50 protein-coding genes, 4 tRNA genes and 1 riboswitch (2 of these 55 running past the window's edge) are annotated in these 55,964 nt (G+C 70.3%); of the genes, 26 read left to right on the top strand and 28 right to left on the bottom strand.

Features of this window, described 5'->3' with window-relative positions; genetic code table 11:
* From ribD to AC3ZJJ_RS04805, 7 genes are all read right to left on the bottom strand, one after another.
* A protein-coding gene (gene ribD, locus AC3ZJJ_RS04835; protein ID WP_489894120.1) for a bifunctional diaminohydroxyphosphoribosylaminopyrimidine deaminase/5-amino-6-(5-phosphoribosylamino)uracil reductase RibD crosses the window boundary here: on the bottom strand, nt 1-82 show its 5' portion. 1,013 nt of this gene lie to the left of the window's left edge; 82 of the gene's 1,095 nt are visible here — the first part of the coding sequence; its start codon is at nt 80-82; its stop codon lies off the left edge, out of view.
* Entirely contained in the window at nt 79-780 is a 702-nt protein-coding gene (gene pnuC / locus AC3ZJJ_RS04830) for a nicotinamide riboside transporter PnuC (RefSeq protein ID WP_489894119.1), read from the bottom strand. Before pnuC ends, ribD begins: the two co-directional genes overlap by 4 nt.
* A gap of 97 nt (nt 781-877) precedes the next feature.
* Nucleotides 878-1,008: riboswitch (FMN riboswitch) on the bottom strand.
* Nucleotides 1,009-1,028: 20 nt separating this feature from the next.
* Entirely contained in the window at nt 1,029-1,700 is a 672-nt protein-coding gene (gene rpe, locus AC3ZJJ_RS04825) for a ribulose-phosphate 3-epimerase (protein WP_489894118.1), read from the bottom strand.
* A 4-nt stretch (nt 1,701-1,704) separates the two neighbouring features.
* On the bottom strand, nt 1,705-3,267 hold the full coding sequence (locus AC3ZJJ_RS04820) for an RsmB/NOP family class I SAM-dependent RNA methyltransferase (RefSeq protein ID WP_489894117.1): 1,563 nt from the start codon (nt 3,265-3,267) through the stop codon (nt 1,705-1,707).
* Nucleotides 3,264-4,214 carry a methionyl-tRNA formyltransferase gene (locus AC3ZJJ_RS04815; RefSeq protein WP_489894116.1) on the bottom strand — a complete coding sequence of 317 codons (951 nt, stop codon included), beginning with the start codon at nt 4,212-4,214 and terminating at the stop codon, nt 3,264-3,266. The genes AC3ZJJ_RS04820 and AC3ZJJ_RS04815 overlap by 4 nt, the downstream gene beginning before the upstream one ends.
* Nucleotides 4,211-4,768 carry a peptide deformylase gene (def, locus tag AC3ZJJ_RS04810; RefSeq protein WP_489894115.1) on the bottom strand — a complete coding sequence of 186 codons (558 nt, stop codon included), beginning with the start codon at nt 4,766-4,768 and terminating at the stop codon, nt 4,211-4,213. The genes AC3ZJJ_RS04815 and def overlap by 4 nt, the downstream gene beginning before the upstream one ends.
* 113 nt (nt 4,769-4,881) lie before the next feature.
* Complete coding sequence (locus tag AC3ZJJ_RS04805; RefSeq protein ID WP_489894114.1) at nt 4,882-5,766, bottom strand: cytochrome; 885 nt, start codon at nt 5,764-5,766, stop codon at nt 4,882-4,884.
* Nucleotides 5,767-5,962: 196 nt separating this feature from the next.
* On the opposite strand from AC3ZJJ_RS04805, the gene AC3ZJJ_RS04800 reads away from it, so the two are divergent.
* The 4 genes from AC3ZJJ_RS04800 to AC3ZJJ_RS04785 all read left to right on the top strand — a co-directional run bounded on the left by AC3ZJJ_RS04800 (nt 5,963) and on the right by AC3ZJJ_RS04785 (nt 6,391).
* Nucleotides 5,963-6,036: transfer RNA gene (locus tag AC3ZJJ_RS04800), tRNA-Gly, on the top strand.
* Between the two features lie 61 nt (nt 6,037-6,097).
* Nucleotides 6,098-6,168 (top strand) — tRNA-Cys (locus AC3ZJJ_RS04795).
* 28 nt (nt 6,169-6,196) lie between these two features.
* Nucleotides 6,197-6,268, top strand: a tRNA-Val gene (locus tag AC3ZJJ_RS04790).
* Nucleotides 6,269-6,317: 49 nt separating this feature from the next.
* Nucleotides 6,318-6,391, top strand: a tRNA-Gly gene (locus AC3ZJJ_RS04785).
* Between the two features lie 17 nt (nt 6,392-6,408).
* On the opposite strand, the gene AC3ZJJ_RS04780 is transcribed toward AC3ZJJ_RS04785, so the two are convergent.
* Nucleotides 6,409-7,191 carry a DinB family protein gene (locus AC3ZJJ_RS04780; RefSeq protein WP_489894113.1) on the bottom strand — a complete coding sequence of 261 codons (783 nt, stop codon included), beginning with the start codon at nt 7,189-7,191 and terminating at the stop codon, nt 6,409-6,411.
* Between the two features lie 286 nt (nt 7,192-7,477).
* Between AC3ZJJ_RS04780 and AC3ZJJ_RS04775 the strand changes: the two genes are divergently transcribed.
* Both AC3ZJJ_RS04775 and AC3ZJJ_RS04770 read left to right on the top strand, forming a co-directional pair.
* Nucleotides 7,478-7,774, top strand: coding sequence for an antitoxin (locus AC3ZJJ_RS04775; RefSeq protein ID WP_489894112.1), 297 nt, complete (start codon nt 7,478-7,480; stop codon nt 7,772-7,774).
* 163 nt (nt 7,775-7,937) lie between these two features.
* Complete coding sequence (locus AC3ZJJ_RS04770) at nt 7,938-9,116, top strand: benzoate/H(+) symporter BenE family transporter (RefSeq protein WP_489894111.1); 1,179 nt, start codon at nt 7,938-7,940, stop codon at nt 9,114-9,116.
* Between the two features lie 27 nt (nt 9,117-9,143).
* Here AC3ZJJ_RS04770 and zapE read toward each other — a convergent pair whose 3' ends face one another.
* Entirely contained in the window at nt 9,144-10,184 is a 1,041-nt protein-coding gene (gene zapE / locus AC3ZJJ_RS04765) for a cell division protein ZapE (protein WP_489894110.1), read from the bottom strand.
* Between the two features lie 256 nt (nt 10,185-10,440).
* Here zapE and AC3ZJJ_RS04760 point away from each other — a divergent pair, with 256 nt between their 5' ends.
* Genes AC3ZJJ_RS04760 through ybaK form a run of 3 tightly spaced genes read left to right on the top strand, consistent with a single transcriptional unit; the run spans nt 10,441 to nt 12,331 of the window.
* On the top strand, nt 10,441-11,349 hold the full coding sequence (locus tag AC3ZJJ_RS04760) for a sulfurtransferase (protein WP_489894109.1): 909 nt from the start codon (nt 10,441-10,443) through the stop codon (nt 11,347-11,349).
* Nucleotides 11,350-11,796, top strand: coding sequence for a SufE family protein (locus AC3ZJJ_RS04755; RefSeq protein ID WP_489894108.1), 447 nt, complete (start codon nt 11,350-11,352; stop codon nt 11,794-11,796).
* A 22-nt stretch (nt 11,797-11,818) separates the two neighbouring features.
* Nucleotides 11,819-12,331 carry a Cys-tRNA(Pro) deacylase gene (ybaK, locus tag AC3ZJJ_RS04750; RefSeq protein WP_489894107.1) on the top strand — a complete coding sequence of 171 codons (513 nt, stop codon included), beginning with the start codon at nt 11,819-11,821 and terminating at the stop codon, nt 12,329-12,331.
* A gap of 39 nt (nt 12,332-12,370) precedes the next feature.
* Here the strand turns inward: ybaK and AC3ZJJ_RS04745 are convergent, their stop codons facing one another.
* Complete coding sequence (locus AC3ZJJ_RS04745) at nt 12,371-13,624, bottom strand: alpha/beta hydrolase family protein (protein WP_489894106.1); 1,254 nt, start codon at nt 13,622-13,624, stop codon at nt 12,371-12,373.
* Nucleotides 13,625-13,711: 87 nt separating this feature from the next.
* On the opposite strand from AC3ZJJ_RS04745, the gene msrB reads away from it, so the two are divergent.
* From msrB to AC3ZJJ_RS04700, 9 genes are all read left to right on the top strand, one after another.
* A complete protein-coding gene (msrB, locus tag AC3ZJJ_RS04740) occupies nt 13,712-14,155 on the top strand; it encodes a peptide-methionine (R)-S-oxide reductase MsrB (protein WP_489894105.1) in 444 nt (147 codons plus the stop codon).
* A gap of 193 nt (nt 14,156-14,348) precedes the next feature.
* Nucleotides 14,349-15,746 (top strand): DUF6421 family protein, encoded by a 1,398-nt coding sequence (locus AC3ZJJ_RS04735; RefSeq protein ID WP_489894104.1) that lies wholly within the window; start codon nt 14,349-14,351, stop codon nt 15,744-15,746.
* Nucleotides 15,743-16,519, top strand: coding sequence for an SDR family oxidoreductase (locus AC3ZJJ_RS04730; protein ID WP_489894103.1), 777 nt, complete (start codon nt 15,743-15,745; stop codon nt 16,517-16,519). Before AC3ZJJ_RS04735 ends, AC3ZJJ_RS04730 begins: the two co-directional genes overlap by 4 nt.
* Nucleotides 16,520-16,555: 36 nt before the next feature.
* Complete coding sequence (locus AC3ZJJ_RS04725) at nt 16,556-17,611, top strand: threonine aldolase family protein (RefSeq protein WP_489894102.1); 1,056 nt, start codon at nt 16,556-16,558, stop codon at nt 17,609-17,611.
* A gap of 56 nt (nt 17,612-17,667) precedes the next feature.
* Nucleotides 17,668-18,318: a DUF3000 domain-containing protein gene (locus AC3ZJJ_RS04720; RefSeq protein WP_489894101.1), complete on the top strand. Its 651-nt coding sequence runs from the start codon at nt 17,668-17,670 to the stop codon at nt 18,316-18,318.
* A 22-nt stretch (nt 18,319-18,340) separates the two neighbouring features.
* Nucleotides 18,341-19,609 carry an HRDC domain-containing protein gene (locus tag AC3ZJJ_RS04715; RefSeq protein ID WP_489894100.1) on the top strand — a complete coding sequence of 423 codons (1,269 nt, stop codon included), beginning with the start codon at nt 18,341-18,343 and terminating at the stop codon, nt 19,607-19,609.
* Nucleotides 19,610-19,709: 100 nt separating this feature from the next.
* Entirely contained in the window at nt 19,710-20,951 is a 1,242-nt protein-coding gene (locus AC3ZJJ_RS04710; RefSeq protein ID WP_489894099.1) for a thiolase family protein, read from the top strand.
* Between the two features lie 2 nt (nt 20,952-20,953).
* Nucleotides 20,954-23,089 carry a 3-hydroxyacyl-CoA dehydrogenase NAD-binding domain-containing protein gene (locus AC3ZJJ_RS04705; protein ID WP_489894098.1) on the top strand — a complete coding sequence of 712 codons (2,136 nt, stop codon included), beginning with the start codon at nt 20,954-20,956 and terminating at the stop codon, nt 23,087-23,089.
* A gap of 75 nt (nt 23,090-23,164) precedes the next feature.
* Nucleotides 23,165-23,602, top strand: a complete 438-nt coding sequence (locus tag AC3ZJJ_RS04700; protein ID WP_489894097.1) for a Rieske (2Fe-2S) protein — start codon at nt 23,165-23,167, stop codon at nt 23,600-23,602.
* A gap of 118 nt (nt 23,603-23,720) precedes the next feature.
* Here the strand turns inward: AC3ZJJ_RS04700 and AC3ZJJ_RS04695 are convergent, their stop codons facing one another.
* The 5 genes from AC3ZJJ_RS04695 to acnA form a co-directional block, all read right to left on the bottom strand.
* On the bottom strand, nt 23,721-24,695 hold the full coding sequence (locus tag AC3ZJJ_RS04695; protein ID WP_489895693.1) for an aldo/keto reductase: 975 nt from the start codon (nt 24,693-24,695) through the stop codon (nt 23,721-23,723).
* 137 nt (nt 24,696-24,832) lie between these two features.
* A complete protein-coding gene (locus tag AC3ZJJ_RS04690) occupies nt 24,833-25,405 on the bottom strand; it encodes a hypothetical protein (RefSeq protein ID WP_489894096.1) in 573 nt (190 codons plus the stop codon).
* Between the two features lie 79 nt (nt 25,406-25,484).
* A complete protein-coding gene (locus AC3ZJJ_RS04685) occupies nt 25,485-26,078 on the bottom strand; it encodes a DUF402 domain-containing protein (RefSeq protein ID WP_489894095.1) in 594 nt (197 codons plus the stop codon).
* Nucleotides 26,075-28,039, bottom strand: a complete 1,965-nt coding sequence (dxs, locus tag AC3ZJJ_RS04680; protein WP_489894094.1) for a 1-deoxy-D-xylulose-5-phosphate synthase — start codon at nt 28,037-28,039, stop codon at nt 26,075-26,077. Before dxs ends, AC3ZJJ_RS04685 begins: the two co-directional genes overlap by 4 nt.
* 166 nt (nt 28,040-28,205) lie before the next feature.
* A complete protein-coding gene (gene acnA / locus AC3ZJJ_RS04675; RefSeq protein WP_489894093.1) occupies nt 28,206-30,911 on the bottom strand; it encodes an aconitate hydratase AcnA in 2,706 nt (901 codons plus the stop codon).
* A gap of 248 nt (nt 30,912-31,159) precedes the next feature.
* Here acnA and AC3ZJJ_RS04670 point away from each other — a divergent pair, with 248 nt between their 5' ends.
* Nucleotides 31,160-31,654: a MarR family winged helix-turn-helix transcriptional regulator gene (locus AC3ZJJ_RS04670; protein WP_489894092.1), complete on the top strand. Its 495-nt coding sequence runs from the start codon at nt 31,160-31,162 to the stop codon at nt 31,652-31,654.
* Nucleotides 31,655-31,699: 45 nt separating this feature from the next.
* Here AC3ZJJ_RS04670 and AC3ZJJ_RS04665 read toward each other — a convergent pair whose 3' ends face one another.
* Nucleotides 31,700-33,058 (bottom strand): class I SAM-dependent RNA methyltransferase, encoded by a 1,359-nt coding sequence (locus AC3ZJJ_RS04665; protein ID WP_489894091.1) that lies wholly within the window; start codon nt 33,056-33,058, stop codon nt 31,700-31,702.
* The gene (locus AC3ZJJ_RS04660) at nt 33,055-35,073 is read right to left on the bottom strand and encodes an APC family permease (protein ID WP_489894090.1); all 2,019 of its coding nucleotides are present in this window, start codon (nt 35,071-35,073) and stop codon (nt 33,055-33,057) included. Before AC3ZJJ_RS04660 ends, AC3ZJJ_RS04665 begins: the two co-directional genes overlap by 4 nt.
* Before the next feature lie 152 nt (nt 35,074-35,225).
* Between AC3ZJJ_RS04660 and AC3ZJJ_RS04655 the strand changes: the two genes are divergently transcribed.
* The gene (locus tag AC3ZJJ_RS04655; RefSeq protein ID WP_489894089.1) at nt 35,226-35,924 is read left to right on the top strand and encodes a potassium channel family protein; all 699 of its coding nucleotides are present in this window, start codon (nt 35,226-35,228) and stop codon (nt 35,922-35,924) included.
* Nucleotides 35,921-36,607 (top strand): potassium channel family protein, encoded by a 687-nt coding sequence (locus tag AC3ZJJ_RS04650; RefSeq protein ID WP_489894088.1) that lies wholly within the window; start codon nt 35,921-35,923, stop codon nt 36,605-36,607. Before AC3ZJJ_RS04655 ends, AC3ZJJ_RS04650 begins: the two co-directional genes overlap by 4 nt.
* Here the strand turns inward: AC3ZJJ_RS04650 and AC3ZJJ_RS04645 are convergent.
* The 4 genes from AC3ZJJ_RS04645 to dut all read right to left on the bottom strand — a co-directional run bounded on the left by AC3ZJJ_RS04645 (nt 36,604) and on the right by dut (nt 38,978).
* Nucleotides 36,604-37,290: a DUF3159 domain-containing protein gene (locus AC3ZJJ_RS04645; RefSeq protein WP_489894087.1), complete on the bottom strand. Its 687-nt coding sequence runs from the start codon at nt 37,288-37,290 to the stop codon at nt 36,604-36,606. The genes AC3ZJJ_RS04650 and AC3ZJJ_RS04645 overlap by 4 nt on opposite strands.
* The gene (locus AC3ZJJ_RS04640; RefSeq protein ID WP_489894086.1) at nt 37,287-37,640 is read right to left on the bottom strand and encodes a single stranded DNA-binding domain-containing protein; all 354 of its coding nucleotides are present in this window, start codon (nt 37,638-37,640) and stop codon (nt 37,287-37,289) included. The genes AC3ZJJ_RS04645 and AC3ZJJ_RS04640 overlap by 4 nt, the downstream gene beginning before the upstream one ends.
* Nucleotides 37,633-38,376 carry a DUF3710 domain-containing protein gene (locus AC3ZJJ_RS04635; RefSeq protein ID WP_489894085.1) on the bottom strand — a complete coding sequence of 248 codons (744 nt, stop codon included), beginning with the start codon at nt 38,374-38,376 and terminating at the stop codon, nt 37,633-37,635. The genes AC3ZJJ_RS04640 and AC3ZJJ_RS04635 overlap by 8 nt, the downstream gene beginning before the upstream one ends.
* A gap of 104 nt (nt 38,377-38,480) precedes the next feature.
* Entirely contained in the window at nt 38,481-38,978 is a 498-nt protein-coding gene (dut, locus tag AC3ZJJ_RS04630) for a dUTP diphosphatase (protein ID WP_489894084.1), read from the bottom strand.
* A gap of 111 nt (nt 38,979-39,089) precedes the next feature.
* On the opposite strand from dut, the gene AC3ZJJ_RS04625 reads away from it, so the two are divergent.
* Nucleotides 39,090-39,560 (top strand): DUF3093 domain-containing protein, encoded by a 471-nt coding sequence (locus AC3ZJJ_RS04625; RefSeq protein WP_489894083.1) that lies wholly within the window; start codon nt 39,090-39,092, stop codon nt 39,558-39,560.
* A 90-nt stretch (nt 39,561-39,650) separates the two neighbouring features.
* Here AC3ZJJ_RS04625 and AC3ZJJ_RS04620 read toward each other — a convergent pair whose 3' ends face one another.
* Complete coding sequence (locus AC3ZJJ_RS04620; RefSeq protein ID WP_489894082.1) at nt 39,651-39,950, bottom strand: DUF4193 domain-containing protein; 300 nt, start codon at nt 39,948-39,950, stop codon at nt 39,651-39,653.
* A 365-nt stretch (nt 39,951-40,315) separates the two neighbouring features.
* Between AC3ZJJ_RS04620 and sepH the strand changes: the two genes are divergently transcribed.
* A complete protein-coding gene (gene sepH, locus AC3ZJJ_RS04615; RefSeq protein WP_489894081.1) occupies nt 40,316-41,479 on the top strand; it encodes a septation protein SepH in 1,164 nt (387 codons plus the stop codon).
* Between the two features lie 3 nt (nt 41,480-41,482).
* Here the strand turns inward: sepH and AC3ZJJ_RS04610 are convergent, their stop codons facing one another.
* Genes AC3ZJJ_RS04610 through AC3ZJJ_RS04600 form a run of 3 tightly spaced genes read right to left on the bottom strand, consistent with a single transcriptional unit; the run spans nt 41,483 to nt 46,147 of the window.
* Nucleotides 41,483-42,637 (bottom strand): alkaline phosphatase family protein, encoded by a 1,155-nt coding sequence (locus AC3ZJJ_RS04610; protein WP_489894080.1) that lies wholly within the window; start codon nt 42,635-42,637, stop codon nt 41,483-41,485.
* A gap of 26 nt (nt 42,638-42,663) precedes the next feature.
* A complete protein-coding gene (locus tag AC3ZJJ_RS04605) occupies nt 42,664-43,332 on the bottom strand; it encodes a DUF5998 family protein (protein WP_489894079.1) in 669 nt (222 codons plus the stop codon).
* 22 nt (nt 43,333-43,354) lie between these two features.
* A complete protein-coding gene (locus tag AC3ZJJ_RS04600; RefSeq protein ID WP_489894078.1) occupies nt 43,355-46,147 on the bottom strand; it encodes a bifunctional acetate--CoA ligase family protein/GNAT family N-acetyltransferase in 2,793 nt (930 codons plus the stop codon).
* 121 nt (nt 46,148-46,268) lie between these two features.
* On the opposite strand from AC3ZJJ_RS04600, the gene AC3ZJJ_RS04595 reads away from it, so the two are divergent.
* Nucleotides 46,269-48,950 carry a DNA gyrase/topoisomerase IV subunit A gene (locus AC3ZJJ_RS04595; RefSeq protein ID WP_489894077.1) on the top strand — a complete coding sequence of 894 codons (2,682 nt, stop codon included), beginning with the start codon at nt 46,269-46,271 and terminating at the stop codon, nt 48,948-48,950.
* Here AC3ZJJ_RS04595 and cydC read toward each other — a convergent pair.
* Genes cydC through AC3ZJJ_RS04580 form a run of 3 tightly spaced genes read right to left on the bottom strand, consistent with a single transcriptional unit; the run spans nt 48,947 to nt 55,110 of the window.
* Complete coding sequence (gene cydC, locus AC3ZJJ_RS04590) at nt 48,947-52,489, bottom strand: thiol reductant ABC exporter subunit CydC (protein ID WP_489894076.1); 3,543 nt, start codon at nt 52,487-52,489, stop codon at nt 48,947-48,949. The genes AC3ZJJ_RS04595 and cydC overlap by 4 nt on opposite strands.
* Nucleotides 52,490-52,495: 6 nt before the next feature.
* Nucleotides 52,496-53,518 (bottom strand): cytochrome d ubiquinol oxidase subunit II, encoded by a 1,023-nt coding sequence (cydB, locus tag AC3ZJJ_RS04585; RefSeq protein ID WP_489894075.1) that lies wholly within the window; start codon nt 53,516-53,518, stop codon nt 52,496-52,498.
* 14 nt (nt 53,519-53,532) lie between these two features.
* Entirely contained in the window at nt 53,533-55,110 is a 1,578-nt protein-coding gene (locus AC3ZJJ_RS04580) for a cytochrome ubiquinol oxidase subunit I (RefSeq protein WP_489894074.1), read from the bottom strand.
* Nucleotides 55,111-55,308: 198 nt separating this feature from the next.
* On the opposite strand from AC3ZJJ_RS04580, the gene AC3ZJJ_RS04575 reads away from it, so the two are divergent.
* On the top strand, nt 55,309-55,686 hold the full coding sequence (locus AC3ZJJ_RS04575; protein ID WP_489894073.1) for a BlaI/MecI/CopY family transcriptional regulator: 378 nt from the start codon (nt 55,309-55,311) through the stop codon (nt 55,684-55,686).
* Between the two features lie 28 nt (nt 55,687-55,714).
* Nucleotides 55,715-55,964, top strand: the 5' portion of a protein-coding gene (locus tag AC3ZJJ_RS04570) for a M56 family metallopeptidase (protein WP_489894072.1). It continues 683 nt past the right edge of the window; 250 of the gene's 933 nt are visible here — the first part of the coding sequence; it begins with the start codon at nt 55,715-55,717; its stop codon lies off the right edge, out of view.

The raw sequence follows: 55,964 nt of genomic DNA, 5'->3' as shown, positions 1-55,964 counted from the left end.
GCGGATTGGCGCCACGGCGGCCCTGCCGGGCCGCGTCGAGCGCCCGTCCCATCGCGCGGGCCTCGATGGCGGCGCGGCTCATGCGCGGCTCCTCGTCGTCGGATCCGGGAGCAGGGTTTCGATCGAGGGTTTCGCCCGGTCCTTCGCGCGCCACCAGACGAAGAAGCCGACCAGGGTGAAGCCGCCGTAGAAGATGTACATCACCGCGCTGGCATAATAGCCGGCGCTGAAGAGGAGTGGGACGCCGACCACGTCCACGGCAACCCAGACCAGCCAGAATTCCACCCACCCCTTGGCCATGCCGTAGGTGGCCAGCAGCGACCCGACGAACGTCCAGGCATCGGCCCACACCGGCTCGTAGGAGCCCAGGAGGCGGAAGAGCGGCGTAATGGCGATCGTGCCCACCACGAGCACGACCACCAGGCCCAGGCGTTCACGGCCGGTGGCCCAGGTGGGCACGATCGCCGTGCCCGAGCCGTTGCGGCTGTCGCGCCAGCGCTTCCAACCGTAGAAGGAAACGGCGATGAACATGATTTGGCGTCCGGCCTGCCCCAAGAGGTTGGCGGTCTGCACCGAATCAAAGATGCTGCCGAGGAAAACGGTCAGCAGAATAAGGTTGCCGACGATGCCGACAGGCCAAGCCCAGACCTTCCTTCGCATTCCGCCGAGCGCGCTGGCAAGTCCGAAGACGTTGCCGACGACTTCGCGAACCAGTAGACGGTCGCTGCCGACGGGAATGTAGGCGTTGAAAAGTTCTGTGAGCCACCGCAGGGATTCCATCGTTCCTCCTTCTGAGCCGCGGCGGCTCCGGGGGTACGACAGTTCGGCGCGGGTGGCGGACGCACCATGGGTGCGCCGAAACCAACCAACCTACTTTGTACGTGCTTCTCCCATCCAGACTTTAACTGTCGGTACCGGAATTTCACCGGTTCAACCGCCGCGCGTGAGCGCAGTGGGTCGCGGACTATAACCGCCGGTTCGGACTTTCACCGACCCCGGAGCACGTGTAGTTGTGTTTGTAGATTAAATCACAGTGGCGCGGCACCCGGTGACACGACGTTGCGCAATGTGTCGACGGCGGCCGCCGGGTCGTCGGTGCCGTACACGCTGGACCCGGCGACAAAGACGTCGGCCCCGGCCTCGGCGGCCCGCAGGATCGTGTCGCGGGTGATGCCGCCGTCGACCTGTAGCGCAATGGGCAGCCCGCTGCCGTCGATCGCCGCTCGGGCCCGCCGGATCTTGGGCAGGACGATGTCCAGGAACGCCTGTCCGCCGAAGCCGGGCTCGACCGTCATCAGCAGGAGCATGTCCAGTTCCGGCAGCATGTCCAGATACGGCTCCACGGGCGTCGCCGGGCGGAGGGCCATGGCGGCCCGGCTGCCCAGCCCGCGCAGCTCGCGGGCCAGCCTGACGGGCGCCGCCGCGGCCTCCGCGTGGAAGGTGACGGACGCCGCCCCCGCCTCCGCATAGTCCGGCGCCCACCGGTCCACGTCCTCGATCATCAGGTGCACGTCGAGCGGCAGCGTGCTGGCCTTGACGAGGCGCCTGACGACCGGCAGGCCGATCGTCAGATTGGGAACGAAGTGGTTGTCCATCACGTCGACGTGGACCGCGTCGGCGGTGTGGATGCGGTGCAGCTCGGACTCCAGGTTCGCGAAGTCGGCCGAGAGGATGCTGGGATGTATTCGGCAGTCGTTCATCGGTTCAGCCCTTCTCTGCGGCCGGTTCGCCGGCCGGCGCGTCGACGGTGATGAGCGCCAGGAACATGGCGTCCGTGCGATGCACGTGTGGCCACAGTTGGACCGTGGAGCCCGCTCCGCTGCCCGCGGGCCGCGCCCCGCCGACCTCGCGGATGCCCACGCGTTCAATGGCGGCGCCGGTGTCCAGAAGCCGCGCCTCGGGATGCCGGCGGAGTGCGTCGTCGACGACGGCGGTGGTCTCCGCGGGGTGCGGGGAGCACGTCGCGTAGGCCACGACTCCCCCGGGCCTGACGGCCGCGAGGGCGGCATCGAGCAGCTCGCCCTGGAGAATCGTGAGCTCCGCGATGTCGCGTGGCGTCTTGCGCCAGCGCGACTCCGGTCGCCGCCGCAGCGCGCCCAATCCGCTGCAGGGCGCATCGACGATCACGCGGTCGAACCGCTGGTCCGCGGGGATCTCCAGGTAGCGGCGGCCGTCTCCCACCACCACGGACCAGGCGTCGCGCGGAACGGCCGCCATCGCCTGGCGGACCAGTTCGGCGCGGTGCGGCGCGGGTTCGTTCGCCGTCAGTTCCGCGCCGCGCTCCGCGGCGATCGCGGCCAGCAGCGACGCCTTGCCGCCGGGGCCGGCGCACAGATCGAGCCAGTCCGTGTCCCGCCCCTCGATCGGCTCCTCGGCGAGGGCCCGGGCGACCAGCTGGGATCCGGCGTCCTGCACACGCGTGGTTCCGGCGCGCACTGACCGCAGGCGGGACACGTCGCCGGCGGCGTAGTAGGCCGAATCCGGAGCGAGTTCTCCCGGCTCGGCCCCGTTTTCGAAGGCCTCGTCCAGCGAACCCAGCCCCGGCAGCGCCACGAGGTTCACCACGGGCGCCAGGTTGTCCGCCTCGAGCAACTCGGTGATTTCCCCGGCGGAGCGTCCGTGCGCCACCAAGGACTGGCGGAGCGCGCGCACGATCCATTCGGGGTGGCTGTGGGCGAGCGCGTCCCGCGCGGCGGGATCCTCGACGCCTTCGAGGAGGACGTCCGTCCACTCCTGGAGGTTGTGCGCCGTCACCTTGCGCAACACGGCGTTCACCAATCCGGAGGGGCCGGCCCCGATCACCGCGCGGGTCAGGGACACCGTCTCGTCGAGTGCCGCGTGCGTGGGAACCCGCATGGCCAGGATCTGGTGGGCGCCGATCCGCAGGGCGTCCAGGACCGCGGGATCGAGCTGGCCCAGCGGCCTGTCGACGCATTTGGCGAGTACGGCGTCGTAGAGTCCCTGTCCGCGCAATGCGCCGTAGGCGAGCTCCGTCGCGAAGCCAGCGTCGCGGCGGTCGAGGCCCCGTTCGCGGATGCGCGCGGGCAGCACCAGGTTGGCGTAGGCGTCCTCGGACGCGACTGCCCTGAGCACCTCGAAGGCCGTCAGCCGGGCCGGGTCGGCGACGCGCTTGCGCTGGGACGGTGCCGCCGTGCTGAATCGACGATCGGCCACCCCCCCACGGTTTCGCTCGCGTCCCTGCTCGTTCCGGCGTTGCCGGCCCCCTCCGGAACCCTGCTGGCCGTGGCCGCGCGGTTGGTCGCTCATTCGAATTCCACCTTTGTTGCGGTCCCGCCGTCTCCGGTGGAACCTTCGAGTCCACGCGCCCACTCGGCGGCGGCCATGGGCTTCTTGCCGGCGGGTTGCACGGTCCCGAGGCGCACGGCATGCGATCCGGTTCCCACCAGCACCACGGGCTGCTTCCCGGGGAGCACTTGGATCTCTCCGGGCGCAAGCTGCCGTTGCTCCGCCTCGGGCAGGACCGGCCCGAGCTTGAACCGCTGCCCCCTCCATCCGGTCCAGGCGCCCGGTTCAGGGGTGGTGCCGCTGATCCGGCGCCGAATCGCCAGGGCGGGCTGCGACCAGTCGATGTGGCCGTCCTCCAGCCCCAGTTTGGGGGCGAGGCTGACGTCGCCCGACTGCGGAACGGCCACAAGCCGGCCCGACCCGATGCCGGAGAGCGTCTGCGAGAGCAACACGCTTCCGCTCTCCGCCAAACGGTCCAACAACGCCCCGGAGGTGTCCTCCGGGCGGATTGCCTCGGTGAGGCTCCCATAGACGGGGCCGGTGTCCAGGCCCTCCTCCAGGAGGAACGTCACGGCACCGGTGACCTCGTCTCCGTTGATGACCGCGTGCTGCACCGGCGCGGCGCCCCGCCAGGACGGCAGGAGCGAAAAGTGCAGGTTGACCCAGCCGTGGGCCGGAAGCGAAAGCGCCGCGGCCGGCACCAGGCCGCCGTAGGCGACGATGGCGGCGACGTCCGGGGCCGCGGCCCTGATGGCCTCCTGGGCGGCCGCGTCGATGCGGTTCGCGCGGATGACCGGCAGGCCGAGCTCCTCCGCGCGCGCCGCCACCGGAGAGGGTGCGGGAATACGCTTGCGCCCTTGGGGCGCGTCCTCGCGCGTCAGGACGGCGACGACTTCGAATCCGTCCCGCACCAGGCGCTCCAGCGAGGGGACCGCGACGGCGGGCGTTCCGGCGAAAAGCACCCTCACAGGCTGGTTCCGAAGCTTGATCCGACCGACTTCGAGCGGGAGGCCACGGTGGCCCCCGCGACGTCGTTGTAGGACGCGTTGCGGATGCGCCGCAGCGCGTCTTTTTTGTCCTCGCCCGTGAGTCGGTCGATATAGAGGACACCGTCGAGGTGGTCCGTTTCGTGCTGGAGGCAGCGCGCGAGCATGCCCTCGCCCTCGACCACCACGGGGTTGCCGTCCACGTCCACACCTGTGGCGCGCGTCCAACGGCGGCGCCTGACCGGATAGCCGAGGCCGGGGATGGACAGGCAGCCCTCGATGTGGTCCTCCTGGAACTCTTCGCCGAGCTCGAGGACGGGGTTGACAATGTGGCCGCGTTGGCCGTCGATCTGGTAGGTGAAGACCCGCAGCCCCACGCCGATCTGGGGAGCCGCCAGGCCCGCGCCTTCGACGTTCTCCATGGTCTCGTCCATGTCGCGAACCAGCCGGCGCAGTTCGTGGCCGAAGTCCGTCACGGGTTCGGCCGCCGTCCTGAGGATCGGATCGCCGACAATTCGAATTCCCAAGACCGCCATGGCCGTGAACTCCTCCCGCCGGGCTAGCCGGCAATGTGCTGTGGATTCCGTCGCCGATCCCGTGGGGGCCCCGGCGCCCTGCCATTCTACTGTCCGGATCCCGTGGGCGGGCGCTACGGCCCGGAGGCTCCGGCCGCGGGCGCGCTGGCGGGGGCGGCCTGCGGAGGAGGGCCGATGGGGCGAAGGGCGATCCCGGCGTCCTCGACCTTCATCGTCGCCTCCCATACCTGCCGGAGCGCCCAGAAGCGCCGCCAGTAGGCGGGCAGAACAGTGGGATTCGCCATCATGGACGCCACCTCGGTCTCCCCGATGGCCACCCCTAGCAGCATGGGGTCCGCCCCGTACTTCCAGGGCTCCCAGGTGCCTGCCTCGGCGTCGACCACCATCTCCTCCGCCTTGTATCCGGCCACCAACTGCATGACCACCTTGGGGTCGAGCTGCTTCACGCGGCCGTCGCGGCCGGTGCCCTTGGTCTTGTAGTCGACGAGGCACAGCCGTCCACCGATCTCCGCGACGAGGTCCAGCGTGCCGGCGTAGCCCACCTGGTGGTTCCATACGGTCACCTCGGCGGCCAGCGGGACCACACGGTATTCGTCCCACCAGTCGTCGAAGCGCGCGGCGAAGGCGCCCTCTCCGTGTTCCTCGAGGGTGGCACGGTGCTCGGCCGCCGTATGCGGCTGGCCCAGCGCGCGCAACGCGACCTGCTCGCAGTAGCCGTGCACCCTGTCTCCGCGCTGTGCGGCCGCGTTACGGAACAGCTCCGCGGCACTGGAGGCGTCGCGCGCCACCGCGCGGAGCTTCGCCGGGCTGCCGACGCACTCGGCGAGGCGCTCGTCCTGCACAACGGCGGTGGCGGCCATGTGCCCGATCCAACCATCCATCCCGGAAGAGGCCTGCCCGATCACGGTGGTGATGGAGGGGACCTCGGGAAGCCCCCCGACCCGGCGGGAGTACATTCGGCCGAAGGATGTTTGGTGGGCGAGAGCCGGTGACGTCATGGCATCGATTCTGGCACGCCGCACCGCCGCTTTGGGTCCGTCCCGGGACACGGGGCAGCCCCCTCGGCCGGGCACCGACGCGCGGCGGCGAAGGCCGATTTGGACGAACGGCAGAACGTCGTATAGAGTTTTTACTCGTTGGAAAGCACGGGAACGGGCAAGGAAACAAGCCGGTTTCAGTACGGTTTTCCATCACGCGGACATAGCTCAGCTGGCTAGAGCGCCACCTTGCCAAGGTGGAGGTCGCGGGTTCGAATCCCGTTGTCCGCTCGCAATACTCTGTAGTGGTCGACTAGTCGGCAGCCGGGTACGGGTCACCGTTCCAGGACATGGTGGGGTGGCCGAGTGGCTAGGCAGCGGCCTGCAAAGCCGTCCACGCGGGTTCGAATCCCGTCCCCACCTCGCATACAGTATGATTGCACCCTGACAAGGGCGATTGGCGCAGCGGTAGCGCGCTTCCCTGACACGGAAGAGGTCACTGGTTCGATCCCAGTATCGCCCACGAGGAATCTCCGCCACGGCGGAGATTCTTTTGTGTTGAGACAACACACGCGGACATAGCTCAGCTGGCTAGAGCGCCACCTTGCCAAGGTGGAGGTCGCGGGTTCGAATCCCGTTGTCCGCTCCGCCAAACACCCCGGTTTATGGACCGGGGTGTTTTTTTGTGCCGGCGCGCCCGCGCCGGGCCTCTATTTCGTCGAGGTCCCTGACGGCGTAGCGGAGGTGCTCCCATTCCTCGTCCAATATGGTGTGCAGGCAGGAGAGGACCGTCTCCCGGTGCTCGGGCGCGTGCGGGTTCGGTCGGATCGAGGACAGCGTGTCTGCCGAGACGCTCGCAAGAAACTCGCGCACCATCTCCACGCGTCCCTCCCGGGCCAGCAGCACTTCCCCGAACGACGGCGCGGTGTTCGTGAGGATCGACACGTCGAAACCGCCGGCCGCCGTTCCCGAGTCCACTTGGCCCGCGGGATGGAAGGGCCGTTCGATGCCCAGGATCGCCCGGCCGAGCCACATGTCCGCGGCCATGACGAGGTGCCGGAGCGTCTGCGCGAACGACCATTCGCCGTCCACCGACACGTCGACGGTCCCGCGCGGCATCGCCGCAACGCGTTCCAGGGTCGCCGCCCACGTGCTTTCCAATGTCGCCCAGGCGGAGCGCAGGCCCACCGGGTCTTCGGCCCGTCGTTCGGCGCGGCCGGGAAATCGGCGGCACAGTTCCTCTTCGACGAGGGGAATCACGTCGACGCCATTGACATGAAGGCTCCCCCCGTCCATCAGCCACGGGGCGTCGATGTCCGCGCCACGCACATCGACGCCCCGCATCACCACGCCGGACAAGTCCGCATCCCTAAACCGGGCACCACGCAGGTCCACGCCGACGAAGTCGGCTCCCCTCAGATCGTCGGAGCGACCGGATGCTGCCATGATTTCCTCCTGGTACGTCGAAATTGCCCGACCGCGGCCCGCCCGGCGGGGGCACTACCACCGCGAAAATCCCGTGGAACACAGGCTGTCGCGGTACGGTACGGATCGTCAAGGCGGTCCGCCCCATGTGTCGTCCGCCACCTTTGGCGAAGGCCGGCGTGCGGATGCGCGCTTTCGCCGTTGGCGAAGCGGTTTCTGCGCTGGCGACCTTGTTGGGGTGCGCACACCGAATAGGATGGAGGAAGGCGGGAGCGCCCCTGGCTCCCCGAGTGAAGGGAGGTGCCACTTGTCTGTATTTGACGAGCTCAAGGGCAAGGCCGAGGAACTCAAGGACAAGGCCGGCAGTCTGGCCGGCGAAGGAGCGGAAAAGCTCCGGGGCACTGTCGACACGATCGGAGACTTTGTCGACGAGAAGACCGACGGCAAGTACGCCGAGCAGGTTTCAAACCTGCAGGCGTCCGCCAAGGATCTCCTCGACAAGGTCAAGGACGACGGGCCGAATCCCCCCCGCCTAGGTTTTTCGGGCGTCCGAGGACGCCAGCCTGCCCAGAGCGCGGCAAAGCGGGTGCCGGTACTGCCGTGAGGCGGGACCGGCACCCGCGCACGTTAGGGCCCTTCTCCCCCGCCGCGAATCCCCGGCGCGTGCCGCGCGCCCGCCGGCCGTCCGACTAGGCTGGACACGTTCTTGGGAACACCCGTCTTGTGCGCACCGCCCGGTCGTACTCCGCCCGGAAGGAGCCACCCGCATGCGGACCTTCAGCGAGCACGTCCAACGCGATGCCCGGCCGATCGTCGCCGGGTTCGTCACCGCACTCGTGGGGTTCGGCTCCTCCTTCGCCGTCGTCCTGGCCGGCCTGCGAGCCGTCGGCGCGACGGACGCCCAGGCCGCATCGGGACTCTTGGCCCTCGTCGTGGCGCTGGCGGTCTGCACCATCGCGGTGGCCTGGACAACCCGGCTCCCCGTCACGATGGCATGGTCGACGCCGGGCGCGGCCCTGTTGGCGACTGCCGGCGGCCTCTCGATCGGCTGGGACGAGGCCGTGGGGGCGTTTTTGGTGTGCGGGGTCCTGATAGCGCTCACGGGCGCGGTGCCTGCACTGGGGCGTCTCGTCGCCGCCGTCCCCATACCGTTGGCGCAGGCCATGCTGGCCGGTGTGCTGTTCGAGCTCTGCCTTGCCCCATTTACCGCCTTGGCGACCGTGCCCTGGCAGGCGGGCCCGGTGGTCTTGGCATGGCTCGTGATGATGCGGTGGAGGCCGCGCTGGTCCGTTCCGGTGGCCATGCTGGTCACCCTCGCCGTGATCGGGTTCACGAGCGCCGCGTCGGGAACCGCGCTGCCCACCGACGTTGTGCCGCGGCTCGAATTCACGGAGCCACGGTTTACGGTCGAGGCCATGGCGGGCATTGCGCTGCCGCTGTTCATCGTCACCATGGCATCCCAAAACGTGCCGGGCGTGACGGTGCTGGCCGGATTCGGATTCAGGACGCCCTGGTCGGCGTCGATGCTTGCCACCGGAGCCGGAACGGCGGCGGCTTCCGTATTCGGCGGCCACGCCGTCAATCTCGCCGCCATTTCCGCCGCGCTGGCGGCAGGCGACGAGGCCGGGCAGGACCGCGCGCGCCGGTGGGTTGCCGCCGTGTCCGCCGGAGTCTTCTATCTCCTTCTCGGCGCGGCATCCAGCCTGGTCGCGGCCCTCGCGGCGGCGGCGCCTGCCGGGCTGCTCGCGGTCGCGGCCGGGCTGGCCCTGTTGGGCACCCTGGGCAATGCCGCCTCGAGCGCACTCGCCGATCCGGGGTCGCGGCTCGGCGCCCTCACGACGTTCCTCGTGACGGCGTCGGGCATCGGCTTCGGCGGTATCGGCGCCGCGTTCTGGGGCCTGCTGGGCGGGCTCGTTGTCCGGTTCGCCATTGAGCGGCGCGGCTAGGCGGACGTCCCGCCGCGACGGCCGCCCCTAGACCAGTTTCTCGCCCTTCTGGCCCTCGCGGGCCAGCGCGGTCAGGCGGGACACCGCGCGGAAGTACTTCTTCATGTAGCCGCCGGAGAGCATTTCGTCGGTGAAGAGCTGGCTGAAGGGGGCGCCGCTCGCGACGATCGGGACATCCTTGTCGTAGAGCCTGTCGGCCAGCACCACGAACCGCAGCGCCAGCGCCTGCTCGGTGATGGTGTGCACGTTGTGCAGGACCAGGACATCGATGCCCTCGAGGAGCTGCCGATAACGGCTGGGGTGCACGCTGGAGAGGTGCTTGACCAGGTCGGGGAACGAATCCACGGCCATGACCTTGTCGCCGTAGCGCGCCGCGGCGTGGTCGCGCAGCGCCTCGTCGGCGATCGGCTCCGGAGCCTCCGGCAGCCCGCGGTGCCGGTAGTCCTCGCCGTCGATCCGGACGACGTCGAATTGGTCCGCCAGGACCTGGATCTCGCGCTGGAAGTCGACGGCGGCGAACCGGCCGTCGCCCAGGGACCCGGGCAGCGTGTTCGACGTCGCGGCGAGCCGGACGCCGGCGTCGGACAGTTCGCGCATCAGCCGCGACATCAGCACGGTGTCCCCGGGATCGTCCAACTCGAATTCGTCGATGCAGACCAGCTGGTACCCGCTGAGCACCTCCACGGTCTTGCGGAAGGAGAGCGCGCCCACGAGGTTCGTGTATTCGACGAAGGTCCCGAACGCCTTGGGGCCGGGGGCGGCATGCCAGAGAGAGGCCAGGAGGTGGGTCTTGCCGACGCCGAACCCGCCGTCGAGGTAGATGCCGGCCTTCGTGTTCTTCTTCTTGCCGCCGAACAGGCGCCCCATAAACCCTCCGGAGCCCGCCCCGACGCCCGCCGCGAAGTCTCGCAAGCGCTGCACGGCCTCCGCCTGCGAAGGCTGGGACGGATCCGGCCGGTAGCTGTCGAAGGAGACGTCGCCGAAGCGGTACGACGGGTGGAAGCCCGAAAGCAGCTCGTCGGGCGTCACGGTCGGGGTCCGGTGTGTCAGGTGCTGGATCGGGGCCACGGGGTGCGTCGGTTCCTTACAAAGTCGGCGGGGGCGCGCTGAGCGCACCACGGCAACTTTACGCCCAGGGCCGGCGCGGCCGCACGCCGGACCCGCCGGGGTGGCCGCGCGTGTCGGCGCCGCCACCCTGCGGGCCCCGCGCGCCGTCACGCCGAGGGCGAAATGTGTCGTATCGGACCGCCCCTCCCCTCCGCCCCGGCGGCCCGCCCGATAGGCTTGGCATCAGGACGAATCCCCCAGCGAACCGAGGACACACATGCCCATCGCACCCGACAGCGATCCCAAATTCTCCGACTATGCGCACCCCGAGCGCCTGGTGTCCACCGAGTGGCTGGCCGCCCACCTGGGCGACGACTCGCTGGTGGTGCTCGAGTCCGACGAGGACATCCTGCTCTACGAGACCGGGCACATCCCCGGCGCGTTGAAGATCGACTGGCACACCGACCTGAACGACGAAGTGACGCGCGACTTCGTGCAGGGAGAACACTTCGCGGCGCTCCTCGGATCCCGCGGAATCTCCCGCGGCACCACCGTGGTCATCTACGGCGACAAGAGCAACTGGTGGGCCGCCTACGCGCTGTGGGTCTTCAGCCTCTTCGGCCACGAGGACGTGCGCCTGCTCGACGGCGGGCGCGACAAGTGGATCGCCGAGGGCCGCGAGCTGACGCGCGAGAAGCCCACCCCCGTCGCCGTCGACTACCCCGTCGTCGAGCGCGCCGACGCGCCCATCCGCGCCTTCCTGCCCGACGTCGTGGCCCACTTCGGGAAGCCGATGATCGATGTGCGGTCCCCGGACGAATACTCCGGCGAACGCACCCACATGCCCGCGTACCCGGAAGAGGGAGCCCTGCGCGGCGGGCACATCCCGTCGGCCGCATCGGTGCCCTGGGCGCGCGCGGCCGCCGAGGACGGCACGTTCAAGTCGAGGCCGGAACTCGAGGCCATCTATCTGGGCGACGCCGGGCTGAAGACCGGCGACGAGGTGGTCGCGTACTGCAGGATCGGCGAACGGTCCAGCCACACGTGGTTCGTTCTCAAGCACCTGCTGGGCTTCGAATCGGTGCGGAACTACGACGGATCGTGGACGGAATGGGGCAACGCCGTCCGCGTGCCGATCGCCCGGGGCACGGAGCCGGGCGTCGCTCCCACGCGGAGTGGATCCTAAATGGGCGCCCTCCCCGCGGCCCTCGCCGAGATCGTCGAGGACTTCAACGCGCTCCCGGAGCCGGAACGCCTCGAACTGCTGCTCGAGTTCTCCGACGGACTGCCGGAACTGCCCGAGCGGCTCGCGGAGCATCCCGAACTGCTTGAACAGGTGGTGGAGTGCCAGTCCCCCGTTTTCCTGACCCTTGAGGTCGGCGACGCGCCGGACCGGCCCGTCCACCTGTTCTTCTCCGCCCCCCGCGAGGCCCCGACAACGCGCGGCTTTGCCGGAGTCCTCCACGAGGGGCTCGACGGACTGACCGCCGCCGAGGTGCTCGCCGTTCCGGACGACATGCCGGACCAGCTGGGGCTCACGCGTGCCATCACGCCGTTGAGGATGCGTGGCATGACAGCCATGCTCGGCCGCATCAAACGGCAGGTGCGCGACGCGGTGGGGACCGCCTCCTAGGCGGGGCCGAGGGCCGAACCACATGTCCAGGAAAAAGTCCGCTTCCGAACGGCACGGCGGCACGCCGGCGACGTCGGTCCTCGACGCCGCCGGCGCCCGGTACGCGCTGCACCACTACCCGCACGAGGAGAACGCGGCGTTCGGCCCGGAGGCGGCGGCCGCCCTCGGCGTCGAGCCGGCGCGGGTGTTCAAGACGCTGCTCGTGTCCACAGGCGCGGCCGGGGCCGGCTCGCTCGCCGTCGGCGTCGTCCCCGTGGACGGCAGCCTGGACCTCAAGGCGCTGGCCGCCGCGCTGGGCGTCAAGAAGGTCGAGATGGCGGACCCGGAGGCGGCGGAGCGCCGAACCGGCTACGTCCTGGGAGGCATTTCCCCGTTGGGCCAGCGCCACGCCAGCCGGACGGTGGTTGACGATTCGGCGTTGGGGCATCCCACCGTGTTCGTCTCCGGCGGCCGCCGCGGGCTCGAGATCGAGCTGGCGCCGGAGACGCTCGTCAAGCTGGCCTCGGCGACCACCGCGGGAATCGCTTCCCGCTAGCCCATCAGGTATCCGGCTTGGGCCGCGGGCCGCCACGCTCTAAGCCCCGAGAGAGACCGGAGCGCCCCCGGGATGCGGCGCGTCCATGACCCCGCCGAGCCAGTCCGCGACGGTCTGCTCCCAATGCCGCGGGTCCACATTCCATTCCCGCGTGTGCCGGGCTTGGGTGAAGCGGACGAACGTCACCATGGCCGGGTTCAGCTCCGCAATCTCGGCGGAGGGGCCGACGGGCACAAAGTCGTCGTCCTCGCTGTGCACGATCAGCGTCGGAACCCGCAGCTGGTCGGCGCGGGAGACCCAGTTCAGTTCCTTGAGGTTCACCGGCGTGGCGAGCCCGGTGACCCACCGGCCGGCGCGGTTGGACAACATCCACTGGCCCAGTCGGCCCACGGGTTCCGGGATCCGGTTCAGGTGCGCCTGGTGGCGCAGGACGTCCATCCAGTCGACGACCGGTCCGTCCAGGACCAGGGCCTGCACCCGCTGCCGGTGGCGGGACTTGTCCGCCACCTGCAAGGCGATCGCGCCGCCCATGGACCATCCGAAGAGCACAATGTCCCGGGCACCCCGGCCCAGCGCGTACTCGATGGCGGCCTCGACGTCGAGCCACTCGGTGGTGCCGAGCCCGTAGCGCTGGTCGCTGGCGTCCGGAGCCAGCCCGTCGTTGCGGTAGGAGACCAGCAGGGCGGTCAGCCCCTGCCCCACGACGCCGGGTATGGCGCGCAGCGCCTCGGTCCGGTCGGCTCCGCGGCCGTGGACCATGATGGCCCACGTCTGGGACCTGGTGGTCCCCGGCACCAGCCAGGCGGGAGCCGTGCCTCCCTCCACGGGGACGTCGACGTCGGTGGCCTCGATCCCCAGGTCGGAGGGCGACGTGTAGACGACGCCGGACCAGCGGCCGCGCACGGCCCGGGCCAGATCTCCGGAGTAGACGTGCTCGACGCGCCGGGCAATGGTCCCCTCCGCCGGCGTGAAGGACGTGATTTCTCCGATCCTCGCGTGACCGCGTCCGGCGTCGAAGAATAGCGAGTAGGTCCCTGGTACGGTCGTCTCCGAGTTGGCCGGCAGGATGACATCGAGTCCGGCAGGTGTGCGGACCACCGCAAGGATGGCCAGATCGTCCACGTGCGAGCGGGCGGGCGTCACCACCTGCCGGGCAAAGTAGCCGGCAAGCGCCGAGACGCTTCCGGCCAGCAGTGATCCGGCCCCGAGGCCCACACCCGCGCCCAGCAGCCCCCAGCGGAGCATGGGCGCCGCGGCGCCGGGCGGGACGGGGGACGCCGTGTTGTTGCGCATGCGCCCATCATTCCAACATCCCGGCCCCACGGCCAATTGTCCGCCCGGGCCGGGAATGGCTGGAGGGTGCGGTTCGTTGTTCACCACGTGAGCAACCTCGACGAGAACAACCAGACCACCTTCCCCGTATCCAAGACCGACGAGCAGTGGAGGCAGGAACTCTCCCCCGCCGAGTACCAGGTCCTGCGCAAGGCAGGAACTGAGCGTCCGTTCACCGGCGAGTACTGGGACAGCCACGACCAGGGCGTCTACGCGTGCCGCGCGTGCGGTGCCGAACTCTTCACCAGCGACCGGAAATTCGACGCGCATTGCGGCTGGCCGTCGTTTTGGGCGCCTTTGGCGGAGGACAAGGTGCGCTACCTGCACGATTCGGCGCTGGGCATGGAGCGCATCGAGGTGCGCTGCGCGTCCTGCGACTCCCACCTCGGGCACGTCTTCGAGGGCGAGGGCTACGGGAACCCGACCGACCAGCGCTACTGCATCAATTCGGTCTCGCTCAAGCTCAAGCCCGCCGATTCCCCGGTGGAGTAGCTTCCGGTCGCCGTCGGCACCACGGCGTGAACTGGCGGTGGCACCCGTTCCCGAGGGCATGAGCATGCCACTTGCTTATGCTTAGGCTCGTTTTCAATCAGTGATCCTTTTCGAAAGTTACGCTGGGTAGACCATCCACGTTTACGCCGTCCGCCCGCCGGACGGCGGCTCACCCGGAAAGAGGTGCACTGACATGACTCAGCCCGCCATCCACTCGCCGGCCGCGGACTCCGCAGCCCTCGTCTCGTCTCCGAGCTGGCAGGCCCTCAAGTCGGCTGCCACCCGGTTCCAGCCCATCCAGGCCAAGGACGGCTCGGTGCCGGACCCCGCCGATCGCGGACTGGCCGTCGAGCTGACGGAGACCATCGTCGCGGCCGTTTCCGACCTGGCGCCGGCGTTCCCGCACGACGCCGACTACCTCGACCTGCTGGTCCACGACTTCCGCCAGTGGGCAGCCGGCGGATTCGGCGTCCCGGACTTCCTCGACTCGCTCCGGGCCTTCCAACCCCAGCTGCACCGCGTCGACGGCCTCCGCCACCTCGTTGTCTTCCCGATGTACACGCAGAACGGCTCCGCGAACCGCCATGTGGAGGCGGTCCTGGTCCAGGTGATCTGGCCGGACTTCATCGCGGAACTCGAGGCCGGAGACTACTCCAACAAGCTGTTTGTGCCCCTGCGTTTCCTGGACTTCACGCCGGGCTACGACACGAACTCGGCGGTCCTTTTCCCGGAATCGGTCGCCCTGCGGGAGACGCCCACCTTCACGTGGGGCGCCATCTTCCAGGACCGGGAGGCCGCCCGCTACCGCCGTGTGGTGGACGCCGCCGCCGCCATCACCAACCTGCGACTTCCGCAGGACGCGGCCTCCCTACTGACGGACCAGTCCCTCGCCGAGGAAACGTTTGTTATGTGGGACCTGATCCACGACCGCACGCACATGCGCGGAGACCTGCCCTTCGACCCGTTCATGATCAAGCAGCGGATGCCGTTCTTCCTCTACTCCCTCGAGGAGCTCCGCTGCGACCTGACCGCGTTCCGCGAATCCGTGCGCATTGAAGCGGACGTCGCCGCGGGCGAGAGCGCGCGGCGACACGCCAAGCTGGTCCAGTACGCCATCATCTTCGACCGCATTTTCCGGTTCGCCATCACCGGAACGCGCGTCCGGAACTACGACGGCCTGGGCGGCCAGCTGCTTTTCGCGTGGATGCACCAGCACCATGTCCTGCACTGGACGGACACCAAACTGACGATCGACTGGGCCAATGTCCCCGACGTCGTGAGCGCGCTTGGCGAGGCCATCGACGACCTGTACTGGCGTTCGATCGATCGCCCGAAGCTGGCCCACTGGCTTGCCGCCTACGAGCTGGTGGCCTCCACCGTCACGCCTCACCCGGCCTCCGTGTGGGCCCGCGGCAAGGACGCGCTGCCGCTGACCTCGCCGCTGCGCGAGATGACCGACCAGGTCATGGACGACGAGTTCCCGCTGTCCATGTTCTACGAGGCGCTCTCCAGGAAGATGCAGCCCGTCATCGAATCCACGGTGGGGATCACGGGCGCCACGTCCGCCCACGAACTAGACTCGGCGGCATGACCGAACCCCTAGCCACTGCCCGATTGGATGGCCTGACGGTCCTGGTGGCCGGCGCCACGAGCGCAGCCGGCGTCGCCGCGGCGCGCGCCCTGGACGAAGCCGGCGCCACCGTGCTGGCGGCCGGGACCGACCGGTCCCGCCTCGACGAGAGGCTGCCGTTCGCCGCGGAGCGCCACGTCTGCGACCTGTCCGACCGGGCGTCCGTGGCGCGCCTTGCCGAGGACTTCCGCGGCGCCGGCCGGCGCGTTGACGGGCTGATCCACCTCGTCGGCGGCTGGCGGGGCGGCAAGGGGCTCGCCGGCCAGACCGACGACGACTGGGATTTCCTGCACCGCAACGTTCTGACCACCCTCCGCAACACCTCCCGCGCCTTCTACGACGACCTTGTGGCCTCGCGCAACGGCCGCCTCGCCATCGTGTCTGCGACGGCGGTTGACCGCCCCACGGCGTCCGGGGCGAACTACGCGACCGCCAAGGCCTCCGCGGAGGCGTGGACGCGCGCGGTGGCGGCCGGTTTCACGGCGGCGCAGTCCGGGCACAAGACGGAGCCCGTGCCGCAGCGCGCGGCCGCGGTCGCGTTCGTCATCAAGGCCTTTGTCGACGAGGCGGCGCGCCGCGCGGAGCCGGACAAGGCGTTCTCCGGCTTCACGGACGTGCGCGACTTCGGCGCCGCCGTCGTGCGCCTGTTCGAAACGGACGCCGGGCTGGTCAACGGAGCCCGGCTCCCGCTGGTCCCGGACGAGGCGCCCACCGTGCCCAACACCCCGGGCTAGACTTTCCACCGCACGCCCCCCAAACCTAGGAACCACGTGAGCACCTCCCTGCACAACGCCGCCGTCCGCGGCTTCGCCTCAGACAACTACTCCGGGGTCCACCCCGAGATCCTCCAGGCGTTGGCCGACGCCAACGGCGGCCACCAGACCGCCTACGGCGAGGACGACTACACGGCCCGCCTGCAGGAAGTCGTGGCGGCCCACTTCGGCGAATCGGCCGAGGCCTTCCCCGTATTCAACGGCACCGGCGCCAACGTCACCGCCCTGCAGTCGATGCTGCCGCGCTGGGGCGCCGTGGTGTGCGCCGCCACCGCCCACATCAACGTCGACGAGAACGGTGCCCCGGAGCGCATCGGCGGAATCAAGCTGTTGACGGTCCCGACCGACGACGGCAAGCTCACGCCCGAACTCATCGACCGCGAGGCCTGGGGCTGGGGCGACGAGCACCGGGCCCAGCCGCTGGCGGTGTCCATCACCCAGTCCACCGAGCTGGGAACCCTCTACACGTCGGCAGAAATCCGGGCGATCACCGAGCACGCGCACGCCCTCGGCATGCGGGTGCACGTCGACGGCGCCCGCCTCTCCAACGCCGCGGCCAGCCTGGGCGAGCCGCTGCGCGCCTTCACCAGCGACGCAGGCGTGGACATCCTCAGCTTCGGCGGAACCAAGAACGGGCTGATGTTCGGCGAGGCCGTGGTCCTCCTCAACCCGGAGGCCGCCACCGGGCTGAAGTACCTGCGGAAGATGAACATGCAGCTGGCCTCCAAGATGCGCTTCGTCTCCGCGCAGCTCGTGGCCCTCTACGGCGGCGACCTGTGGCTCCGCTCGGCCTCGCACGCCAACGCCATGGCCGCCCGCCTGCGCTCGGCCGTGGACGGAATCGAGGGGGTCGAGGTCACGCGCCCGACGGAATCCAACGCGGTCTTCGCGAAGCTGCCGCCCCAGGTCGCGGACCGGGTGCGCGAATCGTTCCGCTTCTACGACTGGGACGCCTCGACGGGCGAGGTCCGCTGGATGTGCTCGTTCGACACGACCGAGGCGGACGTCGATGCGTTCGCGGACGCGATCCGCCGGGAAATGGCCACCGCCTGAGACCGCCCCGGCGTGCCTGAGCGGGGGCCGCGCCGCCCCGTCCTACACTCGGAGGCGTGACCGCACTAGGCGACCTTTCAACGGTTCCCCCGGACTTCCTGGCGGCCCTGGCCTCGCTTCGGCGGGCGCAGGGGCGCTCCGAGGTCCGGCTCGAGGAGATTCCCGCCCCCGCACGGCTCGCCCCGTTCGCCGTGGCGCTGTCGGCCGAGGTGTTCGAGCCGGCCGCATCGTTCGCCCGGCCCCAGCACGGGCCGGCCGCCGCCGCACTCGCGGACGCGCGGGCCGGCGAGGACGACGACGAGCTCGCGACGGGCCGCTTCATCCTGCTCCACGATCCGGCGGGCTCGGCCGTGTGGAAGGGCAACTTCCGGATCGTCACGTACATCCGCGCCCAGCTCGACGCCGACATGGGCAACGACGCCATGCTGGGGTCCGTCGCGTGGACCTGGCTGGTCGAGGCGCTGCAGGACCATTCGGCCCGCCACACGCAGGCCGGCGGCACCGCCACGCGCGTGTTGTCGGAGAGCTTCGGCGGCCTCAGCGACCGCCCCGAAACCATCGACATCGAGCTGCGGGCCTCCTGGACCCCCAGCGATCCCGACGTCACGAACCACCTCGAGGCGTGGATGGACATGGTCTGCACGTTCGCGGGGCTGCCCCCGCTTCCTGCCGGCGTGACCGCCCTGCCCCGCCGCCGGCGCTCCTGAGCCGACTAGACTCAAAGGCACCATGACGACCGCGCACACCGATACCAGCCCAGCAGAAGACGCCACCGACGAGGAATCCGCGCCGGAGGCGTTACCGGTCCCCCTCACCGAACCGCGGGACGGCGTGCCGCTGGTCGTCAACACCCCGTCCGGCTTGGCCCGAGCCGCCGCCGCGCTGGCGGCCGGCACCGGGCCGGCCGCGGTCGACGCGGAGCGCGCCTCGGGATTCCGCTACGGGCAGCGCGCCTTCCTGGTCCAGATCCGCCGCGAGGGCGCGGGAACGTGGCTGATCGATCCGGAGCCCTTCGAGGACCTGAAGATCGTGAACGACGCCCTGTCCGACGTCGAGTGGATCCTCCATGCGTCCACGCAGGACCTTCCCTGCCTGGAGGAGGTCGGCATGCGTCCGGACGCGTTGTTCGACACCGAACTGGCCGCGCGGCTCGCCGGACTGCCTCGCGTGGGGCTCGGCGCCGTCGTCGAGTCGCTGCTGGGGCTCTCCCTGGCCAAGGAGCACTCGGCCGCCGACTGGTCCACCCGCCCGCTCCCCGAGCCGTGGCTCAGGTACGCCGCCCTCGACGTCGAGGTCCTGACCGAGCTGCGCACCGAACTGATCCGGCTGCTGGAGGACGGCGGCAAGCTGGCCTACGCCGTGGAGGAGTTCGAGGCCATCCGGTCCGCCGCGCCCGCCGCGCCCCGAGTCGATCCCTGGAGGCGCACGTCCGGGCTGCACCAACTGCGGGACCGCCGCCAACTGGCCGCGGTCCGCGCCCTCTGGCTGGAGCGCGAGGCGCTTGCCGAGAACCGCGACGTGGCACCGGGCCGCCTGATTCCGGACGCGGCTCTGATCGCCGCGGCCAAGGCCATGCCAACCACCGTGCCGCAACTGCTCAAGACGCCGGGCTTCCACGGGCGGGCCGCCGGCAAGGAGGCGCCACGCTGGCTTCGCTGCCTGCAGCAGGCCCGCGCGGAAGAGGTGCTGCCGGCGCTGCATCTCCAGTCGAATTCGCCGCCCCCGCCCCGCACGTGGGCGGACAAGGATCCGGCGGCCGCCCAGCGCCTGAACACCGCCAAGCCGCGCATCGCGAGGGCCGCCGAGACGCTCGACATGCCGGTCGAGAACCTGCTGACCCCGGACTACCTGCGCAGGGTCTGCTGGCGGCCGCCGGCTCCCGTCGAGCCCGAGACGATCGCCTCCGCCCTGGCAGGGCTGGGCGCCCGGCCCTGGCAGATCGAGATCACCGCGCCGATCCTGACGGTGGCCTTCCTTGATCCGGACCCGATCGCGTAGACAACGCGTCCTTCGCGCGCAGGAGCCAGCGGTTGCACGGAAAGTTACTGACCAGTAACGTATGGGGCGGATCACATTCCCATCTCCGAAGGAGCGCCAGGTGACCCCCACCCCCACGCGTCCGCTGAGCCGCACGCGACAGGTCCGCGACGTTGTCTTCGTCGACGGCGTCCGGACCCCGTTCGGCAAGGCCGGCGAGAAGGGCATCTACCACGGCACCCGGGCGGACGATCTGGTCGTCAAGTGCATCCGCGACCTGATGCGCCGCAACCCGTCACTGCCGGCCGAGCGCGTCGACGAGGTCGCGATCGCGGCCACCACCCAGACCGGAGACCAGGGCCTGACGATCGGCCGGACGGCGGCGCTTCTTGCCGGATTGCCGCAGAGTGTGCCCGGCTACGCGATCGACCGCATGTGCGCCGGGGCCATGACGGCGGTGACGGCCACCGCCGGCTCCATCGCGTTCGGCGCCTACGACGTGGCCATCGCCGGCGGGGTCGAACACATGGGCAACCACCCCATGGGAGAAGGCGCCGATCCCAACCCCCGTTTTATGTCCGAGCGCCTGGTTGATCCTGCCGCCCTCAACATGGGCAACACCGCGGAGAACCTGCACGACCGCTTCCCGGCCATCACCAAGGCGCGCGCCGACCGCTACGCCGTGGCCAGCCAGGCGAAGTTCGCCGCCGCGTACGACGCCGGCGACATCCAGCCCGACCTCGTTCCGGTCGCTGCGCGGCGGCCCGGAGAGGGATGGGCCGTGCACAGCAGGGACGAGCCCCCGCGGCCGGGCACGACGGAGGCCGACTTGGCCCAGCTGCGCACGCCCTTCCGCGCGCACGGCCGGGTGACCGCGGGCAACGCCGCCGGACTCAACGACGGCGCCACTGCCGCCCTTCTGGCGTCCTCGGACGCCGCCGCCGAGCTTGGCCTTCCGGTGAGGATGCGCCTGGTCTCCTATGCGTTCGCCGGCGTCGAACCCCAGGTGATGGGCATCGGCCCCGTCCCCTCCACAGAAAAGGCCCTCGCCCAGGCCGGACTGGAGATCGGCGACATCGGCCTCTTCGAGATCAACGAGGCCTTCGCCGTCCAGGTGCTCTCCTTCCTGGACCATTTCGGCATCCCCGACGACGATCCGCGCGTGAACCGCTTCGGCGGCGCAATCGCCGTCGGGCACCCTCTGGCCTCCTCGGGCGTCCGACTGATGACCCAGTTGGCGCGGCAGTTCGCTCAGGACCCGTCCGCGCGCTTCGGGCTGACCACCATGTGCATCGGGCTGGGCATGGGTGGCACCGTCATCTGGGAAAACCCGAACCACGCCGACTACGGAAAGGACGCCTAGCCATGGCGCAGGAAACCTTCGAGAGCTTCGCTCCCCTCGCCGCACTGGTGCCGGACGAGGTGGTCACGCATTCGCTGGTGAGCGACGTGGCCCTCCCCGGGGGCAAGACGCTGGCGCTAATCACGTTGGACAACGGTCTTGACCACTCCAAGCCCACCACACTGGGACCGCGAACGCTGATCGAGCTCGGCCGCACGCTCGCGGACCAGAAGGAACGCGTGGCGGCGGGGGCCATCCATGCCCTGGCCGTCACCGGCAAGCCGTATTTCCTGGTCGCCGGCGCCGACCTGTCCACCGTCAAGAGCCTCAAGGACGCGTCCCAGGGGCGCCTGATGGCCGAGCTGGGGCATGCGGCGTACGACCTGCTGGCGGACCTCGGAGTGCCCACCTTCGCGTTCATCAACGGCGTCGCGCTCGGCGGCGGACTGGAGATCGCGCTGGCCGCCAACTACCGGACGGTGTCCAGCGGCGCCAACGGCATCGGGCTTCCCGAGGCCTTTATCGGGCTCGTCCCGGGATGGGGCGGCGTCTACCGCCTGCCCCGCCTGATCGGCCCGGAGGCGGCGCTGACCGTCATGATCGAAAACCCCTTGAACAACAACCGCTCGCTGGACGGCTCCTCGGCCTTCGGCCTCGGCATCGCCGACGCCCTCTTCGAGCCGGCGGACTTCCTTGAGCGCTCCGTCGAGTGGGCGGCCTCCGTGGTGGACGGACGCATCGACGTCGCCCGCCCCAATGCCGTCGACCCCTCCGGGGACCCCGAGGCCGCCGAGCGTTGGGACGCCGCCGCTTCCCGGGCGCGGGCGTTCGTGGAGGCCAAGACCTCCAACGCGGCCCCCGCCCCGGGCAGGGTGTTGGACGTCTTCGAGGCCGGGAAGTCGGCGACCCAGCGCGAATCGGCGGAGCTGGAGTGCCTCGCCCTGACCGAACTGATGCAGACGCCGCAGTTCCACGACACCGTGTATGCGTTCCTGGACCTTGTTCAGAAGCGGTCCAAGCGGCCCGCCGGCGCCCCCGACCGCAAGCTCGCGCGCCCGGTGGGGAAAATCGGAGTGGTCGGCGCCGGCCTGATGGCCGGGCAATTCGCCCTGCTGTTCGCCAAGGCCCTGAAAGTGCCCGTCGTCATCACGGACATCGACCAGGCGCGCGTGGACCGCGGCCTGTCCTACATCCACGGCGAGGTGGACAAGCTGCTCGCCAAGCGGCGCATCTCCCCCGACGCCGCCAACCGCACCAAGGCGCTGGTCACCGGCTCGGTGGACAAGGCCGCGTTTGCCGACGCCGACCTTGTCGTCGAGGCCGTCTTCGAGGAGCTGACCGTCAAGAAGCAGGTCTTCGCCGAAGTCGAGGCCGTCGTCGGGCCGGAGTGCATCCTGGCCACGAACACGTCGTCGCTGTCGGTGACGGAGATGGCCGCCGATCTGGCCCACCCGGAGCGCGTCGTGGGGTTCCACTTCTTCAATCCCGTGGCCGTGATGCCGCTGATCGAGATCGTCCGCGCGCCCGCGACGGACGATGCGGTGCTCGCCACGGCGTTCGCCCTGGCCAAGGAGCTGAAGAAGACGGCGGTCCTGGTGAAGGACGCTCCCGCGTTTGTGGTCAACCGCGTCCTGCTGCGGCTGATGGGCGAGGTCTCCAACGCGTTCGACGACGGAACCCCGGCGGGGGTCGCGGACAACGCACTGAAGCCCATGGGGCTTCCCATGACACCCTTCACGCTGTTGGCGATGGTGGGCATCCCGGTGGCCCAGCACGTGATGGAGTCGCTCCACGGCGCCTTCGGCGACCGCTTCCGGGTCTCGTCCAATCAACAGAAGCTCGTCGACAACGGAGTCGTGTCCCTCTGGGCCAAGGACGCGGACGGCGCCGACTCGATCCCGGACTCGACTCTTGGCCTCCTCTCCTTCGGCACCACCCCGAGCACATCGGAGGAGCTCCTGCGCCGCACGCAGGATGCGCTGGCGGAGGAGATCGGCCTGATGCTCGCCGAAGGGGTCGTGGAGGGGCCCGAAGACATCGACCTGTGCATGATCATGGGCGCGGGGTGGCCGATGCATCTCGGCGGGATCACGCCGTACCTCGACCGCGTCGGCGCCTCGGAGCGTGTCAACGGCCGCAGGTTCCACGCCGAATCCTGACCCGCCCACCGTCCCGCCCCAAGTGGCGGGCGGGTTCGGCTTCACAAATGCCGGGCGCATGGAACAAGATGGGGCATGAGCGAAATCATGGCCGGGCGTCCGGCGCGAAGGATAGTCCTCGGTTCCTCCCTGGCGGTCGGCGCCGCGACGGCACTGGTCGCCTGCGGAGGGGGAGGCGGAGAATCCACGACGGCGGAGACGCCGGCCACCACCGGCGAGGGAACGGAGGCGGCGACCACCAAGGAACTGGCGGTCGGCGGCAGCATGTCCGTCGATATCGGGGGCCACAACTACCTGCTCTACCGGCCGGACGAGACCACCGTGCTCGCCTACAGCTCCGTGTGCACGCACGAGGGCTGCCAAGTGGGAATCGGCTCGGAGAACTTCTCCTGCCCCTGCCACGGATCCGAATTCGCGATGGCCGACGGCGCGCGCGTTGCCGGGCCCGCGAAGGACCCCCTGAAGCGCTATGCGGCGGCCATTCAGGACGACAAGGTGATCGTCTACCTCTAGCCGAAGTGCGCCGGGCGGCTCGCCGCCCGGCGCCTGTTTCCCGGTGCGCGTGGCGCAGCCGGCCGAGCCAGCCGATGGTCGCCACGGCCTCGGTGGCGGCTTCGAGGGCCGTCGGCCGCTAGAAGAGCGCCACCTTCGGCGTGCGCGGGAAGATGGCGTCCAGCGCCTCCAGGTCCCCGCCGGAGGGCGTCCATCCGACGGAGCGCGCGTTCTCGCGGATCTGCTCGGGCCGCGTGGCGCCGGCGATGACGGACGAGACGGCGGGCTGCGCGGCGAGCCAGGAAAACGCGACCCCAAGCTCCGTCAGGCCGCGCGACCGCGCGAACTCGCCGAACTGCCCCAATTGCTCGAGGTCGGCCTTCTCCAACAGGTTCTGCCGGGAATGCGTCAGGCGGCTGCCGTCCGGAGCCTGCCCGGAGGAGTACTTGCCGGTCAGCAGGCCGTTGGCCAGCGGGAAGTAGGGCAGCACGCCCAGCCCGTAGGCCTCCGCCGCCGGAAGCACCTCCAGTTCCGCCCGGCGATCCAGCAGGTTGTAGTGGCTCTGGCTGGAGATGAAGGGCGTGTGGCCCGCGTGCCGCGCGACGAATTCGGCCTCGGCTATCTGCCACCCGGCGCGGTTCGAGTGCCCGATGTAGCGCACCTTGCCGGCCCGCACAACGTCGTCGAGTGCGGCCAGCGTCTCCTCGATGGGCGTCAGCGGATCCGGGGTGTGGAACTGGTAGAGATCGATGTGGTCCGTGCCCAGGCGGCGGAGCGACGCCTCGACCGCGGCGGCGATGTACCGCCGCGATCCCCGGGCGCCGAAGTCGCGCCCGTTGGCCCCTGACATGTCCATGCCGAACTTCGTCGCGACCACCACGTCGTCCCGCCGCCGGCCGAGCGCCTTGCCGAGCCGAATCTCGGACAGGCCGGGTTCCCTGCCGTAGGAGTCCGCGGTGTCGAACAGCGTGACACCCGCCTCAATGGCGGCGTGCACCACGGCGTCGGTCTCCTCCTGGCTCTCGGTGGCGGTCCCGGACCGCCCCAGGTTGTTGCACCCCAGTCCCACGACCGAGACGGCCAGGCCGGAGCGCCCAAGCCTGCGATACTCCATGTCGCCGTCGAACGTGCGGTTGTCCAGGGGGTCAGCGGTGTCGGTCATGGAATGCCTCTCTGCCGGGTTCCGGTGCGGACGCGGTCCGACCGGCGTGGGTGGGTTGGCCGGCGGTCCGCCGGCCTCGGGATGGTGGGTCAGGCCAGCGAGAACGTGCCCTTGGCCGGGAGAGGGTGCTTCTGCTTCAGGGCCTCCGGCTGGCCGTAGGGTGCGACGCCGATCGAGAGCTTGGTGAAGTCCAGCTGCGCGTCGCGCAGGCAGGTCTTGATCGCGGAGACGGCCTTCGCGGGCTCCGGAGACAGGATCCTGATGTTCAGCTTCCTCGGGGCGAAGTCCGCCGACTCCACGGTCCCCAGTCCGCGCCACGCCAAGTGGCCCTTCAGGACGTCCTCGGCCCGGCGTCGAAGGTGGTTGTCGCGGTCGGTGCCCTCCACCGACTTGAGCGCGTACTGGACGACGACCCAATACTGGTCCTCGTCGGCAAGCTCAGCGAAGCCGTCCTCCGAGCACTGCTCCTCGAAGGCCGCCAGCAGCGCCGCGCCGGTCTCGGTATCGACGTCCTTGGCTTCCTTGGTCTTGGACTGGTGCCCAACGCTGCCGTGGTTCACGACAAACTGGCCCAGCTCCTGGTCCTCGAACTCCTCGTACCAGGCCTCGCGGAACTCGAGGGTCCCCTTGTCGTCCCGGCGGTACATGCGGATGATGGCCATGGTGCTCCTCGATGCTGGTGGTGCTGGATGTCGTCTGGAAGATCGTTGGTCGTTGCCCGGGCCGGCCACCCGGCCGCCGCTAGGGTGACGCCGGGCGTGCCGCGGCGGGCGCACGGCCTGCCGCGAACCAGTCCTGCACGGTGGTGTCGAAGGGAGCCGCGCACTCGCGCACTGCCTCCAGCAGGTGAATCGCCTCCGCCCGCATCGCCTGCCGGAGCGGTTCCGGATAGCCGAAGGCCACGGAATGTTCGGCAAACTCGTCCTCGTCGTCGAGGAACACGCCGCGCTCCGTCGAGCGGATGACGTCCAGGTCCATGTCGATGGAATTCACTTCCCAGCCGGAGGGACGCAGCGGGCGCCAGCCGATGCCGGTGGACACGTCGATGTAGAGGCGGAAGTCCCGGGGATGTGTCTCGTCGTAGAACGTCGCCACCCAGTCGCCGCGGTGCGGGAAGAGGCAGACGGCGTCGGACTCCGCCATAAAGCCGAGGCCGGGGCGGGACACGAAGGAACCCAACGGCTGGAAGACCCAGTGGCCGAAGGAGTCGGCACCGAGGTAGGTTCCGGGAACAACCCAGTGCGCCCCGCCGTCGTACTTCCAGGCGCGCGCCACGATCGGTTCTCCGGCGTCGATGGGTCCGGGGTTGCGGGCGAGGCCCTCCGGAAGGCTCATAGTTGCGGGATCTGCCCGGTGGGAAGGTCATGGCCGGGCAGGGGGCGGGCGAAGGGCACCTTCGTCCCCAGGACCTGGGCGACGGTGTCCCTGGCAATCTGGGCGGCGGTGATACCCACGCGCGCCAGCACCTGGTTGCGCGAGCCGTGCTTGAGGAACTCGACGGGCAGCCCCACCTCGTTCAGGGCGGTGTCCACACCGGCGGCCCGCATCTCCTGCCGGATGCGCGAGCCGATGCCGCCGGCCTTGACGCCGTCCTCGATGCAGACCACGATCCGATGGCGGGCGGCCAGGCCGATGATGGAGCGCGGGACGGGAAGGACCCACCGCGGGTCGACCACCGTGGAGGAGATGCCCTGGGCGCGAAGCCGCTCCGCGACGTCCAGCGCGATCCCGGCCATGGTCCCGACGGCGACGAGCAGGACGTCCAGTTCCGCCTCGCCGTGGCGCGCCAGCACGTCGACGCCGTCGTGCAGCCGCTCGACCGCGTCGATCTCGGCGCCCACGGAGCCCTTGGAGAAGCGCAGCACGGTGGGCGCGTCGTCGACCGCCACGGCCTCGCGGAGCTCTTCCCTCAGGCGCGTGGCGTCGCGGGGCGCCGCGAGGTGGAGCCCGGGGACAATCTGCAGCAGGGACAGGTCCCACATGCCGTGGTGGCTGGGCCCGTCTGGCCCGGTGACACCCGCGCGGTCCAGCACCACCGTCACGCCGGCCTTGTGCAGCGCGACGTCCATCAAGAGCTGGTCGAAGGCGCGGTTGAGGAACGTGGCGTAGAGGGCGACCACCGGGTGCAGGCCGCCAAAGGCCATGCCGGCGGCGCTGGTGAGGGCGTGCTGCTCGGCGATGCCAACGTCGATCACGCGGGACGGGTGGCGTTCTGCCATGGTCTTGAGGCCCACCGGGATGAGCATGGCCCCCGTGATGGCGACGATGTCCGCGCGGTCGTCGGCGATGTCGGCGATTTCCTCGCCGAAGACGCTGGTCCAGGACTGGGCATCCGGGCGTTCCACCAGCTCGCCCGTCTCGGGGTCGATCACGCCCACGGAGTGGAACTGGTCCGCCTCGTCGGCGCGTGCCGGGGCGTAGCCCCGGCCCTTCTCGGTGAGGGCGTGCACAATGACCGGGCCCTTGTAGCTCCGGGCCAGCTGCAGCGCCTCCTCCACCGCGGCCATGTTGTGGCCGTCGATCGGGCCGATGTACTTCATGCCGAGGTCCTCGAAGAGCCCCTGCGGCGCCCACCAGTCCTTGATGCCCTTCTTGGTGGCGTGCAGGCTCTTGTAGGCGAAGCGCCCCACGGCCCCGCCCTTCTGCAGGCGCTCCTTCCAGAAGTCGAGGGTGCCCTCGTAGACCTCGTGCGTGCGGACCTTGTCCAGCGTCTGCCGCAGTCCGGCCAGCTGATCGGCGAGCCCGCCGATGGTCGGGGCGTAGGAGCGGCCGTTGTCGTTGACCACGATGACGACCCGCCGGTCCTTGTCCGCGGCGATGTTGTTGATGGCCTCCCAGGCCATGCCGCCGGTCAGCGCGCCGTCCCCGACCATGGCGACGACGTAGCGGTCGCCCTCCCCCGCAAGCTGCCGGGCGCGGGAGATGCCGTCGGCCCAGGACAGCGAGCTGGACGCGTGCGAGCTCTCGACGATGTCGTGTTCGGACTCGGAGCGCTCGGGGTACCCGGCCAGGCCGCCCTCCTGGCGCAGCGTGGAGAAGTCCTGCCGCCCGGTGAGCAGCTTGTGGACGTAGGACTGGTGGCCGGTGTCGAACACCACGGAATCGCGCGGCGAGTCGAACACGCGGTGTATGCCGAGGGTCAGTTCAACGACGCCCAGGTTCGGCCCGAGGTGCCCGCCGGTGCGCGCCACGTTGGCGATCAGGAATCCGCGGATTTCCCCGGCAAGCCCCTGCAATTGGGCCAGGTCCAACCGGCGCAGGTCGCGCGGTTCGCCAATGGTCTCCAGTAGTCCCACAGGGTAGGTCCTTTCACAATGGCTTGAGGCGTTCGTTAATCCTACCGCCCGGTCCCCGGCGGCCGCGCAGCGCCCCCGGCAACGCGCCGGGCGGCGCGGAAAGGCCGCGAGGGCGGGCATCCGGTTTCCCGGATGCCCGCCCTCGCGGAGCGTCGCGCTATTTCCGCTAGGAAGCGGAGATCTGGCGCAGCACGTACTGCAGGATGCCGCCGTTGCGGTAGTAGTCCGCCTCGCCCGGCGTGTCGATGCGCAGGACGGCGTCGAACGACTTGGTGGAGCCGTCCTCGCCCGTGGCGGTCACCTTGAGCGTCTTCGGCGTGGTGCCGTTGTTCAGCTCGGTGACGCCCTCGACGGAGAACGTTTCCGTTCCGGCCAGACCCAGGGTCGCGGCGGATTCGCCGGCCGGGAACTGGAGCGGAAGGACGCCCATGCCGATGAGGTTGGAACGGTGGATGCGCTCGTAGCTCTCGGCGATGACGGCCTTGACGCCCAGCAGCGCGGTGCCCTTTGCGGCCCAGTCGCGGGACGAACCGGAGCCGTACTCCTTGCCGGCGATGACCACCAGCGGGACGCCGGCCTCGGCGTAGTTCTGCGCGGCGTCGTAGACGTAGGCCTGCGGGGCGCCGTCCTGGGTGAAGTCGCGGGTGAAGCCACCCTCGACGCCGTCCAGGATCTGGTTGCGGATACGGATGTTCGCGAACGTTCCGCGGATCATGACCTCGTGGTTTCCGCGGCGGGACCCGTAGGAGTTGAAGTCCTTGCGGTCCACGCCGTTGGCCAGCAGGTACTGGCCAGCCGGGGTGTCGGACTTGAAGGAACCGGCCGGGGAGATGTGGTCGGTGGTGACCGAATCGCCCAGCTTCAGCAGGACGCGCGCCCCGGAGATGTCGGAGACGGGATCCGGTGTGGCCTTCATGCCCTCGAAGTACGGGGGCTTCCGGACGTACGTGGACTTCTCGTCCCAGGCGAACGTGTCGCCGGCCGGCGTGTCGAGCGCCTTCCAACGGTCGTCGCCGTCGAAGACGCCCTCGTAGCCCTTCGCGAACATGCCCTCGTCGATCGACGCGTCGATGGTCTGCTGGACCTCGAGCGGGGTCGGCCAGATGTCGCGCAGGAAGACGTCGTTGCCGGCGTCGTCCCGGCCCAGGGAATCCGTCTCGAAGTCGAAGTCCATAGTTCCGGCCAGCGCATAGGCGATGACCAGCGGCGGGGACGCGAGGTAGTTCATCTTCACGTCCGGGTTGATCCGGCCCTCGAAGTTGCGGTTTCCGGAGAGGACGGCCGTGGCGGCGAGGTCGTTGGCCTGGATGGCCTCGGAGATCTCCGCCTCGAGCGGGCCGGAGTTGCCGATGCAGGTCGCGCAGCCGTAGCCGACGATGTAGAAGCCCAGCTTCTCCAGGTACGGGGTCAGGCCGGACTTCTCGTAGTAGTCCGTGACGACCTTGGAGCCCGGCGCGACGGACGTCTTGACCCACGGCTTGGACGCGAGGCCCTTCTCAACGGCCTTGCGCGCCAGGAGCGCGGCGGCCAGCATGACCGACGGGTTCGAGGTGTTGGTGCACGAGGTGATGGAGGCGATCGACACCAGGCCGTGGTCGACGGTGAAGGCGCGGCCGTCGGCCATCGTCACGTCGACCGGCTTGGACGGGCGCCCGATGTTCAGGGCGTCCGCGTCGCCCGCGGCGTAGTTGTGGATGTCCTTGCGGAACTGCTCCTTGGCGCTCGTGAGCTCGATGCGGTCCTGGGGACGCTTCGGGCCGGCGATCGAGGGGACCACGGTGGAGAGGTCCAGTTCGAGGTACTCGGAGAAGCGCAGCTCGCGGGACGGATCGTGCCACAGGCCCTGTTCCTTCGCGTAGGACTCGACCAGCGCGACGTTCTCGGCCGGGCGGCCGGTCAGCCGGAGGTAGTCCAGCGTGACGCCGTCGATCGGGAACATGGCGGCGGTGGAGCCGAACTCCGGGCTCATGTTGCCGATCGTGGCACGGTTGGCCAGCGGCACCGCCGCGACACCCTCGCCATAGAATTCGACGAACTTGCCGACGACGCCGTGCTTGCGCAGCATCTCCGTGATGGTCAGCACGACGTCGGTCGCCGTGGCGCCGGCCGGAATGTTGCCGGAAAGCTTGAAGCCCACCACGCGCGGGATCAGCATGGAGACCGGCTGGCCCAGCATGGCGGCCTCCGCCTCGATGCCGCCGACGCCCCAGCCCAGCACGCCCAGGCCGTTGACCATGGTGGTGTGCGAGTCGGTGCCGACGCAGGAGTCGGGGTAGGCGCGCAGCTTGCCGTCAACCTCGCGGGTCATCACGGTGCGGGCCAGGTACTCGATGTTGACCTGGTGCACGATACCGGTTCCCGGCGGAACGACCTTGAAGTCGTCGAACGCCGTCTGGCCCCAGCGAAGGAACTGGTAGCGCTCGCCGTTGCGCTGGTACTCGATCTCCATGTTGCGCTCGAGGGCACCGGCGTTGCCGAACACGTCGATCTGCACGGAGTGGTCGATGACCATTTCGGCCGGTGCCAGCGGGTTGACGCGGGTCGGATCGCCGCCAAGGTCCTTCACTGCCTCGCGCATGGTGGCGAGGTCAACGACACAGGGAACACCGGTGAAGTCCTGCATCAGAACGCGTGCCGGGGTGAACTGGATTTCAATGTCCGGCTGTGCGTTCTCGTCCCACTGGGCAAGGGCGCGCACGTGATCGGCGGTGATGTTCGCGCCGTCCTCGGTCCTCAGCAGGTTCTCAAGCAGGATCTTGAGGCTGTACGGAAGGCTCTCGGAACCTTCTACCGCGTTCAGCCGGAAAATTTCGTATTCGTTGCCATCGACGTCCAATACGCCTTTGGCCCCAAAGCTGTCCACATTACTCATTGGGACTCCTCTCGCCAGACTTCATCTTTGTTGCACGTCCGGTCACACCGCCAGTTAGGCAGTCCTTACTGGGAGGCGGTCCGGTTGGTTGCGGCAGAGCTGTTCACAGTCTAGTCGCGCGCCACTTTCCGCATACCCCCAGCGCCGGGATATCTTGATATCAAGACTTATTCTCACGGTACTTCCCGGGTATCTTGATGTCAAGATAGTCTGGTGCCAATGGACCAACACGAGGGGGTTGAAGGCGGATGAGCGGGCAGCCCGATGCCGTGGACGAGATCATCGACGGATGGCGGCGGGCCATGCCGTCTGAAGACGTCGAGCCGATGGGCGTCTTTAGCCGGGTCGGCCGGCTGGCCCAGCGCTTCGATGCCCTGCGGAGGAATGCCCTGGCCACCCACGGCCTGCAGCTCGGGGATTTCGACGTGCTCTCCGCCGTCCGGCGCAGCCCAGACGGCGCGCTGACCGCCGGGGCGCTCGCCAAGGAGAACCTGGTGACCTCCGGCACCATGACCAGCCGCATCGACAGGCTCGCCGCGCGGGGCCTTGTGGAGCGCTCCGCCGACCCGGACGACGCCCGCATCGTCCGCGTCCGGCTGCGCAGCGAGGGCCGAAGGATCGTGGACGCGGCCTTCGTGGAGCTCCTGAGGATCGAGCACGAACTCCTCGGCGCCGTCGGCGACGGGGACCGCCAGCCCTTGGTCGACGGGCTCCGCCGGCTACTGACGCGGCTCGAGGCCTAGGGCCGGGGCGCGTCCCGCCGCGCGGCGCGGGACCGGCCGCGGACCTCAGGCCCTCGTGAGTAGTCCCACGGTCTCCATGTGGTGCGTGTGCGGGTAGAGGTCGAGCACGCGCGCGGACCGCAGGACGTACCCCTTCTTGGCGAAGTCCGTGACGTCGCGGGCGAAGGACGCCGGGTCGCAGGAAACGTAGGCCACGCGCTCGGGCGCGGCGGCGGCGATGCGCGCCACGGCCTCCTTCCCCGCACCGGCGCGCGGCGGATCCAGCACAACGCCGGCCAGCGGACGGGCCTCGCCCTCTCCGGCCACGGGCAGGCGCTTCTCCACGCGGCCCTGGACGATCTCGGCCTGCGGGCGGCCGTGCACGTTCCGCCGGGCATCCTTGCTGGTGCCGGGGGCCCCCTCGATGGAGACGACGTGGCCCGTCTCCCCCACGGCGTCGGCCAGCGGAAGGGTGAACAGCCCGGCTCCCGCGTACAGATCCGCGAAGCGCTGGCCCGGCCGCGGCTCCAGCAGTCCGGTGACGGCGTCGACGAGCGTGGGCGCCGCGAGGCGGTGGATCTGCCAGAATCCCTCGCCCGTGACGCGGTATCCGCGCCCCAGGACGTTCTCGGCCACCCAGGTCCTCCCGCGCAGGCGACGCAGCTCGCCGCGCCCGTCGGCGGCAGCGCCCGGCGCCTGCGTGAGCACGGCCGCCGAGGCGCCGTCGGGCAGCCGCCTCGCCGCGCGGTCGGCGGAGCCCGGCTTGGCGCCATCGCTCTCGACAAAGAGCACCAGCGGCGCGCCGTCCGACGGCGCCACGACCTCGACCCGGGCGATGCCGGCCAGCGGCACCTCCCACAGGCGAAGGTCGTTGATGGCATCGGCCGCGAGCGGCATCTCCTGGACCGGGATCAGCAGGTCCGAGTGGTAGGCGTTCATGGCCAGGCGTCCCTGCGGGTCCACGGAGAACGAGGCCCGCGTGCGCCAGCCCAGCCCGTCGCCCCGCTCGCCGTTGGGGACCTCGACGCCGGAGAATCCGACCGAGTCCGGGTCGGTCCGCCCGAGCCTGGACAGCTGCTCCCGGAAGACCTGGCCCTTGAGTTCGCGCTGGTGCTCGAGCGTGGCGTGGCCGAATTCCGCGCCGCCCACGGGGCGGCGCCCCTGTGCCTGCGCCAGCAGGGCGTCCGCCAGCGGCCACGGGTGGGCCGTCCGTTGCTCGGACGCCTCCAGGACCTCCACCGTGTCCGCGTTCCAGAACCGGCCCCCGGATCCCTCGCCCGTCAGGCGGGCGCGCACCAGCTCCCCCGGAAGCGCGTGGCGGACGAACACCACGCGGCCCTCGTGTCGCGCCACGAAGTGTCCGCCGTGGGCGGGCGCGCCGATGCGCAGTTCGAGGACGTCGTTGTGCAGGGGAGCTTGGGTCATTGGGGCCTCCGGCCGCTGGTGGTGGTGTCGCGCGCGGGCGCGGCGTTCTCGAAGATGGCCCGGCCGTGCGTGGAATCGGACAGCTGCCACGGGACGCTCGCCACGACCACGCCCGGCTCGAAATGCAGCCGGGTCTTGATGCGCAGGGCGGTTTGGTTGTGTACCAGCTGCTCCCACCAGCGTCCCACGACATACTCGGGGATGTAGACCACAACGAGGTCCCGGGGCGAGTCGCGCTTGATGCCCTTGATGTAGTCGATGATCGGCGCGGCCGTCTCGCGGTAGGGGGACGCGAGGACCGTGATCGGCACGGGGATGCCCAGGCGATCCCATTCGGCGATCGTGCGCGCCGTCTTCTCCGGGTCGACGTCGACGATCACGGCGTCAAGCTTGGAGGGCCGTCCGGCGCGCGCGAAGGCGACCGCGCGGAGGACCGGCTTGCGGAGGGTCGAAACCAGGATCAGGGCGTGGACGCGGGCGGGGAGCGCCTTGGCCGAGCCGGAGTCGTCGATGGCCAACTCGCGGTCGACTGCCTGGTAGTGCCGGTTGATGGAGAACATCACCAGGTAGAGGGCGAAGATGCCGAGCACCGCCAGCCACGCGCCGAAGACCAGCTTGGTCGCCAGGACGATCACCAGCACGGCGGCCGTGAAGACGAATCCGATCAGGTTGAGCAGGCGCGACCGTTGGATCTTCAGCCGCACGCGGCGGTCGGCGGTGCTGGCCAGCTGGCGGCCCCAGTGCTTGACCATGCCGAGCTGGCTGAGCGTAAAGGACACGAAGACGCCGACGACGTAGAGGTGGATCAAGGTGGGCAGGTGGGCGTCGAACACCAGGACCAGGACCAGGGCGGCGACCCCCAGGGCAATGATGCCGTTGCTGAACCCCAGTCGATCGCCGCGGGTCCTCAGCTGGCGCGGCAGGTACCCGTCGGTCGCGAGGTGGGAGGCGAGGTTGGGGAACGAGCGGAACGCGGCGTGTCCCGCCATCCAGAGCACGGCTCCGGTGAGCGCGAGGACCACGTAGAACCCGACGCTGCCGGAACCGAAGATTGCCTGGGCCAGCTGGCCCAGCACGGGGTTCTGGATGTAGTCCGCGGGGATGGGCCCGCCGTCCAGCAGCAGGTTCTCCTGCGGGTTCTCCACCACGTGTACGCGCGTGGCGCGGGCCAGGAACATGGTCCCCAGCGTGAGGGCCGTTGCCACCACGCCGAGCCAGAGGAGGATGGACGCCGCGTTGCGGGCACGCGGCGCCGCCAGCGTGTGGACGTTGCTGATGGGGGCCTCGATGCCGGTGAGGGCGGCCGATCCGGTGGAGAACGCGCGAAGGACCAGCAGGGCGCCGAACACGCCCGTCAGCCCGGCCTCGTAGTCCGCCTCGGGGACGATCTCGAACCCGGCGCTGGGCGCGCTCCCGAGGGTGCCGAGGGCCGCGGAGACGGCGCCGATGCCGACCATCAACAGCATCGCGCCGACGAAGAGGTAGGTGGGCAGCGCGTTGCCGATCCGGGACCGGCCGACCCCGCGCAGGTTCAGCAGCGCCAGGAGGACCACGCCCGCGCAGGCGATCAGCGACTGGCGCCCGGACAGAGACGGGACGGCGGCGACGACGTAGTGGGCGGCGGAAGACATGGAAACGGCCACGGTCAGCACAAAGTCGACCAGCAGAGCGGCCGCCACGGTGGTTCCGGCGCGGGGACCCAGGTTGACGCTGGCGATCTCGTAGTCCCCCTTGCCCGAGGGGTAGGCCTTCACCGACTGCCGATAGGAGGCGATGATGACCAGCATGACCGCCATAACGGCGACGCCGACCAGCGGCGAGAGGTAGATGGCCGACAAACCGGCGATCGCGAGCGTCAACAGGACCTCGTCCGGGGCATAGGCCACCGAGGACAGGGCGTTGGAGGACAGGAGGGGGAGCGCCAGCCGGCGCCGCAGGGGTGCCTGCTTCAGCCTTTCGGTCCTGAAGGGCCTGCCCACCAGGATCCGCTTGAGCGCGTCGAGAAACGTCAGCACCAGTCAAAGTTAGCCCCTGCGCGCCGCCCTGTCATACGGCGGCGCCGCGGACCGGCGCCGGGAGGGACGAATCGTGCAAGACTTGGGCTGGGAATCAGAGGGGCGCGGCGCATCCGGCCGCCCCCAGGCGAGAGAGAGTTCGGGAGCGGTTCGTGGCGCACTTCGTCATCATGGGTTGTGGTCGCGTGGGCATGACCCTGGCGCACACGTTGGACGACGCCGGCCACACGGTGGCCATCATCGACCAGGACGAGCGGGCCTTTCGCCGCCTGCGGCGCGGCTTCTCCGGCCGCCGGGTCACCGGCGTCGGATTCGACCGGGAAACGCTCGAGCGGGCGGGCATCGCCGAGGCCTACGCCTTCGCCGCCGTCTCCAGCGGCGACAACTCGAACATTCTGGCGACGCGCGTCGCGCGGGAGACCTACCACGTGCCCAACGTCGTGGCGCGGATCTACGACCCCGGGCGCGCGGAGATCTACCAGCGCCTGGGCATTCCCACGGTCGCCGCGGTGCGGTGGAGCGCCGACCAGGTGCTGCGGCGCATCCTTCCCGAGCAGGGCATCAACGGCGACTTCCGCGAGGCCTCCGGGCGCCTGATCCTGGGCGAGGTGTCCCTCCACGACGGCTGGTACGGGCGAAGCCTCCATGAGATCGAGGACACCACCGGAGTCCGGGTCGCCTACCTCACCCGCTTCGGGGAGGGGATGATTCCCGCGCGGGACGCCCGCCTCCAGAAGGGCGACGTCCTTCACGCCATCATGTCGGTCGACGCCACCGCGGACATCGACCGAATCCTGTCCAAGCCGCCCAAAACGTCGGCGGACCAAGAGCCATCGGAGCCGGAGCTGTGAAGGTCGTCATCGTCGGGGCCGGCAGCGTCGGTTCCTCCATTGCCCGCGAACTGCTGGCCCACGGGCACGACGTGCTCCTCATCGACGAGAAGCCCGAGGTGGTGGGCCGCAGCGGGCTTCGCGGCGCCCGCTGGCTGTTCGGGGACGCGTGCGAGCTCAGCACGCTCAAGGAGGCCGGCCTCGAGGACGTCGACGTGGTGGTCTCGGCGACGGGCGACGACAAGGTCAACCTCGTGGTGTCGCTGCTCGCGAAGAGCGAGTTCGGCGTGGGCCGGACGGTCGGCCGCGTGAACAACCCGAAGAACGACTGGATGTTCGACGACGCCTGGGGAGTCGACGTCGCGGTCAACACGCCGCGCCTGATGACCGCCCTGGTGGAGGAGGCCGTCGAGATCGGCGACCTCGTCCGCCTGCTCACCCTGCAGACCGGCGTGACGTCGATGGTCGAGTTCACGGTCCCCCACGACTCCGCGCTGATCGGCTCCACGCTGGGGCGCATCGACTGGCCGGAGGACTCGACCGTGGTGGCGATCCTGCGCGACGACGCGCCGATTACCCCCAGCCCCGACGACGTGATCGAAAGCGGCGACGAGCTGTTCTTCGTCACCACCATCGCCGCCGAGGACCAGCTCCGCGCGGTGTTGCGCCCGGAGAACGCCGACCGGGCCCCGTCCGGGACCTAGGCCGACGTCGTTGTGTCGGCCGCCGGGCGCGAGAGCGACCAGGCGAGCCACAACCCCATTGCATAGAGCGGGATGCCCATGGCCAGCCGCGCAGCTCCGAGCGCCGGCACATTGTCCGCGAAGTACAGGGGCACCTGCACCGCCAGCCGGGCCGCGAACACGGCCACGAGGACCCAAGTGGCCAGCGCGTAGGCGCGCCGCCGCTTCCCGTCGGCCCGCCACTCGGTGCCCTCGCCCCGGATGAAGCCGAAAACGAGGCCGAAGACGGGCCACTTCACCAGGATGGAGACCACCAGCGCGCCGCCGTAGGCGAGGTTCGTGTAGAAGCCGGGGACGTAGTAGTCCTTGGCCTCCCCCGTGGTGCGGGACACCAGCGCGCAGACCACCACGCCGACGAGTCCGGCGACGGCCTGCGTCAGCGGCGTCCGTTGGGCCAGCCGCACCACCGTGAACACCACGGCCACGGCCAGCGAAGCGATGAGCGCGGGATTCAGCGCCTGCGTGGTCGTGAACACCACGAGGAAGACGATGCCGGGCAGGAGGCTTTCGAGCAGGCCCCTGACGCCCCCCACGGTCCTCAGGACATCGACCTGCCCGTTTTCGCCGCGGTGGATGCCCGAGCCGTCGGCCATCCGGCGGGCGAACTCGTCGCGGGGGCCTTGCTGCGGATCGTGCTGGCTCATGGCGTGGGCTCCACATCGTCTTCGCTGGTGGGCAGGATCTCGTAGCGGGGATTGAAGATCGTGGGGATCCCATCGACCGCTGCGATCATCCCCTCGAAGCGCAGGCGCGTCCCCGCGTCCACCCCGGGTACCCGGCGTTGGCCGTTCCAGACCAATTGGACGCGCGGTGCGGGCTTGCGCCTTCCGCCCGGCGGGGCCGGGGCGTCGACCACGCTGGCCGAGAAGCTGGGCGACTGGTCGGCGGGCAGGATGCGGACGTGCTCCACAAATCCGGCGGCCCTCACCCGGCCGCGCCCGGGCAGCTGCGCGAGGCTGGGGCAGCGCGCGGCGGGGGTCGCGTTGTCAGCCAATGGCTGTGATTTCCGGACCGCGCTCCGGGCCGTTGGGACCGGTGGGCGGGCGCTGGAGTTCCACCTGCGGGGCGGGGTCCTGGTCCGGCCTGGCGACCGCGCCGGCCGGCATGGTCAACGGCAGCAGCTCGGCCGGAGGCATGGGCTTGTCCCCCCGCACCACGATGAGGCGCGCGATGCGGTCCTCCAAGCGCTCCGCGGCGGCGCGGTCCAGCGTCGCGGGGCCACCCAACACGCCGCGCACAAACCAGCGCGGCCCGTCGATGCCGATGAAGCGGGCAACCATGTACCCCTCGGTCCCGTCGGGGCCCTTCGAGGGGACGCGCGCCACGAGCTCCTCGCCGAAGCGCCCCTGGACGCGGTCGGTCCTGCCGCCCTGCTCGACGATGCCGGCGGCGATCTGCTCGGCGATCCCGGGCCACACCGCCTCGGTCTTGGGGGCGGCGAACACCTGGAGCTGGAGACGGGACCCGTCGAGCTCGAGGGCCACGGCCACCACGCGCTGGGTGCGGTCCTCGACCTCGAGCCGCAGCTGCATTCCCTCGACGGGTTCGATCAGCAGCGCGCCGAGGTCGATGTATCCCTCGCGGTCCGGGAAGTCGTCGGCGTCGAAAGGCCCGTCGACGTGCTCGTCCGCCTGGGGGACGACGCCGGCGGCGGCGTCCTGCGGGTCCGTGGTCCCGGGCGCGGTGGCGTCCTGCGCCGCTTCGGCGTTCTTCTTGCGTTTGAAGATCATGGTTGCTCCTTGTCGGGGCGGGCAGACGGTCGGGGCGGGCAGACGGTCGGGGCGGGCAGACGGTCGGGGCGGGCAGGCGCACCGCTTGGCGCCCGGGTTCCGGGCTACTGGGCGGGCGCAGCGGTGGCGAAGCCGCCGGTCGAGCCGAAGCCGCCCGCCCCGCGCACGGAATCGGGCAGTTCCCGCACAGGTACGAAGTTGGCCGTCTCAACCCGTTGTATGACCAGCTGCGCGATCCGGTCGCCGCGGGCGAGGACCACCGCGTTGTCCCTGTCCGTGTTCAGGAGGGTGACGGCAATCTCCCCGCGGTAGCCGGCGTCCACGGTGCCCGGCGCGTTGACCACCGTCAGCCCGTGCTTGGTGGCCAGCCCGGACCTGGGGTGGATCAGGCCCACGTAGCCGAAGGGAAGCGCGATGGAGACGCCGGTGGGTACCAGGCGGCGCTCACCCGGCTCCAGCGTCACGTCCACGCGGGCGCGGAGGTCGGCCCCGGCGTCGCCCGGGTGGGCGTAGGACGGCGGCTGAAGTGATGGATCCAACATCTTGAGCTGGACGTCCAGGGTGGTGTTCGACTGCTCGGGCATGATCGCCGCGGTCTCCATGGGTCGGTGGGTGGTCGAGTTTACTCTAGCGGCCTTGGCACGGACCCCCAACGCGGCGCCGGCGCCCCGCGGCGGGCGGGAGGCATCGGAAAGCAGAATAAGCTGGTTGGCATGCCTGAATCCTCTGCGCCCAACGCCCCCACCGTTCTGTTCCGCGAGAAGCTCTGGCCGGCCTGGTGGATCTGGCTTCTGGTCGTCGGCACCGGCGGCGCGGGCTTTGTCGCCCTGGCCCCGGTCAGCATTCCCGCCGGGTTCACGGCCGCCATTCTGGTGGTGCTGGCCCTGGTCGTCCTCTTCATTGTTTCCACGCCCGCCATCGTTGTCACCGACGACTCGTTCAGTGTGGGCCGGGCGACGATCGAACGAGAGTTCATCGGCGAGGTCCAGGGGTTCCGGGGCGAGGACGCCACCTTCCAGCGCGGCCGCGGCCTCAACGCCACCGCGTTCATGTGCCTGCGGGGGTGGATCGATCCCGTGGTCCGCGTCGAGGTCACCGACGAGCGGGACACCACGCCGTACTGGCTGACCGCAACCCGCAAGCCCGAGGAACTGGTCGCCGCCCTTGGCGGGACCGGCTCCTAGGCCCAGGCCGGGAAACATCAACGGCGGCGTCCCCTCCCGGGTGCGCCGCCGCCTTCGTACGTTCCTCCCCGCCCCGTGGCGGAGTTCGCTCTAGCCTTCGCAGTCCCTGCAGTACAAAAGCCCATTCTTTTCCTTGGCCACCTGCGAGCGGTGGCGCACCAGGAAACAGGAGGCGCAGGTGAACTCGTCGGCCTGTGCGGGCAGCACCCGCACCAGAAGCTCCTCGCCGGACAGGTCGGCTCCCGGCAGTTCGTAGCTGTCCGCCGTCTCCGCCTCGTCCTCGTCAACCACCGCCGACTGCTTGTCTGTGCGCCGGCCCTTCAGCTCCTCGAGGGATTCCTCCCCGAGCTCTTCCTCGTTCTTGCGCGGCGCATCGTAGTCGGTCGCCATAGTCTCTCAATCACGCTCCGGTCATAGCTGCTGTGTGGTCCGCACAGGCCCCACCCCTGTTGCGTCGTTGGGCGGTCGTCGGACTGTGCGTGGTTCCGGAAGGGACATCGCGCCGTGGGCGCCCGGACTTCCCGGTTCCGCGACATACAACGCCGCGGCGGGCCGTTTTGTGCCCGTGACGCACAGATTGTTCACTATGGGCGACAAAAAATCCAATTCTGTGGTATCGCTCACGCAGGGGCCGCGACACGGCCGCTTCGGGGCCCGCCTACCGATCCTCGCCGCACCGGGGCATATCGTAGGAAAACAACGGTCTCGCTGGCAGAGTGCCCACAGAGAACGTGACGGTTTTGCGGAGGGTTTTTATGCGGCAACTCAGGCTGGTGGGTGTCCACGAGGATGGCGAGCACCTGCTGTTGGGCAGTGACGACGGTTCGGGCTTTACGCTCCGGATCGACGAGGCCCTGCGCGCGGCGACGGCACGGCCCATCGGGCGGCCCAGCGCGGCGCAGGCGGAGCAGGCGGCAACCCTGTCCCCTCGCGAGATCCAGGCGCGCATCCGGTCCGGCGCCACGGCCGAGGACGTCGCGGAGCAGTTCGGCGTGCCGCTGGCCAACGTGCTTCGCTACGAGGGCCCGGTCCGCGCCGAGCGCGACTACGTGGCCCGCCAGGCGCGCAGCGTGGAGGTCTCCGGCCCGCAGGGCAACGACGGCTACAGGTCCGCGTTCGGCGACGAGCCGGCCAGCCTCGGCGAAATGGTGGACGTTCGCCTGAACAACTTCGGCGTCGACGCGGCCACGCTCGAGTGGGACGCGTGGCGGCGCCAGGACGGCACCTGGGAGGTGGAGGCGCGCTTCGACATCTCCTCCGCGAACCAGCGCTCCAACATTGGAGAGCCGCCGCCGGCCAAGTGGATCTTCCACCCCGTGCGCAAGTCGCTGGTCAACGCCAACCGCTGGGCACAGGTGCTCAGCGAGCTGGAGCCGATGGACTCCCCCGTGGCCGGCCGCCGGCTGACGGCCGTCGCGGACCGCCCCTTCGACTTCGAGACCGACGGCGACGCCGCCCAGGTGTCCGCCGAAGCGGAGACGGCGCCGGCGACGGATCGCGAACGCGACGACTTTCTGGACATCCTGCGCGCCCGCCGCGGCCAGCGGCTTGGAACGGACGAGCAGGGCGACGACGCGCTGGCGGAGATGCTGACGAAGGGCTCGATCCCGGCCGCCCATCCGCGCGACGAGGAATTCTTCGACGAGTCCGAGGCGCGGCGCCTGGGCATGGTTCCGGAAGAGGCGGCCCCCCGGGACGACAACATCTCGCACCTCCACGACGGCGTCAGCACCCAGACCAGCGAGTTCACCGTGGTTCCCGGGCTGCGGTCGCTGAACTTCAAGAAAGACGACGAAGCGGGCGGCGAAGATGCAGACAAGCCCGAAGAGGACGACGATTCCCAGCCCCGCAGGACCAAGCAGAAGCGATCCTCGGTCCCCAGCTGGGACGAGATCGTCTTCGGCCGCAAGAACGACTAGGGCCTAGCCCTCCGGCAGGGCAAGGGTCAGCAGCGGGACCTCTCGCTCGGCGCGCGTCATCGAGCCGTGCTGGCCCACCATCTCGAAGGCTTTCGGGTCCACCCGCCGGCCGTCGAAGAACGCCATGGGCTGCGCCGGCAGCACCAGGACGTCGCCGATGCGGTGCCGCACGGCGTCGTCCACTTCTCCGAACAGGCCATGGGACACGGCCTCGTCGCGCGTCAGCACCCAGGCCTTGCTGCCGAAGGCGACCTTCCAGTTGGCGACCAGCCGGTCGCGAACCGCTGGCGGCGCCGCGGGATCCACGTGCAACTGCACCGCGCGCGGCTCCCCCGCGGTCAGCTCGACGCCGTCGAGGAGACCCGGGACAAGCGAGTAGTCGATGCGCTGCGACTCGGGAACATCCACCATTCCGTGGTCCGCGGTGAGCAGGAGCAGGGTCCCCGGCGGTAGCCTGCCGGCCAGTGTCCGCATCGCGGCGTCCAGTTCCTCCAACTGCTCGCCCCACTGCGGCGAGGCGCTGCCGTAGCGGTGACCCGCCTTGTCCAGCTCGTTCCAGTAGCAGTACATCAGGACCCGCTCGTGGCTCGCCAGGATCTCCGAGGCCTCGCGGACGCGGGCCTGCGCGGTGCGCGCGGGCGCGAACGCTCCGCCGCGCAGCGCGGCGGCCGTCAGCGAGCTGTCGGCGAACTGCGGCAGGCTGACGGTGGAGACGTGGACGTGTTCGGCGGCGGTCTCGAGGACCGTGCGGTGCGGCTGCCACGAGCGCGGATCGAGGTCCTCCGGCCATCCGCCGAGCATGTTGACGGTGCGCCGCCGCGCCGGGTCCACGACGTCGTAGCCGACGATCCCATGGCGGCCGGGCGGCAAGCCCGTGCCGAGGCTGGCCAGCGACGCGGCCGTGGTCGTCGGGAACGCGGAGTCGAGCGTTGCGGCCTTCTTCAGCTTCTGCCGCAGGAACGGGGCGTGGCCGCCGCGGGACGCCAGCAGCGCCTTGCCCAGCCCGTCCGCCATCACGATGCAGACGCGCCGCGCGGCGGGGAGGCCCAGCACGTTGGTGTAGCCCGGGACGCCGAGGACGGCCGCCGCGCTCGGCAGCAGCTCCGCCAGGCTCGCCGAGCCGTAGCGCGGCGCGGCGGGAAGGGGTTGGGACGGCACGGGCCCGTTGGTCGGGGGCAAACCCATCAGGCCTGGTGGTGCCCGCGGACCAGCCGGCCGGCGACCCATCCGGGCCGGTTTTCGACCGGCGGCTGCGGGCGGGGCCCGAGGGCGGCCGCGGTGTTGAGCTTGCGCAGCACACGGGCGAACTTCCGCGCGTCCTCCACGGCCTGCTTCCCGTCCGCCTCGGCGCTGATCCGAAGGATCAGGTCCTCTTCCTGCATGGTGCCGGTGTAGCCGTGGTCGACCTCGCACTGCGGGTCCTCGCACCCCGCGGGCGTCAGGTCCAGCCGCTGGCCGCCGGACCAGGCGATGCCCAGCGTCAGTTCGCGCACGGAGTCGCTGGAGCGGTAGTCCTGCGGTTGCTGGTAGACGTAGCTGACCACCACGGAGCCGATCTTTGGGACGGCCACCGTCTCGGTGGAGACCTGTGCCATCACCTTGTCGCCGCGTTCGTCGAGCTGCTGGTCGTCGACGTGGACCACCACCATGACCTCGTCCGTCAGCACCAGCACGGTGACGTGGCGGTGGACCTCGTTGTGTTCGATGTGGGTCTCGAGGTGGATCAGGTGTGCCACCGGCTCCATGCCGTCGAGCGCGTCCTCGACGACGTCGGCCACCAGCCGGGGGTAGAACCCCGCCCGTTCCAGAGCGCTTTGCAGGTCGCGGCCGGCGGCCGAGGTTCGGGAGATCATGGTGCCAGTCTACCGTCGCCGGTCAGCGGGACATGGCCCTGCGGGCGCTGTCCGTCCGCTGTTCCAGGTTGCCGACCCGGACGTCCGCCGACAGCACGGTCACGCCCCGCGCCGAAACAAGCACGGGGTTGAACTCCAGCAGCGCCACCGCCGGGTGGTCGTCCTTCAGCGTGGCGACCCGGTTGAGCAGGTCCTCGAGGCTGCGCACGTCCACGGCGGGCAGGCCCTGGTAGCCGAACAGCTTCTGCGACGCCCGAGGCGAGCGAACGAGTTCGGAGAGGTCCGTGTTGGTCAGCGGCGGGATGGCGTGCGCCCAGTCGTCGAGCAGGTTGACCGCGTCCCCGGCCATCCCGAAGGACAGCAGCGGGCCCAGCAGCGGGTCCTCGAGGGCCCTGACAAGACACCCCTGCCCGGACGGGGCCATCGACTGGAGTTCCAGGCCCTCCGTGCCGAAGGGCCGCAGCATCTCGCGCATGTGGCGGATGTTGCCGCGGAGCGAGTCCGCGTCGAAGATGTTCAGGCGAACGCCGCCGAGGTCCAGACGGTGGCGCATGTGCTCGTCGGTCGCCTTCAGCGCCACCGGCCATCCCAGCCGGGCGGCCGCCTCCACGGCCTCCTCCTCGTCCTCGAACGCCACGGACTCCAGGACCTCGATTCCGTAGCACCCCAGGAGCTCCGTCGCCTCCGGGTTGCCGAGGCGCAGCAGGTCGGTGCCGCCAACGCGGGCAAGGTGCGATTCGACGAGCCGCTCGGCGCGGTCGCGGTCGATCCCCTCGATCTCCAGAGGCTCGCCGAAGTCACGCTGCCGCCACTGGGCGTACCGGACCACGGAGGCCAGCGCGGAGACGGCCTGGCCCGGGCTGGAGAAGCTGGGCAGCCCCGATTGCAGCGCGCTGGCGTCCGCGGCGATGTCCGCCGTCGCATCCGCGCCTCCCCCGGAGGCATTCCCGGTGCCGGCCCTGTCCGGGGCCGGTGGGGCAGCGTGACGGTCCGGGCCGACCGCCAGCAGTCCGTCGGTCGCCACCGAGAGGTCCATGTTGCCCGTGAACGCGGCGATCACGGGTTTTTCCGCCTCCACCGAGCAGTCCTGCAGGGCCTGCGCCGCGGCGTCCACACTCAGGGCCCTGGACGGGAGCAGGGCCACCACGGCCGCGTGTGTGCCGGGGTCGGCGAGCGCCTTGAGCACCGCGGCCCGGAGTCGGGGCAGCGCGGCGGACTCGCCGTCGTCGAGCTGCAGCGTGTCCTCCTGCACGGAGACTGTGAGCCCGTGTTGGATCGCGCTGTCGGCGACCACCCGCGCCAGGGCGTCGGAGTTGGCGACGACGGCGATGCCGTCCCCGCCGGGCAGGGGCTGGCTGGCGACGATCTGCGCCACGTCCATCAGCTCCTCGTTGGTCCCGACCCTGATGACGCCGGACTGGCGCAGCATGGCGTCAACCGCGCCGAGCGGCGCCTGCGTTGTGCGGACGGCGTGGCCGGGCGGGAGCCGCAGGCCCATCACGTCGGACTTGGCCACGATCACCGGTTTCCGCCGGGAGAGCCGGCGGGCGATGCGGGAGAACTTGCGCGGGTTGCCGAAGCTTTCCAGGTAGAGGCCCACCGCCGAGGTCCGGGGGTCGTCCTCCCAGAACTGCATGGCATCGTTCCCGGAGACGTCGGCCCGGTTGCCGGCCGAGACGATGCTGGAGACGCCGACGCCCCGTCGGCTGGTCGCCGCGTACAGGAGGACCCCGATGGCGGCCGACTGGCTGAACAGGCCGAGGGAACCGCGGACGGGCATGCCCGGGGCCATCGAGGCGTTGAGGCTCACCCCCGGGTCGGTGTTGACGATCCCCAGGGACGCGGGACCGATCAGCCTCATGCCGTTGCTGCGCGCCAGGTACACCAGCTCGCGCTGCCGGCGCAGTCCGTCGCCGGCGTCGTCGGGAAAGCGGCCGGTGACCACCAGGAGGCCCTTGACTCCGTTGGCGGCGCAATCCGCGACGACGCCCTCCAGTTCCTGTTGTGGGACGGCGACCACGGCCAGGTCCACGTGCCCGGGCACCTCGGCCAACGATCCGTAGGACACCATGCCGGCAAGCTCCAGGGCCTCCCGGTTGATGCCGTACACGGCCCCGGTGTAGCCGCCCTCGATGATGTTCTCCAGGAGCGTGTAGCCGACCGAGCCCCACTCGCGGCTCGCCCCGATGACGGCCACGGAGGTCGGGGCCAGCAGGTCCGCAAGGCTGCGCGCCTCGGCCCGGTGCTCCCGCGACTCCATCACGGCGCGCGACTTGTCGGTTGGGTCGATGGGGAATTCCAGCATGACCACGCCGTCGTCGAACCTCCGCTTGACCTCGTAGCCGGCCTCCGCGAAAACGGTCAGCATCTTGCGGTTCTCCGGCAGGACCTCGGCGCTGAAGCGCTCGATCCCGTGTTCGCGGGCCGCGGCCGCCAGGTGCTCCAACAGGATGGAGCCGACCCCCTTGCCCTGCGAGGCGTCGGCGATGTTGAAGGCGACCTCGGCCTCCTGCGGATCGTCGAGCCGGTCGTAGCGGCCGACGCCGATGATGTCGCCGCCGCGGACCACGACCATGGCCACTCTGTCGCGGTGGTCCACCTCGGTGAACCGCTGGAGCTCGCGTGGCGTGAGCTTGGACTTGTAGGTGAAGAAGCGCAGGTAGACCGACGCCTCGGACTGGCTCGTGTGGAGCCGTTGGAGCGCGTCGGCGTCGGAGGGGGCGATGGGCCTCAGATGTGCGGTCGAACCGTCCCGCAGGACGACATCGGCTTCCCAATGGGCCGGATATTCCCCGATTTCTCGCTGCTCCACCATAGGCTTAGCCTACGGCCTCGTGTGCCGGGACAGGCATCCGGCCGAGGGCCGGGCATGTCCCCGCCGGGGCCGTCCAGCCGCCGGCTGGAGGACGAGAAGGAAAAGAGGACCCGGACACAACATGGCCCGTCGGACGACACCCGCACTCCCGGACGATTTCATCGAGAACATCGTGGACATCGATGTGACCTCCGAAATGGAGGGTTCCTTCCTGGAGTACGCGTACTCGGTGATCTACTCGCGCGCCCTGCCGGACGCGCGCGACGGACTCAAGCCCGTCCAGCGGCGCATCCTGTACATGATGACGGACATGGGCCTGCGCCCCGACCGCGGACACGTCAAGAGCGCCCGCGTGGTGGGCGAAGTGATGGGCAAGCTGCACCCCCACGGCGACACCGCTATCTACGACGCCATGGTCCGGATGGCGCAGAACTTCTCGCTGCGCCTGCCGCTCATCGACGGGCACGGCAACTTCGGCTCGCTCGACGACGGCCCCGCGGCCCCCCGGTACACGGAGGCACGCATGGCGTCGCCCGCCGTGGCGATGACCGACTTCCTCGACGAGGACGTCGTGGACTTCATTCCGAACTACGACAACCAGCTCCTGCAGCCAGAGGTGCTCCCGGCGGCGTTCCCGAACCTTCTGGTCAACGGCACCACCGGCATCGCCGTGGGCATGGCGACCAACATGGCGCCGCACAACCTCGGCGAGGTCGTCGCGGCCGCGCGGCACCTGGTCGACCACCCGGACGCGACGCTCGAGGACGTCATGAGGTTCGTACCCGGGCCGGACCTTCCCAACGGCGGACGGATCGTCGGCCTGGACGGGATCAAGGACGCCTACGCCACCGGGCGGGGTTCCTTCAAGACCCGCGCCAAGGTGGAGCTGGAGCAGATCAGCGCGCGGCGCAGCGGGCTCGTGGTCACCGAGCTGCCCTACATGGTGGGCCCGGAGAAGGTCATCGAGAAGATCAAGGACGCCGTCACCGCCAAAAAGCTCCTCGGCGTCGCGGACGTCATCGACCTGACGGACCGCACCCACGGTCTGCGCCTGGTGATCGAGCTGAAGAACGGCTTCAACCCCAACGCGGTACTCCAGCAGCTGTACAAGCTGACGCCGATGGAGGACTCCTTCGGCATCAACAACGTCGCACTCGTGGAGGGGCAGCCGCGCACGCTGGGGCTGCTCGAGCTGCTCCAGGTCTACGTGGGGCACCGCCTCGACGTCGTCAAGCGCCGCACGTCTTTCCGTCTGGGCAGGAAGAAGGACCGGCTGCACCTGGTGGAGGGGCTGCTGGTGGCCATCGTCGACATCGACGAGGTCATCCAGATCATCCGCACCTCGGAGGAGACCGCATCCGCGAGACAGCGCCTGATGGCCGTCTACGACCTTTCGGAAATCCAGGCCAACCACATCCTCGAGCTCCGGCTGCGTCAGCTGACCAAGTACTCCCGGCTCGAGCTCGAGAAGGAGCAGGACGAGCTCAAGCGCGAGATCGAGAGCCTGGAGGCGATCTTGGCCTCGGACGCCCTCCTGCGGGAGGTGGTCTCCACGGAGCTGGCCGAGGTGGCCGAGCGCTTCACCACCCCGCGGCGGACCGTGCTGCTGAAGGCCGAGGGCGCCACCCCGCTGAAGGGTACGGTGATGCCGGTCCCGGAGGGCAAGGGCGCCAAGGCGCCGCTCTCCCTCGAGGTCGCCGACGACCCGTGCTGGGTGCTGCTGTCCAAGTCCGGCCAGCTGGCCCGCACGTCCGACCGCGCGGAGCTTTCCGACGCCGGACCCCGCGCAAAGCACGACGTCCTGTCCTCGCGCGTCCAGGCCACGGCCAGGGGCGAGTTGGGCGCCGTCACCTCGGCGGGCCGCATGCTCCGGCTGCAGGTGGTGGACATGCCGGTGCTGCCGGCGACGTCGTCGTTCCCGCAGCTGACCGGCGGCGTGCCCGTCACCGAATTTGTCCAGTTGGACCGCAACGAGTCGGTCGTGGCCGTGGTGCCGCTCGACGCGGTCTTCGCGGTGGGAACGGAACAGGGCATCGTCAAGCGCGTGACCCCGGACTACCCGCTGAACCGCGACGAATGGGAGGCGATCGCGCTCAAGCCCAAGGACCGCGTGGTCGGCGCCGGCGTCCCGGCCGCCGGCGACGACCTGGTCTTCATCAGCGCCCAGGCACAGCTCTTGCGCTTCCCCGCAGCATCGGTCCGCCCGCAGGGGCGGACCGCGGGCGGCATGGCCGGCATCAAGCTGGGCGCCGGCGACTCCGTGGTCTTCTTCGGGGTGGCTGGATCCGCTGATCCCGCCGCGGTGGTGGTGACCATCGCGACGGGCGGCGGGACGCTCCCGGGCACGGGATCCGGGACCGTCAAGGTCACCCCGCTCGAGGAGTACCCGGCCAAGGGGCGCGCCACCGGCGGGGTGCGCGCGCACCGTTTCCTCAAGGGCGAGGACTCCCTGTCCCTGGCGTGGGCCGGGCACGGTCCCGCCAAGGCCGCCTCGGCCGCGGGCGTCGCACGGGCGCTGCCCACCGAACACGGACGGCGCGACGGATCGGGCGTGCCGCTGGCCCAGCAGGTCGACGCCCTCGGGGGGACGCTGAACGGGATGGACGCCGGCGCCTCCGGCGCGGCGGCGGAACCGAACGCCTCCGCCTCCACCGGGGCCGGCGGTTCGGGGGCCGATCGGACGGAATCGGGGGCCGCGTTGCCCGCCGGGCTTCCCGGGGAACCCTCCCGGCGGGCGCCGCTGGCGGCCCCGGAGGAGGACTCCCTGCCGTTCGGCGGCTCGGGCGTCCTCGAGGTCGACTAGCCCCGCGCCGCCGCGGCCAGGCCGTCCGCCGGGGTGGCGCGCCTTCGCATGCCCCCGCCGAGCCGCAGCACGGAGTCGGCGAAGGGCTCCAGCCGTGCGTCGTGCGTGACGACAACAACGGCCTGGCCGGCCAGGGCCGCCCGCAGGTCGGCGATCAGCGCCAGGGACTCGTCCGCGCCGAGGTGGGCGGTGGGCTCGTCGAGCAGCACGACGTCGGCCCGGGCCACCAACGCCCGCGCCACGGCGAGGCGCTGGCGCTGGCCCCCGGAGAGCCGGTGGCCCCCGGAACCGATCCGCGTGTCCAGCCCGTCGACGGCCCCGTCCAGCCATGCCCCGAGTCCAACCCGCGCCAGCAAGCCGCGCAACTCCGCGTCCGCCGGAAGGTCGTTGGCCTCGCGGCCCAGGCAGAGGTTGTTGCGCACCGTCGCGTCGAAGAGGTGGGCCTCCTGCGGGCACCAGGCGACGCGCGCGAAGTCTTCGGGTCCCGCCGGGTGCCACGGGGATCCGCCCGTCCGCGCGTCGAGTCGGCCGGACCTGGGCGCGAGGGCGCCGAGCAGTGAGGCCAGCGCCGTGGACTTCCCGCTTCCCGAGGGTCCCGTGACGGCCAGCCACTCCCCCGGGACGATCTCCGCCGAGACGCCCTGAACCACGGTCGCCCCGCTTCCCCATCCGAGATGGACGTTGTCGAGGCGAAGCGCCACCGGCCCGGCCGGCACCCCCGCCCCCGTGGCCCGCGCCGGGGGCAGGGCGGGGACGGCCCCGGCACCGTGACCGACCCCGCTACCTGCTTCCTCGTGGCCGAGGCTGGCGTTGATGCGGCGCAGGCCGTCGTCGAGCGCGGGAATTCCCTGGACCGACGACGCCGTTTCCGCCACTGGCTCGGCCAGCGCCAGCAACAGCAGGCCCGCAACGGCGGCCGCCTCGCCGGTGCCGCCGCCTGCGGCCACCGCGGCCACGGCGGTCAGCGAGCCCAGGCCGGCCAGCAGTACGGCCCCGGCCTGTCCCGCGCCGCTCCCCCAGGCGGCGCGGCGAACGGCGGAGGCCGCAAGGGCATCCTCGTCCGCGAAGCGGTCCGCGGCCCGCCCGGCCGCGCCGTTCCCCGCGAGGTCGGAGGCCGCGGCCAGCAGGGTGGGGATGCGCTCGCTTAGCCACAGCCGGTGGCGCACCACGGCCACAGAGGACGAGCGCTCGACGGCGAGGACGACAAGAGGCAGCAGCACAAAGGCGGCCCCTCCCAGCGCCAGGGCCGCGGGCAGACCGTCGGGCGCCCACACGCCGATTCCCACGGACACCGCCGCCCAGGTCAGAATCCCGGCCACCGGCGGGACCAGGACGCGCGGGACCGCGTCGCGCACCTCGTCGACCTCGGCGACCAGATGGCCCAGCGCGGCCCCGGTCCGGGTGATCCGGCCCCAGTTTTCCGGCCGCGTGGACAGCGCCTCCCACACGCGTGTCCGCAGGATTCCTGCCCAGCGCAGGACGGCGTTGTGCACGGCCAGCCGCTCGGCGTACCGGAGCACGGCCCTGCCGATCCCGAAAGTGCGCACGCCGACGATCGCCACCATAAGGTGCAGGACGGGCGGCATGTGGCTGGCGTTCACTATCAGCCATCCGGACACGCCCGTCAGCCCGATCGCGGCCAGGGACGCGAGAACCGCGAACAGCAGCCCTCGGGCCATCCCGCCCCGTCCCCACGGAAGGGTGCGGAGCAGGGCCCAGTGCCTCCGGCCGCTCCGGATGGGCAGGTCCCGGCCCCGGTGCCCTGCCGCGGCGCCGGGGGCCGCCATTGGACGGGTCGAAATCTCCGCGTCGTCCGGCACCGCGGCGGGCTTCGCCGACGCCCCGGTGGCCGCCGTCCGATCGGGAACGCCCGCGCCCGACGCCGCGTTCTCGTCCGGCTCCGCGGCGGCTTCCCGGCCGTGGCCGCGGAGCATGGCGGCCAGGCGGACGTCGTGGCTGGCGACAAGGAGCGCGGCCCGGCCCCGCAGGCCCGCGAGGGCGCCGCGCACGGCGTCGGCGCTGAGCGGGTCCAGGTGCGCCGTCGGCTCGTCGGCCAGGACCAGCCGCACGGCCGCGTCGGTCCGGACGCGGACGAGCGCCCGGGCCACGGCGACCCGGCGCAGCTCGCCGGGGCTGCAGTCCACCAGCCGGCGGCGGAGCAGCGGCGCCGCGTTGACGGCCAGCAGCACCGCCTCGAGGTCCGACGCTTCCACCGAATCGGACGCGTGCAGGAGCAACTCCGCCTCCACCGTGTCTTCGGTGAACTCCGGGTGCTGGGGCACCCAAGCGACCGCGTCCCGATCGACGTCGATCCGCCCGGAGACCCGGGGCGCGGCGCCGTCGTCCGTGCCGCCCAGCCGTCCCCCTACGGCCCCCAGGATACTGGTCTTGCCGGAGCCGCTCGGCCCGTCGAGGACATGGGCCCGGCCCGGGGCGAGGTCCAGCGAGAAGCCGGAGACGGCCGGGATCGCGCGGCCGGGATAGTGGACGTCCAGATCTTCCACCCGCAGGACTGCGGGGCCGGGGCCTTGGCCGAAGCCAGCCGGGGAGTCCGCCGCGCCGGTGGGAGCCCCGTCTGCCATCAGTGCGCGCGCGCGGCGCAGGGCCTCGAGACCGTCCTCGGACGAGTGGAAGGCGGCGCCGAGGGCGCGCAGGGGCAGGTAACACTCGGGGGAGAGCATCAGCGCGAAGAGACCCACCTCCAGCGCCATGGTGCCGTGCACCAGGCGCAGGCCGATGAAGACGGCCACCAGCGCCACGGACAGCGTGGCAATGAGTTCCAGCGCCATCCCGGAGACGAAGGCCGTGCGGAGGGTACCCATGGTGGTCTTGCGGTGGGCCTCGGACACGCGGCCCAGCGCCTCGCCATGGGCGCGTCCCCGCCGCAGGCCGATGAGGGCCGGTAGTCCTTGGGCCAATTCCATCAGCTGGTTGGCGAGGCGGTCGAGGCCCCGCGCGGCGAGCGCGACCCGGTCCTGCGTGTGGAGGCCGATGAGGATCATAAAGACCGGGACGAGCGGCAGTGTCAGCGCCACGATGAGCGCGCTCACCCAGTCGGCGAACAGGAGGCGGATCAGCACGGCGACCGGAACGACGGCGGCGGCGACCAGCGCCGGCAGGTATCGCGTGTAGTAGGAATCCAGTCCGTCAAGGCCCCGGCTGGCCAATGCGGAGACCGCACCGTGGCCCCGGGGCGCGTCGGACGGGCCGTCGGCCGCGTCGGCGTCCCGCCCGGCGGCTCCCGGCCGGCGCAGGGCGGAGTCGACCAGCCGCGCGCGCAGCGATTCCTTGGCGCCGAGCCCCGCGCGCTGCGCGGCCAGTTCGGTCGCCCAGACCGCGGCGGCGCGCAGTAGGACCCCGGCGCACCCCTCCCAGAGCAGCCGCCGGACGTCCGGGGTCCCGCCGCCGGCCAAGGTGGCGATGCCCGTGGCCAGTGCGCCCGCCAGCAGGATCATGCCCGCGGCCTTCAGCCCCGCCAGTCCGGCGAGCAGGGCCAGGGTCCGTCGGCCGCCGGTTCCGGCGGGGAGTTCGAGTTTCATGGCCGCCTAGACAATCGGGGAGACGGGGTGGGGCTCGGGGATGTGGGTCTCCGACAGCCGGCGGCGGAACACCCAGTACGTCCAGCCCTGATAGGCCAGGACAAGGGGCACGCCACATGCCGCGACGAACGTCATGAGCCGCAGCGTGTACGGCGACGACGACGCGTTCTCCACGGTCAGGTTGAACTCTGCGCCAAGGGTCGACGGGAGGACGTTCGGGTAGGCCGCGCCAAAGATCGCGGCCGCGCCGGCGACGAGAAACACTCCGGAAAGGACGAAGGTCCATCCCTCGCGCCCGGTCCGCGCGGCCCGCCACGCGCCGGCGACGGCCGCGGCCGCGGCGCCCACGGCCAGCCAGGTCCATGCCTTTCCGCCGACCGCCACCACCGCCACGGCCCACGCCGCGAGTGGAAGGAGCGCCAGGGGCAGCCACCGGGACAGGGCGCGGCCCGCACGGTGCCGCAGCTCGCCCTCCGTCTTCAGGCCCACAAACGCGAGTGCGTGCGCCAGGCAGAACAGCACCACGGCGGCTCCGCCCAGGACGGCGTAGCCGCTGAACCACGAGAAGGCGCCGCCCACGCGGTCCCCGTTGGCGTTGAGCGGGAGCCCCGTGGTGGTGAGGGCGAGCATGGCCCCGATGCCGAAGGCGGCCACGAACGAGCCAAGCGACATGGCCCAGTCCCACGCGTTGCGCGTGGACTCCCGGTGCGCCTTCCCGCGGTACTCGAACGCGACGGCACGGAAGATCAGGGCCAGCAGGACCATCACCAGGGGGAGGTAGAGCGCCGAGAACAGCGAGGCGTACCAGTAGGGGAAGGCGGCAAACGTCGCGCCCCCGGCCGTCAGCAGCCATACCTCGTTCCCGTCCCAGACGGGGCCGACCGTGTTGAGGAGGACGCGGCGCTGCGTCTCGTTGCGCGCGAACAGCTTCACCAGCATGCCGACGCCGAGGTCGAATCCCTCGAGGAAGAGGTAGCCGATCCAGAGGACCGCAATCAGGATGAACCAGAGGGTGGGCAGAAATTCCATGGCCGTTCCTTGCTCTAGTAGGCGAAGGCGAGCACGTCGCCGTCGTCGTTGGTGGCCCCGTCGCCGCGGTCGACGAGTTCGGGCATGGCGGAAGGCACGCCGCCGCGCACGTACCGCACCAGCAGCCGGACCTCGACGACGAGCAGGACGCCGTAGACCGCGCCCAGCGCCACCAGCGAGAACAGCAGTTCGCCCGCAGAGACGCCAGGCGAAACCGCCGCGGCCGTGTACATAAAGATCTGGTCGATGCCCTCGAACGAGGGGTTCGGGACGACGACGAAGGGTTGGCGTCCCATTTCAGTGAAGATCCAGCCGGCGGAGTTGGCCGCGAAGGGCGCGAGAATGCCCAGGACGGCTAGCCGGGAGATCCACTTGTTGTCCGGGACCGTTCCCTTGCGCGTGATCCACAGCGCGACCAGGGCGGCAAACGCGGCCAGCCCGCCGAAGGTGATCATCAGGCGGAAGCCCCAGTAGGTGACCTCCATCAGCGGCAGGTAGTTGATCTCTTGTCCGGCGCGCTCGCCGTACAGGGGGTCGTTGGGCAGATGGGTGCCGTACTTCTCCTGGTACTCCGGCAACAGGGTGTTGACTCCCTTGACCTCGGTCGTGAAGTCGTTGTTCGCGAGGAAGGACAGCAGGCCCGGGATCTCATAGACGCCCACGACGTCGTCGCACGTTGTCTGCCCGGATCCGCCCAGGTTGCCGACGGCCAAGACCGAGAACCCCGTGCCGTCGTGGCAGGCCGCCTCGGCGGCCGCCATCTTCATCGGCTGCTGCTCGAACATGAGCTGGGCCTGCGTGTGTCCGGTCAGCGCGACGCCGGCGAAGGAGACCATGGCGACGACGGCGCCCAGGCGCAGCGACTTGATCCACACGGAGTGGTCGGTCCGGTCTCGGGCGGCCCCCTGCGCCGGGTTCTCGCCGACGACGACGCGCCCGTCGGCGCCGACGGTGTCGATGCCGGTGGCGCGGCGCCGGTAGAGGTGGTACCAGGAGATGCCCAGCAGGAAGCCTCCGGCCACGGAGAACGCACCGAAGATCGTGTGCGGGAAGGTCACGAGCGCGGTGTTGTTGGTGAACACCGCCCAGGCGTCGGTCATCACGGCCCGGCCGTCCACGAGTTCAACGCCGACGGGGTGCTGCATCCACGAGTTTGCGACCAGGATGAAGTAGGCGGAGAGGATCGTGGCCAGGGAGGCCGCCCAGATGCAGGCCAGGTGAATGGCCTTGGGCAGGCGGTCCCAGCCGAAGATCCACAGGCCCAGGAAGGTCGATTCAACGAAGAACGCCAACAGGGCCTCCATCGCGAGCGGGGCGCCGAAGACGTCCCCGACGAAGCGGCTGTACTCGCTCCAGGCCATGCCGAACTGGAATTCCTGAACAATCCCGGTGGCAACGCCCATGATGAAGTTGATCAGGAAGAGCTTGCCCCAGAACTTGGTCATGCGCAGGTACTCGGGCTTGCCGGTACGGTGCCATGCGGTCTGCAGGACGGCGACGAGCATTCCCAGTCCGATCGTCAAAGGCACCATCAGGAAGTGGTACACGGTGGTGATGCCGAATTGCCATCGGGCTATTTCGAGCGGATCCATGGGCGTTCCTTCCAGCCGGGGCGGCCGTTGCGCCCACTCCTCCACAACTTCTACAGTTCGTAGAATAACTTATCTTCTACCGGATGTAGAACTATGGCAGAATTCGGTGTAAATTAGCTCTTGGAGACACTTGCGCCGCCGCCGTCCGCGCAGGCGAGCAACTTCTCCACACGATCGGCATCACTCTAAGGAACCGCATTGGCCACTCTTGGCGAACTAGAACGCGCAGTAATGGACCTGCTGTGGGACAGCGTCGAGGCCCGCACGGCCAACGACCTTCGCGACCTGCTCGCGCTGTCCACCGGCGACGTCGACGGCAAGGAACTCGCCGTGACGACCGTCCTCACGGTCCTCGCACGGCTGGAAAAGAAGCACCTCGTCACCCGCGAGCGCGACACGCGACCGCACCGCTACCGCGCGGTGACAAGCCGCGAGGAGCACACGGTAGAGCTCATGAACGAGGCGCTCGGCACGGTTATGGACCGCGAGGCCGTGCTGACCCGCTTCATCGGAGGCATCTCGGTGGAGGAGGCCGCGGCCCTTCGCCGTATCCTCAACGAGAACCAGACCGCCTAGCGCACGGGCACAATTCAATGCGGCGCACGTGCTGATCGCCTCCTACCTCCTCGCGGGCCTCGCGATCGTTCTGGCGTGGCCCGCACCCCTGGTTCTCTCGCGGGTGCCCTGGACGGCGCGCTCGCCGTTCACCGCGCTGATCCTGTGGCAGGCGATCGCATTGGCCGGCGGCCTCTCGATGATCGGAGCAATGCTCGTGTGGGGCCTGGAGCCCCTCGGCGACAACCTGATCACCGCCCTCGGCGGCCTGTGGACGGTCCTGACCGGCGGACCGCTCG

The sequence above is a fragment of the Arthrobacter sp. AOP29-A2-19 genome, from assembly GCF_058138025.1.
This window is presented reverse-complemented; position numbering and strand designations above follow the sequence as displayed.

Excerpts from the sequence above, each read along its gene's own strand:
- pnuC (WP_489894119.1), bottom strand. The coding sequence starts at position 780 with ATGGAATCCCTGCGGTGGCTCACAGAACTTTTCAACGCCTACATTCCC.
- rpe (WP_489894118.1), bottom strand. The coding sequence starts at position 1,700 with ATGAACGACTGCCGAATACATCCCAGCATCCTCTCGGCCGACTTCGCG.
- AC3ZJJ_RS04820 (WP_489894117.1), bottom strand. The coding sequence starts at position 3,267 with ATGAGCGACCAACCGCGCGGCCACGGCCAGCAGGGTTCCGGAGGGGGC.
- def (WP_489894115.1), bottom strand. The coding sequence starts at position 4,768 with ATGGCGGTCTTGGGAATTCGAATTGTCGGCGATCCGATCCTCAGGACG.
- AC3ZJJ_RS04805 (WP_489894114.1), bottom strand. The coding sequence starts at position 5,766 with ATGACGTCACCGGCTCTCGCCCACCAAACATCCTTCGGCCGAATGTAC.
- AC3ZJJ_RS04780 (WP_489894113.1), bottom strand. The coding sequence starts at position 7,191 with ATGGCAGCATCCGGTCGCTCCGACGATCTGAGGGGAGCCGACTTCGTC.
- AC3ZJJ_RS04770 (WP_489894111.1), top strand. The coding sequence starts at position 7,938 with ATGCGGACCTTCAGCGAGCACGTCCAACGCGATGCCCGGCCGATCGTC.
- AC3ZJJ_RS04760 (WP_489894109.1), top strand. The coding sequence starts at position 10,441 with ATGCCCATCGCACCCGACAGCGATCCCAAATTCTCCGACTATGCGCAC.
- AC3ZJJ_RS04755 (WP_489894108.1), top strand. The coding sequence starts at position 11,350 with ATGGGCGCCCTCCCCGCGGCCCTCGCCGAGATCGTCGAGGACTTCAAC.
- ybaK (WP_489894107.1), top strand. The coding sequence starts at position 11,819 with ATGTCCAGGAAAAAGTCCGCTTCCGAACGGCACGGCGGCACGCCGGCG.
- AC3ZJJ_RS04745 (WP_489894106.1), bottom strand. The coding sequence starts at position 13,624 with ATGCGCAACAACACGGCGTCCCCCGTCCCGCCCGGCGCCGCGGCGCCC.
- AC3ZJJ_RS04735 (WP_489894104.1), top strand. The coding sequence starts at position 14,349 with ATGACTCAGCCCGCCATCCACTCGCCGGCCGCGGACTCCGCAGCCCTC.
- AC3ZJJ_RS04730 (WP_489894103.1), top strand. The coding sequence starts at position 15,743 with ATGACCGAACCCCTAGCCACTGCCCGATTGGATGGCCTGACGGTCCTG.
- AC3ZJJ_RS04715 (WP_489894100.1), top strand. The coding sequence starts at position 18,341 with ATGACGACCGCGCACACCGATACCAGCCCAGCAGAAGACGCCACCGAC.
- AC3ZJJ_RS04705 (WP_489894098.1), top strand. The coding sequence starts at position 20,954 with ATGGCGCAGGAAACCTTCGAGAGCTTCGCTCCCCTCGCCGCACTGGTG.
- AC3ZJJ_RS04700 (WP_489894097.1), top strand. The coding sequence starts at position 23,165 with ATGAGCGAAATCATGGCCGGGCGTCCGGCGCGAAGGATAGTCCTCGGT.
- AC3ZJJ_RS04695 (WP_489895693.1), bottom strand. The coding sequence starts at position 24,695 with ATGGAGTATCGCAGGCTTGGGCGCTCCGGCCTGGCCGTCTCGGTCGTG.
- AC3ZJJ_RS04690 (WP_489894096.1), bottom strand. The coding sequence starts at position 25,405 with ATGGCCATCATCCGCATGTACCGCCGGGACGACAAGGGGACCCTCGAG.
- AC3ZJJ_RS04685 (WP_489894095.1), bottom strand. The coding sequence starts at position 26,078 with ATGAGCCTTCCGGAGGGCCTCGCCCGCAACCCCGGACCCATCGACGCC.
- acnA (WP_489894093.1), bottom strand. The coding sequence starts at position 30,911 with ATGAGTAATGTGGACAGCTTTGGGGCCAAAGGCGTATTGGACGTCGAT.
- AC3ZJJ_RS04670 (WP_489894092.1), top strand. The coding sequence starts at position 31,160 with ATGAGCGGGCAGCCCGATGCCGTGGACGAGATCATCGACGGATGGCGG.
- AC3ZJJ_RS04665 (WP_489894091.1), bottom strand. The coding sequence starts at position 33,058 with ATGACCCAAGCTCCCCTGCACAACGACGTCCTCGAACTGCGCATCGGC.
- AC3ZJJ_RS04645 (WP_489894087.1), bottom strand. The coding sequence starts at position 37,290 with ATGAGCCAGCACGATCCGCAGCAAGGCCCCCGCGACGAGTTCGCCCGC.
- AC3ZJJ_RS04635 (WP_489894085.1), bottom strand. The coding sequence starts at position 38,376 with ATGATCTTCAAACGCAAGAAGAACGCCGAAGCGGCGCAGGACGCCACC.
- dut (WP_489894084.1), bottom strand. The coding sequence starts at position 38,978 with ATGGAGACCGCGGCGATCATGCCCGAGCAGTCGAACACCACCCTGGAC.
- AC3ZJJ_RS04625 (WP_489894083.1), top strand. The coding sequence starts at position 39,090 with ATGCCTGAATCCTCTGCGCCCAACGCCCCCACCGTTCTGTTCCGCGAG.
- AC3ZJJ_RS04620 (WP_489894082.1), bottom strand. The coding sequence starts at position 39,950 with ATGGCGACCGACTACGATGCGCCGCGCAAGAACGAGGAAGAGCTCGGG.
- sepH (WP_489894081.1), top strand. The coding sequence starts at position 40,316 with ATGCGGCAACTCAGGCTGGTGGGTGTCCACGAGGATGGCGAGCACCTG.
- AC3ZJJ_RS04605 (WP_489894079.1), bottom strand. The coding sequence starts at position 43,332 with ATGATCTCCCGAACCTCGGCCGCCGGCCGCGACCTGCAAAGCGCTCTG.
- AC3ZJJ_RS04600 (WP_489894078.1), bottom strand. The coding sequence starts at position 46,147 with ATGGTGGAGCAGCGAGAAATCGGGGAATATCCGGCCCATTGGGAAGCC.
- AC3ZJJ_RS04595 (WP_489894077.1), top strand. The coding sequence starts at position 46,269 with ATGGCCCGTCGGACGACACCCGCACTCCCGGACGATTTCATCGAGAAC.
- cydC (WP_489894076.1), bottom strand. The coding sequence starts at position 52,489 with ATGAAACTCGAACTCCCCGCCGGAACCGGCGGCCGACGGACCCTGGCC.
- cydB (WP_489894075.1), bottom strand. The coding sequence starts at position 53,518 with ATGGAATTTCTGCCCACCCTCTGGTTCATCCTGATTGCGGTCCTCTGG.
- AC3ZJJ_RS04580 (WP_489894074.1), bottom strand. The coding sequence starts at position 55,110 with ATGGATCCGCTCGAAATAGCCCGATGGCAATTCGGCATCACCACCGTG.